Source organism: Streptomyces sp. NPDC012835, assembly GCF_042900885.1.
GTDB lineage: Bacteria > Actinomycetota > Actinomycetes > Streptomycetales > Streptomycetaceae > Streptomyces.
Map to the genome: position 1 here is coordinate 226,960 of NZ_JBIBBW010000005.1, position 57,671 is coordinate 284,630.

Here is a 57,671-nt window from a genome sequence, read left to right on the forward strand (position 1 = left end):
CGGCACCTCGGCGAAGTACGCCCCGCCCGTCGTCGCCTGTTCCGGCTCGGCCGCGGTCCCGTGGGCCGGTGCCGCCGGCTCCGTCTCCGGTGACGAAGCCGCCTGCGACAGCGAGCGCACCTTCTCGATGGCCAAGTCCCGCTCGGCGACCAGCACCGACGCTGCCGTTCCGGAAGAGGCCGAGGCCACTCCGGGGGAGGGCACCTGCTTCTCCTGCGGAGCAGCAGGAATCAGCGCACCGAGCCCACGCCCCAAGCCTCTACGTCGCTCGCTCACTGGATCCCCTCCGACATGTTCTGCTGACTGTTCTGGCTGCCCACATGCGCCTGCTGGGCGTCGTAGTGCACCCCGACCCCCCGCAACGCGATCTCACGGGCGGCTTCGAGATACGAGAGGGATCCGCTGGATCCCGGGTCATACGTGAGCACCGTCTGGCCATAGCTCGGTGCCTCCGAGATACGTACGGAGCGAGGAATGCTCGTCCGCAGTACCTCCTTGCCGAAGTGGCTCCGCACCTCGTCCGCCACCTGCGAAGCGAGTCGGGTCCTGCCGTCGTACATGGTGAGCAGAATGGTCGACACATGCAGGGTGGGGTTGAGGTGCCCACGGACCAGTTCGACGTTCCGCAGCAGCTGTCCCAGTCCCTCCAGTGCGTAGTACTCGCACTGGATCGGGATCAGTACCTCCGCTCCGGCGACCATCGCATTGACGGTCAACAGGCCGAGCGAGGGCGGGCAGTCGATGAGGATGTAGTCCAACGGCTGCTCGTACGCTTCGATCGCCCGCTGTAGCCGGCTCTCCCGTGCCACCAGCGACACCAGTTCGATCTCCGCACCGGCGAGATCGATGGTGGCTGGGGCACAGAAGAGACCTTCGACGTCCGGTACAGGCTGGACCACCTCGGAGAGCGGCTTGCTCTCCACCAGGACGTCATAGATCGAGGGAACTTCGGCATGATGGTCGATCCCGAGCGCCGTAGAGGCATTGCCCTGTGGATCGAGGTCGATCACCAGCACCCGCGCTCCATGGAGCGCGAGGGAAGCGGCGAGGTTGACCGTTGTCGTGGTCTTCCCTACGCCGCCCTTCTGATTGGCGACGACCATGACGCGCGTCTGCTCGGGGCGGGGCATTCCCTCACCAGCGCGGCCCAGTGCCTCCACCGCCATCTGGGCAGCGCGACCAATGGGGGTGTCGTCCATCGGGGGCGGTGTTTCACGTGAAACATCCTCCCCCGCCGACTCGGTGCGGGGACCGGGGACCGGATCGGTCATCGGTCCCGCGATGTTGGCGTCGGACCGCAAGGATTCACTCTCCTCGACTTCAGACTCGCAATGGACAGAGCCTGCCATGCTTTCGGGGTCGTGAACCAGCGAGGCCCTTGGTTCTGTGGATGAATCCACCGTTGTGGAAAACCTCGCCCCCCTGACGAGGGGCTTTCGGCCGCGCGGTGTGGCAGCCGCGCGGCCACGGCCGATGATGCCCTGGAGCAGTGAGCGACGTTTCACGTGAAACACGATGCACGGGCCGCAGGGCTAGGCCGTCACGACACTCCGCAATGCATAGGTATGGCAGCTTGTATGGAGCATCACTGATAGGCAGTACGGACTGTACGGCTCAGCGGCGGCGCCGCGCACGGCCGACCTGTGCGGCCTTGGCCCGCTTCGTCGCGAACCTCACACCGCCCGGACTCTCGCCGACTTCCACCCGGACCACGGTGGTCAGCGGGTCCACGACGCCGTCTCCGACTTGGAGAACCGAGGTCTCCACCACGCCGAGCTTGCTCAGCGCCGCGCGAGCGCCGCTGATCTCCTCCTCCGCCGTGTCGCCCTTGAGTGCCAGCATCTCGCCGTAGGGACGCAGCAGGGGCACTCCCCAGCCCGCCAGGCGATCCAGGGGGGCCACCGCCCGGGCCGTCACCACATGCACCGGCTGAAGCTTCCCGAGCGCCTCCTCGGCACGGCCGCGCACCACCGTCACATGATCAAGCCCGAGCAGCTCGACCACTTCCTGGAGGAACGTCGTCCGTCGCAGCAGCGGCTCCAGCAGGGTGATCTTGAGGTCGGGCCGCACCAGCGCGAGCGGAATACCCGGCAGCCCCGCACCCGAGCCGACATCGCAGACCGTCACCCCCTGGGGAACGACCTCCGAGAGCACCGCGCAGTTCAGCAGATGCCGCTCCCACAGCCGTGGCACCTCGCGTGGACCGATCAGACCTCGCTTGACCCCCGCGTCCGCCAGCAGCTCCGCGTAGCGGACAGCTTCCGGAAAGAACTCACCGAATATCGTGCGTGCCTCGTCCGGTGCGGGGGGAAGCTCTGCTGCCTCCGTCACGGAACCGTCCTTCCATACCGAACCACCGATGGGTGGCTGACTATCAGGCTGACAAAGATCGGCCCCGCCTGCACAACAGACGGGGCCGACAACGTGGGACCGCTCAGGCGGGGAGCACCACGACGAAACGCTGAGGCTCCTCGCCCTCCGATTCGCTGCGCAGGCCGGCGGCCGCGATCGCGTCGTGCACGACCTTCCGCTCGAAAGGCGTCATCGGGTCCAGCTTCACCGGCTCACCGGTGCTCTTCACCTCGTCCGCGGCCTTGGCTCCCAGCTCGGCCAGCTCGGTGCGCTTCTTCGCCCGGAAACCGGCGATGTCCAGCATGAGCCGGCTACGGTCCCCGGTCTCACGGTGTACGGCCAGCCGTGTCAGCTCCTGAAGCGCCTCCAGCACCTCCCCGTCACGGCCCACAAGCTTCTGGAGATCCCGGCCGGAATCGCTGATGATCGAAACCGCGGCCCGGTCCGCCTCGACGTCCATGTCGATATCGCCGTCGAGATCAGCGATGTCGAGCAGACCCTCGAGGTAGTCGGCCGCGATCTCCCCTTCCTGCTCCAGGCGGGTCAGGGTGTCGCCCTCCTCGGCGGGGGCGGCGGCGGAGATGGTGCCTTCCGTCACGGATGGACTCCTTCTTACTTCTTGGACGGGTGCTTGGGCCGCTGCTGACCCTTGCGCTGTCCTGACTTGGCTTTTGACCGCGTGGCACCGGCGGCGGGCCGGCCCGACGGCTTGGACTGGGGGTCCTGCGACTCGTCCTTCTTCTGCAACGAGGTCTTCGCCGGCTCCTCGGTGGCCTCGGAGTCCTTGGCCCCGTCCGGCTTGTCCGCGGCCAGCTGAGCGGCCGCCTGGCGCTGCGCCTTGGTCTGGCGCTTCGGCTGCTGCCGCTTCTGCCCGCCGGCCTCGGCCTCGGCGGCCGCGGTGTCGCTCTTGACCACCGTGCCGTCGGGCTGCGCGGCCAGGCCCACCTTGGCCAGGCTGAGGACGAACTTGCGCTCGTTGTCGTTGCGGTCCGGTCCCTTGGCCACGATCGCCTGGACGATGTTGCGCTTACGACGGGAGCGCACCTCGCCGTGCGTGGTGATGTTCTTCAGCAGTCGCGTGAGGTACTGGTCCTGGGCCTTGCTGCCCGGCGTCGGGTTCTGATTGATCACGTACATCTGCTGGCCCATGGTCCACACGTTGGTGGTCAGCCAGTAGACGAGCACACCGACGGGGAAGTTGATGCCCGTGACGGCGAAGATGATCGGGAAGATGTACATCAGCATCTTCTGCTGCTGCATGTACGGCGTCTTGACCGTCAGGTCGACGTTCTTCGTCATCAGCTGGCGCTGCGTGTAGAACTGCGACGCCGACATCATGATGATCATGATCGCGGTGACCACGCGCACATCGGTGAGCGACGAGTGCAGGGAGGCGACCTTGTCGCTGCTGTCCGTGAACTTCGCGGCCAGCGGGGCACCGAAGATGTGTGCCTGCCGCGCGCTGTCGAGCAGGCTCTGGTTGATCACGCCGATGGTCTTGCCGTTGGCGATGGCGGAGAGCACGTGGTACAGCGCGAAGAAGAACGGCGACTGCGCCAGGATGGGCAGACACGAGGAGAGCGGGTTGGTACCCGTCTCCTTGTACAGCTTCATCATCTCTTCGGACTGACGCTGCTTGTCGTTCTTGTAGCGCTCCTGGATCGCCTTCATCTTCGGCTGGAGCACCTGCATATTGCGGGTCGACTTGATCTGCTTCACGAACAGCGGGATCAGGCAGATCCGGATCAGCACCACCAGGGACACGATGGACAGTCCCCAGGCCCAGCCCGTGTCCGGGCCGAAGATCATCCCGTACAGCGAGTGGAACTGGACGATGACCCATGAAACAGGTGTGGTGATAAAACTGAACAGACTGGCAATCGTGTCCACTAATCAGGCTCCTTGAGCATTGGGCGAAGTCTCTGCGGCCGGACTGGGGGTGTCGGGGGCCGATCCCCCGGAAGGCACGCCAGCTGCGGAGTGCCCGCCCTTACCGCCACGCCACGCGTTGCGCAGCAGTTCGTGCCAGCGTGGGCGTTTGCGCGGCGGGACATGGTCCACACCACCCGGCGACCACGGATTGCACCGCAGAATGCGCCAAGCGGTCAGCGCCGTGCCCTTCACCGCGCCGTGCCGGTCGATGGCGGTATATCCGTAGTGCGAGCACGACGGGTAGTACCGGCAGACAGGCCCGAGAAGCGGGCTGATCGTCCACTGGTACAGCTTGATCAGAGCCAGCAGCGGGTATTTCATCGCGCGCCCCCTCCCAGCAGCCGCCGGAGGGCGGCGTCCAGGTCTCGGGCCAGCTGTGCATGATCGGCGTCGCCCGCTCCGGGCAGCGCCCGTACGACAACCAGGCTACCGGGGGGCAGCTCGGCGAGTCGGTCGCGTATCAGATGGCGAAGCCTGCGCTTCACCAGGTTGCGTACGACAGATCCACCCACGGCTTTGCTTACGACGAAACCCGCACGCGGCGGGGGAGCGCTCTCCCCAGGCGCGTGCGGGTCCGTTGAACCGCTGCGTAGATGAACGACGAGTAGCGGGCGGCCGGCCCGGCGTCCTCGGCGTACCGCGGTCGCGAAATCCTCGCGCCGCCTCAGCCGATTCTCGGTAGGCAGCACGTCATGACCTGTTGGCGATCAGGTGATCAGGCCGACAGACGGGCGCGACCCTTGCCACGGCGGGTCGCCAGGATCGCGCGGCCGGCACGGGTACGCATGCGCAGTCGGAATCCGTGGGTCTTGGCGCGACGACGGTTGTTCGGCTGGAAGGTGCGCTTGCTCACTCGGGGGCTCCAGAAAATGATGTGTGGATGGCGGGACATCGCCTGGCTGTCACCGTGCGCCCACGAGAAGCTCGCGATTACGCCCTAGTGCACCGCTTCACAACCACAGCTCGTGATCTTTGCCCATCGGAGGCAGGCGGCAGCAGCCATCGACAACTCGACCTGGTCACGGTACGCGCGGCTACGCCATCCGGTCAAACCAGCTCTGCGTCGAGTGCCATTGTGCACAGGCTGTGGACAACGACTTGAACCGCGCGGGTCGGCCTGACTACCTTGGCTGAACTCCGGATTCTTTTCCTGCCGGTCTTCCCACCCCGTCCCGAGAACCACACATTCGTGGGACCAGCGAGAGAGCGTGCCCCTGTGGCTGATGTACCTGCCGATCTTGCCGCAGTGTGGCCACGAGTGCTGGAGCAGCTCCTCAGAGAGGGCCAGCAGGGCGTCGAGCCCAAGGACAAGCAGTGGATCGAACGCTGCCAGCCGCTGGCCCTCGTCGCCGACACCGCGCTGCTCGCCGTCCCCAATGAATGGGGCAAGCGCGTGCTGGAGGGTCGGCTCGCCCCGCTCATCAGCGAGACGCTGAGCCACGAGTGCGGCCGGCCCATCCGGATCGCGATCACCGTCGACGACTCGGCCGGCGAACCCACCCCGCCGGCCCCCGCCGTACCCCAGCAGCACCGCTACCAGGGCCCGTCCCACGACGAACAGCGGCAGCACGACGGGTACGACGGGTACGGCCGCCGCCAGCAGGACGACGGGATGCCCTCCGTGCGCCCCGCGTACCCGGACTACCAGCAGCAGCGCCAGGACCCCGGCGCCTGGCCGCGGACCCAGGAGGACCTGTCCTGGCAGCAGCCCCGGCTCGGCGGCTACCAGGACCGCGATCCGTACGCGACCGCCCACCCGCAGCAGCCGCAGCACGACTACCGGCAGCCGCAGGGCCAGGACCGTTCCCCGTACGAGCGGCACGCCGAAAGGCACGACCCGCACGACGGGCAGGAGCCGCCGGCGCCCCGCCACGGCGGCGGACAGAGCGTGGGCCGCGCGCGGAGCGGGGCGCCCGGACCGCTGGGTGCGCAGCCCGCGCCGGCGCCGGGTCCGGGGGAGCCGCAGGCCCGGCTCAATCCGAAGTACCTCTTCGACACCTTTGTCATCGGCGCCTCCAACCGGTTCGCCCACGCGGCGGCGGTCGCCGTCGCCGAGGCGCCGGCGAAGGCGTACAACCCGCTTTTCATCTACGGCGAGTCCGGGCTCGGCAAGACCCACCTGCTCCACGCCATCGGGCACTACGCGCGGAGCCTCTACCCCGGCACCCGGGTGCGGTACGTCAGCTCCGAGGAATTCACGAACGAGTTCATCAACTCGATCCGTGACGGCAAGGGCGACACCTTCCGCAAGCGGTACCGCGACGTCGACATCCTCCTGGTGGACGACATCCAGTTCCTGGCGAGCAAGGAGTCGACGCAGGAGGAGTTCTTCCACACCTTCAACACGCTCCACAACGCCAACAAGCAGATCGTGCTGTCCTCGGACCGGCCGCCCAAGCAGCTGATCACCCTGGAGGACCGGCTGCGCAACCGGTTCGAGTGGGGGCTGACCACGGATGTGCAGCCGCCCGAGCTGGAGACCCGTATCGCCATCCTCCGTAAGAAGGCGGTGCAGGAGCAGCTGAACGCTCCCCCGGAGGTGCTGGAGTTCATCGCCTCCCGGATCTCGCGCAACATCCGTGAGCTGGAGGGCGCGCTCATCCGGGTCACGGCGTTCGCCTCGCTCAACCGGCAGCCGGTGGATCTCGGTCTCACCGAGATCGTGCTCAAGGATCTGATCCCGGGCGGCGAGGACGCGGCCCCGGAGATCACCGCGGGGGCCATCATGGCGGCGACCGCCGACTACTTCGGGCTGACGGTGGAGGACCTCTGCGGCTCCTCACGGAGCCGGGTCCTGGTGACGGCGCGCCAGATCGCGATGTACCTCTGCCGCGAGCTGACCGATCTCTCGCTGCCGAAGATCGGTGCGCAGTTCGGCGGCAGGGACCATACGACGGTGATGCACGCCGACCGGAAGATCCGCGCGCTGATGGCCGAGCGGCGCTCCATCTACAACCAGGTCACGGAGCTGACCAACCGCATCAAGAACGGCTGACAAGCGCCGAGGGGCGCCCCGGGACCGTGCCGTACGACGGCCGCCAGGGGCGCCCTTCGGCGTCCCGCGCCGTCCCGGCCGGAGCCCGCTCCGCGCTGCCGCGTGTCGTCGCCGGGGTACAGCGGGGTCTTCGCTGTTCGAATACGAGGCCGGCCGGCCCGCTTCTCCACAGATCGGGGGAGAATCTTCCGTCCACAGCCTGGGGACCCGTAAGTTGTTCAGATCCTGTCCACAGGCACGGTCATCGTGGGAGTGTCCAGCCAGGTCAGAAGGCTGTGGATTTGTGGTCGAAGCTTTTCCACAGGCTGTGGACGGAGTTTTCGTCCACAGGGGCGGATCTCGACTGTCCACCGCCAACCCACAGGCGGAGCCCGGTTGCCCACACCTTCTCCACAGCGCTGTCCACTGTTCGGCAACGAAACGCGCGGGATCGCTGAGTCGAGTGAAAGGCGTCACACCAAGGAGGCGGGTTGGGCTGTGGGGAAGGTGGGTAAACCTGGGGACGCAGCTGGGGAGAAGTAGGGCTCCCCTGTGCGTCGGGTGTGCACAACTTTGGGCTGTCCACAGAAGAGCCGGGTTGTCCACGGGCTGCGCCCACAGGACCGGTGGACAAAAAACCTGGCCTGAGCTGGGGAAACGACGTTATCCACGGTTTCCACAGGCCCTACTACTACTACCCCCTTGAGTTAGCGAGAGATTCGGTTCGAAGTGGGGCCTGTGCACAACTTCGGCTCGGAGCCCGCACCGCCTCTCGCACCGACTTGACCCGCAGCCGCACGGACTGTCGGTGCCGTACGTCAGACTGGTCCCCGGCATCACAGCCACGTCGAAGGCCAGCAGGGCGAGTCAGCAACAGCAGGAGGCGGTTCCGGTGAAGATCCGGGTGGAGCGCGACGTACTCGCTGAGGCGGTGGCCTGGGTGGCCCGCAGCCTCCCGGCCCGTCCGCCGGCCCCCGTTCTCGCGGGCCTTCTCCTGAAGGCGGAGGACGGCGCACTCAGCTTCTCCAGCTTCGACTACGAGGTCTCGGCACGGGTCTCGGTGGACGCGGAGGTCGAGGAGGACGGCACGGTCCTCGTATCGGGCCGGCTGCTCGCCGACATCTGCCGCGCCCTGCCCAACCGCCCGGTGGAGATCTCCACAGACGGTGTACGGGCGACGGTGGTCTGCGGCTCCTCCCGCTTCACGCTGCACACACTGCCTGTGGACGAGTACCCGGCGCTGCCGCAGATGCCCACAGCGACCGGCACCGTGCCCGGAGAGGTCTTCGCCTCCGCCGCCGCCCAGGTCGCCATCGCCGCGGGCCGCGACGACACGCTGCCGGTGCTGACCGGCGTACGGATCGAGATCGAGGGCGACACGGTCACCCTCGCCTCGACCGACCGCTACCGCTTCGCGGTCCGCGAGTTCCTGTGGAAGCCGGAAGCCGCGGACATCTCCGCCGTCGCGCTGGTGCCCGCCAAGACGCTGCTGGACACCGCCAAGGCCCTCACCAGCGGTGACACGGTCACCCTGGCGCTCTCCGGGTCCGGCGCAGGCGAGGGGCTCATCGGCTTCGAGGGCGCGGGCCGGCGCACGACCACCCGGCTGCTCGAAGGCGACCTGCCGAAGTACCGGACGCTGTTCCCCACCGAGTTCAACTCGGTCGCGGTGATCGAGACCGCCCCGTTCGTCGAGGCCGTCAAGCGCGTCGCCCTGGTCGCCGAGCGCAACACCCCCGTACGGCTCAGCTTCGAGCAGGGCGTGCTGATCCTGGAAGCGGGCTCCAGCGACGACGCACAGGCTGTGGAGCGGGTGGACGCGCAGCTGGACGGCGACGACATCTCGATCGCCTTCAACCCGACCTTCCTGCTGGACGGTCTGAGCGCGATCGACTCGCCGGTGGCCCAGCTCTCCTTCACGACCTCCACGAAGCCGGCGCTGCTGAGCGGCAAGGCGGATGTGAAGGCCGAGGCGGACGAGGCGTACAAGTACCTGATCATGCCGGTACGCCTGAGCGGCTGACCCCACAGGTGAGTGACCGGGTCCGGGCGTAGGCTCGGACCCGGGTACGAATCGCCTCAACGCTTAAGGAACGCCTGATGGAGCTCGGTCTCGTCGGTCTCGGCAAGATGGGCGGCAATATGCGCGAGCGCATCCGCCGCGCCGGCCACACTGTCATCGGATACGACCGCAATCCGGACCTCGCCGATGTGCACAGCCTTCAGGAGCTGGTGGCCAAGCTCAAGGGCCCGCGCGTGGTGTGGGTGATGGTCCCCGCTGGCGCCGCGACCCAGGCGACGGTCGACGAGCTGGCCGAGCTGCTCTCTCCGGGCGATGTCGTGGTGGACGGCGGGAACTCCCGCTGGACGGACGACGAGAAGCACGCCGTGGAGCTGGGCATCAAGGGCATCGGCTTCCTCGACTGCGGTGTCTCCGGCGGGGTCTGGGGCCTGGAGAACGGCTACGCGCTGATGTACGGCGGCGACACCGAGAGCGTCGCGAAGGTCCAGCCGATCTTCGACGCGCTCAAGCCCGAGGGCGACTTCGGCTCGGTCCACGCCGGCAAGGTCGGCGCCGGCCACTTCGCCAAGATGGTCCACAACGGCATCGAGTACGCGATGATGCAGGCGTACGCCGAGGGCTGGGAGCTGCTGGAGAAGGTCGACTCGGTCACGGACGTCCGCGAGGTCTTCCGCTCCTGGCAGGAGGGCACGGTCATCCGTTCCTGGCTGCTGGACCTGGCGGTCAACGCGCTGGACGACGACGAGCACCTGGACCAGCTGCGCGGCTTCGCGCAGGACTCCGGCGAGGGCCGCTGGACGGTCGAGGCGGCCATCGACAACGCGGTGCCGCTGCCCGCGATCACCGCTTCGCTCTTCGCGCGGTTCGCTTCGCGCCAGGACGACTCGCCGCAGATGAAGATGATCGCGGCACTGCGCAACCAGTTCGGCGGCCACGCGGTCGAGTCGAACGCTCCGAAGAAGTAGCGGCAGGCGGGCCCCGCAGGGGGCCCGAGAGAAGCTCGGAAGAACGAAGCAGCGCCCGGAAGCGGCACCGTCGGCAGGTGCGGCGACGGCGACTGCGCACGGAGAGCCCCGGACCGGGAGAGGCCCGCGTACACCCATGCATGTCACGCATCTGTCGCTGGCCGACTTCCGGTCCTACGCCCGGGTCGAGGTCCCTCTCGACCCGGGCGTCACCGCGTTCGTGGGGGCGAACGGGCAGGGGAAGACGAATCTGGTCGAGGCGGTCGGCTATCTGGCGACCCTCGGCAGCCACCGGGTCTCCTCCGACGCGCCGCTGGTGCGGATGGGCGCGGAGCGCGCGGTGATCCGGGCGGCCGTGACCCAGGGCGAGCGGTCGCAGCTGGTCGAGCTGGAGCTGAACCCCGGCCGGGCCAACCGGGCGCGCGTCAACAGATCCTCGCAGGTCAGACCGCGTGATGTGCTGGGCATCGTACGGACCGTGCTCTTCGCGCCGGAGGACCTGGCGCTGATCAAGGGCGATCCGGGTGAGCGCCGCAGGTTCCTGGACGAGCTGATCACCGCGCGGGCGCCCCGGATGGCAGGGGTGCGGTCGGACTACGACCGGGTGCTCAGGCAGCGCAACACGCTGCTGAAATCGGCGGCGATGGCCCGGCGGCACGGCGGTCGTGGCATGGACCTGTCGACGCTGGACGTCTGGGACCAGCACCTGGCCCGGGCGGGCGCCGAGCTGCTCGCGCAGCGGACGGATCTGATCGCGACCTTGCAGCCGCTCACGGACAAGGCGTACGAGCAGCTGGCGCCCGGCGGCGGTCCGGTGGCGCTGGAGTACCGTTCCGCCACCGAGGACCTGGCCGTCGGCTCGCGCGACGAGGCGTACGAGGGTCTGCTGGCCGCGCTCGCCGGTGTGCGCAAGCAGGAGATCGAGCGGGGCGTCACGCTGGTCGGCCCGCACCGGGACGATCTGGTGCTCAAGCTCGGCCGGCTGCCGGCGAAGGGGTACGCGAGCCACGGCGAGTCCTGGTCGTACGCGCTGGCGCTGCGGCTGGCCTCGTACGATCTGCTGCGCTCCGAGGGCAACGAGCCGGTGCTGGTCCTGGACGACGTCTTCGCCGAGCTGGACGCGCGGCGGCGCGAGCGGCTGGCGGAACTGGTGGTTCCGGGGGAACAGGTGCTGGTGACGGCCGCGGTGGACGACGATGTGCCGGGCGTGCTGGCGGGGGCGCGGTTCGCGGTCGCCGACGGCGCGGTGGAGCGGGTATGAGCGACCGGGACACGACGCCCGACCGGTCCGGACAGCCGTCCGGGCGGTCCCCCGCACCGCGGGCCGGCCGGCCGTCGGCGCCCTCGGGGCAGCCGTCCGCCGCACTGCCCGGGTTCGGCGAGCCGGCCCCCGCCGAGCACGCGTCGGCCCCGGTTCCCGAGGCGTCGGGCGTGGATCTCGCGCGGGTCGCGCTGCGCGCGGCGAAGGAGCAGGCCCGCGCGCGCGGCGCCGCCGTACAGCAGAAGAAGCAGGCCAGGCGTGGTGGCGGGCTGCGGTCCGGTGCGGGCGCCGACGGCCGCGATCCGCTGCCGCTCGGCGCGGCGATCAGCCGGCTGATCACCGAGCGCGGCTGGGAGACGCCAGCGGCGGTGGGCGGCGTCATGGGCCGGTGGCCGCAGATCGTCGGCGAGGACCTGGCCAAGCACTGTGTGCCGCAGCGGTACGACGACGGCCATGACGAGCGGGTGCTGACCGTGCGGTGCGACTCGACGGCGTGGGCGACGCAGCTGCGGCTGCTGGCCCCCCGGCTGGTGGCGCGGCTGAACGAGGACCTGGGGCACGGGACCGTACGGACGATCAAGGTCCTGGGGCCCGGCGGACCGCCGTCGCGGTCCGGGCGGCTGAGGGCCCCGGGCAGCCAGGGGCCCGGCGACACCTACGGCTGACCGCCGCCCTTCCGGGCCCGTGGGGCCGACGTGGGGAGCCCGGCCCGAGCAGTCCCCGGATCCCCCGGTCCGCCCCCGCCCGCCGCCCTCTGCGACCCCGCGAAACCCCTGCGGCCCCGGCCGCCCGGCGCCGCTTCCGTACCGCCTCCGCACCACCCCCGGACCCCTGCCGCGCGCCGCCGCGACCCGGTCGGACACCCCCCTGGAGTGAGGTGTCCCTCACCGTAGCGGGAGGTTGACAGGCCGAAGCGCTCAATGCCGGTGTGAGCCTCTTGGAGCCCCTTCCCGAATATGGGGAGTCGGGAGCCGCTCGTCCAGGGCGGCACATGCGGACTCAGGTACCGGCAAACCCCCATTCGGGTCGGCGCTACCGGTAGACTGATGGCAATTCCCGCTGTGCTTGCGGGAGCAGTCAACAGATGCTGACACAAGCCGAACGACGCAGCCGCTTCCCGCTTGCTCGGAGAACGGCCTGTGCTGTGCCAGAAAGGGCGCTTCGTGGCCGATTCCGGCAACCCCAATGAGAAGACCCCGTCCACCGGCATCGGTGAGCACGGCGAGGTGACCAACGCCTACGACGCCAGTGCCATCACCGTGCTCGAGGGGCTGGACGCGGTCCGCAAGCGGCCCGGCATGTACATCGGCTCGACCGGTGAGCGCGGGCTTCACCACCTCGTGCAGGAAGTCGTCGACAACGCCGTCGACGAGGCGATGGCCGGGCACGCGGACACCATCGACGTCACGATCCTCGCCGACGGCGGGGTGCGCGTGATCGACAACGGCCGCGGCATCCCGGTGGGCATCGTCCCGTCGGAGAACAAGCCGGCCGTCGAGGTCGTGATGACGGTGCTGCACGCGGGCGGCAAGTTCGGCGGCGGCGGGTACGCCGTCTCCGGCGGTCTGCACGGCGTCGGTGTCTCCGTCGTCAACGCGCTGTCGACCAGGGTCGCGGTCGAGGTCAAGACGGACGGTCACCGCTGGACGCAGGAGTACAAGCTGGGCGTGCCGACCGCTCCGCTCAAGCGCAACGAGGAGACTTCCGACACCGGTACGTCGGTCACGTTCTGGGCCGACCCGGACGTCTTCGAGACGACGGACTACTCCTTCGAGACGCTGTCGCGGCGGTTCCAGGAGATGGCCTTCCTCAACAAGGGCCTGACCCTGACGCTGACGGACGAGCGCGAGTCGGCGAAGGCCGTCGTCGGCGCCGACGTCGCGGGCACGGACGCCACCGAGGACCCGGGCGAGGAGCCGCCGGCCCGCACGGTGACGTACTTCTACGAGGGCGGCATCGTCGACTTCGTGAAGTACCTCAACTCGCGCAAGGGCGAGCTGATCCACCCCACGGTCATCGACATCGAGGCCGAGGACAAGGAGCGGCTGCTCTCGGTCGAGATCGCGATGCAGTGGAACGCGCAGTACAGCGAGGGCGTGTACTCGTTCGCGAACACGATCCACACGCACGAGGGCGGTACGCACGAGGAGGGCTTCCGCGCGGCGATGACCGGTCTGGTCAACCGCTACGCGCGCGAGAAGAAGTTCCTGCGGGAGAAGGACGACAACCTGGCGGGCGAGGACATCCGCGAGGGTCTGACGGCGATCATCTCGGTGAAGCTCGGCGAGCCGCAGTTCGAGGGCCAGACGAAGACCAAGCTCGGCAACACCGAGGCGAAGACCTTCGTGCAGAAGATCGTGCACGAGCACCTCACGGACTGGTTCGACCGCAATCCGAACGAGGCCGCGGACATCATCCGCAAGTCGATCCAGGCGGCCACCGCCCGGGTCGCGGCCCGTAAGGCACGCGACCTGACCCGCCGCAAGGGGCTGCTGGAGAGCGCCTCGCTGCCGGGCAAGCTGAGCGACTGCCAGTCCAACGACCCCTCCAAGTGCGAGATCTTCATCGTCGAGGGTGACTCCGCCGGCGGCAGCGCCAAGTCGGGCCGTAACCCGATGTACCAGGCGATCCTGCCGATCCGCGGCAAGATCCTGAACGTCGAGAAGGCGCGGATCGACAAGATCCTCCAGAACACCGAGGTGCAGGCGCTGATCTCGGCGTTCGGCACCGGGGTGCACGAGGACTTCGACATCGAGAAGCTCCGCTATCACAAGATCATCCTGATGGCGGACGCCGACGTCGACGGTCAGCACATCAACACCCTGCTCCTGACGTTCCTGTTCCGCTTCATGCGCCCGCTGGTCGAGGCAGGACACGTCTATCTGTCGCGCCCGCCGCTGTACAAGATCAAGTGGGGCCGGGACGACTTCGAGTACGCGTACTCCGACCGGGAGCGCGACGCCCTGGTCGAGCTGGGCAAGCAGAACGGCAAGCGGATCCGCGAGGACTCGATCCAGCGCTTCAAGGGTCTGGGCGAGATGAACGCCGAGGAGCTGCGGGTCACCACGATGGACGTCGACCACCGGGTGCTCGGCCAGGTCACCCTGGACGACGCGGCCCAGGCCGACGATCTGTTCTCGGTGCTGATGGGCGAGGACGTCGAGGCCCGGCGGTCCTTCATCCAGCGCAATGCCAAGGACGTCCGCTTCCTCGACATCTGAGTCGGTCTCAGCTGACGGATTCGAAAAGGCCGAAAGGAACACTGACCAGCAATGGCCGACGAGAACACCCCCGACACCTCCGACCTCCCCGAGAACTCCGGCGTCCCCGGCACTCCTGGCACCCCCGTGGTCCAGGAGACCGTCGAGGCGGTGGAGGGCCTGGCGATGCGTGTGGAGCCCGTCGGGCTCGAAACGGAGATGCAGCGCTCGTATCTCGACTACGCGATGTCCGTCATCGTGTCGCGCGCGCTGCCCGACGTACGGGACGGTCTCAAGCCCGTACACCGCCGGGTGCTGTACGCGATGTACGACGGCGGGTACCGGCCCGAGAAGGGCTTCTACAAGTGCGCCCGTGTCGTCGGTGACGTCATGGGCACGTACCACCCGCACGGCGACTCCTCGATCTACGACGCGCTGGTGCGTCTGGCGCAGCCGTGGTCGATGCGGATGCCGCTGGTGGACTCCAACGGCAACTTCGGTTCTCCGGGCAACGACCCGGCCGCCGCCATGCGGTACACCGAGTGCAAGATGATGCCGCTGTCGATGGAGATGCTCCGGGACATCGACGAGGAGACCGTCGACCTCACGGACAACTACGACGGGCGCAACCAGGAGCCGACGGTCCTGCCGGCGCGCTTCCCGAACCTCCTGATCAACGGTTCCGCCGGCATCGCCGTCGGTATGGCCACGAACATCCCGCCGCACAATCTGCGGGAGGTCGCGGCCGGCGCGATGTGGGCGCTGGAGAACCCGGAGGCGAGCCACGAGGAGCTGCTCGACGCGCTGATCGAGCGGATCAAGGGCCCCGACTTCCCGACCGGCGCGCTGGTCGTGGGGCGCAAGGGCATCGAGGAGGCGTACCGGACGGGCCGCGGCTCGATCACGATGCGCGCGGTGGTCGAGGTCGAGGAGATCCAGAACCGCCAGTGCCTGGTGGTCACGGAGCTGCCGTACCAGACCAACCCGGACAACCTCGCGCAGAAGATCGCCGACCTGGTCAAGGACGGCAAGGTCGGCGGCATCGCCGATGTCCGTGACGAGACGTCCTCGCGCACGGGCCAGCGGCTGGTCGTCGTCCTGAAGCGGGACGCGGTCGCCAAGGTCGTGCTGAACAACCTGTACAAGCACACCGACCTCCAGTCCAACTTCAGCGCGAACATGCTGGCGCTGGTGGACGGTGTGCCGCGCACGCTGTCCCTGGACGCGTTCATCCGGCACTGGGTGGCGCACCAGATCGAGGTCATCGTCCGGCGGACGAAGTTCCGGCTGCGCAAGGCCGAGGAGCGGGCGCACATCCTGCGCGGCCTGCTCAAGGCGCTGGACGCGATCGACGAGGTCATCGCGCTGATCCGGCGCAGCGACACCGTGGAGATCGCGCGCGAGGGCCTGATGGGGCTGCTCACGATCGACGAGATCCAGGCGAACGCGATCCTGGAGATGCAGCTGCGCCGGCTGGCGGCCCTGGAGCGGCAGAAGATCGTCGCGGAGCACGACGAGCTCCAGGCGAAGATCAACGAGTACAACGCGATCCTGGCCTCGCCGGAGAAGCAGCGTCAGATCGTCCGTGAGGAACTGGCGGTCATCGTCGACAAGTTCGGCGACGACCGGCGTTCGAAGCTCGTACCCTTCGACGGTGACATGTCCATGGAGGACTTGATCGCCGAGGAGGACATCGTCGTCACGATCTCCCGCAGCGGCTACGTCAAGCGTACGAAGACGGACGACTACCGCTCGCAGAAGCGCGGCGGGAAGGGTGTGCGGGGCACGAAGCTCAAGGAAGACGACATCGTCGACCACTTCTTCGTCTCCACGACCCACCACTGGCTGCTGTTCTTCACCAACAAGGGCCGGGTCTACCGGGCCAAGGCGTACGAGCTGCCCGACGCCGGCCGGGACGCGCGCGGTCAGCACGTGGCCAATCTGCTGGCCTTCCAGCCGGACGAGCAGATCGCCGAGATCCTCGCGATCCGCGATTACGAGGCGGTCCCGTATCTCGTTCTCGCAACAAAAGCGGGGCTGGTGAAGAAGACCTCGCTCAAGGATTACGACTCGCCGCGCGCCGGCGGGGTCATCGCGATCAACCTGCGCGAGACGGAATCCGGCGCGGACGACGAGCTGATCGGCGCCGAACTGGTCTCGGCGGAGGACGATCTCCTGCTGATCAGCCGGAAGGCGCAGTCGATCCGGTTCACCGCTACGGACGACGCCCTTCGGCCGATGGGGCGAGCGACATCCGGGGTCAAGGGGATGAGTTTCCGCGAAGGCGACGAGCTGCTCTCGATGAATGTCGTCCGGCCCGGTACTTTCGTCTTCACCGCAACGGACGGCGGGTACGCGAAGCGGACCGCCGTGGACGAGTACCGCGTCCAGGGTCGCGGCGGCCTCGGCATCAAGGCCGCCAAGATCGTGGAGGACCGCGGTTCTCTCGTCGGCGCGTTGGTGGTCGAGGAGACTGATGAGATCCTTGCCATCACCCTCGGCGGCGGTGTGATTCGCACGCGCGTCAACGAAGTCAGGGAGACGGGCCGTGACACCATGGGCGTCCAACTGATCAACCTGGGCAAGCGCGATGCCGTCGTCGGTATCGCACGCAATGCCGAGGCGGGGCGTGAGGCCGAAGAGGTCGACGGGAGTGATGACCCGGTGACCGAAGAGGCCGGTACGGCCGAGGTCGTAGCCGAGGACACTCAGTCCTCGGCCGGGGAGCACGAGGAGTAAAGCGTGAGTGGAGCCACGGGCGCCGGATCGAACGCTTCCGCAGGGAACGGTGCCCGTGGCCCTGCCACGGACTCCCAGGGGGTAACGGTGACCGATACCCGGGGGCAGCAGCCCCCGTATGAGACATACGGCGCCGAGCAGCCGAAGCCGGCCGCTCAGCCGTACCACCCACCGCAGGCCTACCCCACGCCGCAGGGCGGCGGGGGCAGGCAGGGCGGACAGAAGCAGGGCCAACAGGGAGCCTCCGTGACAACTGCCGCATCGGGTACCGCCGCGGCTGCCGACGCCGTACGAGTGCCGCGTACCGGCGCGCGAACCACACCGCGCACGCGCAAGGCGCGGCTGCGGGTTTCCAAGGCCGATCCGTGGTCGGTGATGAAGGTCAGCTTCCTGCTCTCCATCGCGCTCGGTATCTGCACGGTCATCGCGGCGGCCGTGCTGTGGATGGTCATGGACGCGATGGGCGTCTTCTCGACGGTCGGCGGGACGATCAGTGAGGCCACGGGCTCCAACGAGAGCAACGGCTTCGATCTCCAGTCGTTCCTGTCGCTGCCGCGGGTGCTCCTCTTCACGTCGGTCATCGCGGTGATCGACGTGGTGCTGGCGACCGCGCTCGCCACGCTCGGGGCGTTCATCTACAACCTGTCGGCGGGCTTCGTGGGCGGTGTCGAGCTGACGCTCGCCGAGGACGAGTGAGGATCGGCTGTCGATTTTGGGGCTGGCCCTGAAGTGCGCTAATCTTCAGGGGCAGCGCGGGGCTATAGCTCAGTTGGTTAGAGCGCATCCCTGATAAGGATGAGGCCACAGGTTCAAATCCTGTTAGCCCCACCGCGAAGAACGGCCCGTACGGATCACTCCGTACGGGCCGTTCGCATGAGGCGGTCCGTGCTTCGTATGAGGTGGTCCGTGCGGGGTGACGCGTGCCGTGTGGCACGCGCGGTGCGGGCCGTACGGATTTTCGGATCGGCTTCCCTTTCCGCGAGCGGCTTCTTTTTCCGGGGCGGGGAAGACGCGGGCCGGGGCGCCGGGCAGGTCACCGATCGGTATCGGCCGGTGTGTATAGTCGGGCGCCAGAAGTCCCCTACGTCAAGGAAAGACGAGGTCGCGCGGTGAAGAAGCTTCTCTTGGTCGCACTGGCCGCCATCGGCGGGCTCCTCGTGTACCGCCAGATCCAGGCGGACCGCGCCGAGCAGGATCTGTGGACGGAGGCGACCGACTCCGTGCCCGCAGGTACGGGTGTGTGAGACGCAGCAGTCCGAATTGCGAGCCCCGGCCGCCGAGCGGCCGGGGCTTCGTGCTGTCCGGGGCCGGTTCGGCGTGGTTGAATTCACTTGAGCGAACGAATCGATTGCTTTGGCAAATGCGTGGGTGGGTGGCGGGTCGGGGGGCGATTCGGGTGGCCGCGCAGACAACGGCGGGCGGGCCGGGGCAGGATGGACCGGCGGCGGAGTGGGACGGCCGAGAGGGCGAGGGGGAGCGCGTGAACAGGCGGGGCGGCAGGGGCCGGGCGGGGATGAGGGCGGCCGGAGCGTCGGCGTTGTGTCTGGCGGCCGTCGTGTGCGGACCGGCGGCGCTGCCGGCCCGCGCGTGGGCGGCCGGTGACCCGAGCCCGTACGCCTTCGAGCCGGACGCCGAACGGATCACCGGGGCGACCACCACCAGCGGCGCGCGGCCCCTCGACGCGGGCGCCACGTACCGGGACTCGATCACGCCGGGCGGCAGGCTCATCTACCGGCTCGACCTCGACGCGAAGACGAGCACGTACGCCTCGGCGGTGGCCGTGCCCAAGCCGGCCACGGTGGTCGATTCGTCGGACCGGATCAAGGTCTCGCTGCAGAACAGCGAGGGGACCGACTGCAGTTCGAACGAGGCGAGGTTCGGCGTCGGCAGCGATTTCCCCCGCCCGCTGGCGGCCTACGCCTACCGGACGGCCGACAAGAGCGCGTACTCCTGTCAGGGCTCCGGGCGGTACTACCTCGTCGTGGAGCGGATCGGCGAGGTGTCCTCCTCGTCCGATCCCTGGGAGCTGGAGATCCGGCACGTCTCCGAGCCGGGGCTCGCGAAGGCCGGCCCCACCCGGGCCCCGTCCGGCTGGCCGAGCGCCTCCCCGGCGCCGGCGGGCAACGGCGGGACCGGGGAGCGCGCGGGCGGCAGCGGCTTCTACGACGCCAAGGGGCTGGTCGGCGGCGAATGGACGACGGAGATCGAGCCGGGCGCTTCGCTCTTCTACCGGATTCCGGTGGACTGGGGCCAGCAGATCTTCGTCGGCGCGGATCTGAGCAGTTCGGAGCAGCCGGACGGGGAACGGGTGAGCGGCGCGTTCGCCATGGCCCTGTACAACCCGGCACGCGGGCTCGTCGGCAGCAGCAACTCGATCTCGTACGACGGCAGGCAGAAGACGGCCACCATCGCCCCGCTGCCGCCGGTGGCGTACGAGAACCGGTTCGGCTACAGCAGCGGTGACCGGGACATGCGGTTCGCGGGCTGGTACTACCTGCGGGTCAGCCTCAACCCGGAGGTCGGCGCGGCGTTCGGCGACAAGCCGCTCCCGCTGACCCTGCGGGTGAACGTCGAGGGCGAGCCGAAGGAGGGGCCGGCGTACGCGGGTCCCGCCGGTGACTTCGGCGTGAGCGCCGACGACCGGGACCTGGCCGAGGACGGTCGCAGCCCGGCCGACGAGGCGGCCGACGGCGCCACGATGCGGCTGGTCGCGGCGGCCGGGTTCGGCACGGGGACGGCGCTGCTGCTGGGCCTCGGGGCGTGGACGCTGATCGCGCGGCGGAACGCCGGGCGGGGCGCGGTGGGCGGCGGGCCGGGCGCGGTGGGCGGCGGGCCGGGGGACGGGTACGGCTCGGGGGACGGGTCCGGTTACGGGTACGGGTCGGGGGACGGGTCCGGTTACGGGTACGGGTCGGGGGACGGCCGGGGGAGCGCGCCGGAGAGCTTGGCGGTGCCGGAGCAGCCGCAGGCGCAGGCGCAGCCCACGCAGCGGTACGGGCCGCCCGCCAACTGGTAGGAGCGCCGCGGGGGGTGGCCGGGCGGCTCAGCTCTGGGTGAGTGCCCAGATACCCACCGCGAAGCAGGCCAGCGCCAGCACCAGGATCGGGATCGCCACCTTGCGGGGCGGTCCCGGCTGCTTGCGGGCCGCGTGGTGGGTCGTCGTCCGGGGTGGCTGGGATTGCTGCGGTTGCTGGGGCGGTTGGGGCTGCTGGTGTGGATGCTGCGCGTGCTGAGGCTGGGGCGGGGCGGGGGGGTGCGCGTGCTGAGCGGTGTACGCCCGGGTGGGCCCCGGCTCGGGACGTACCGCCTCGGTCTGCGCCTGGGCCACGGGCACTTCGGCCGGCATGGGCCGCGCGGAGAGGCCCGAGTGGTCCGGCTGCTCCCGGCTCGGCGGAGGGGGGAGGTGGAAGCTGCCGGTCTCCGACATGGCGGGCGGCGTGGCCGGCGCGGCGGAGGGCACGGACGGCACGGAGGGCACGGGAGCGGCGAAGGCCGAGGAGGCCGAGGAGGCCGAGGAGGCTTCCGAAGGGGTGGGGGGAGCCGGTGCGTGCGAGGCGGAAGGGGTTGGTGCGGCGGGCGGGGCGTCCGGCGGGGCGACCGCCTTGAGCGGGCCGGAGGGCCCGAAGCCGGGCGGGAGCGGGCCGATCTGGTCGAACACCTCCACCGGCTCGTCGTCCGCCGTCTGCTCGGGGAGCAGCTCCACGGCGGTGGCCAGCGCCTTGCGGGCGCCGGTGGCGGTACGGAAGCGGGCGTGCGGGTCGGGCTGGAGCAGCCCCGCCAGGACCTGCCACAGCGGCTCGGGGATGCCCTGGGGGGCTCCGGGGGTGCCGTGCGCGGCGAAGTGTTCGACCAGGGCCTTGGAGTCCGGCTTCTGGCCCTGGAGGAGGTACAGCGCGACCAGGCCGACGGCGAAGAGGTCGGAGGGGAAGTCGGGTTCGGCGCCCATCATCTGCTCGGGCGCGAAGTAACCGGGCGTCCCCACCACGTAGTTGGTCTCGGTGAGACGCGGCTCGCCCTTGCGCATGGAGATGCCGAAGTCGGAGAGGCGCAGATGCGGCCGTGCCGTGCCGGTCGCCTCCATGAGGATGTTGGCCGGTTTGATGTCGCGGTGCACCACGCCTTCGGCGTGCACGGCGGCCAGCCCGGCGAGCAGCTGGTCGAGCAGGGTGCAGACGAAGCGCGGCGGCAACGGCCCGTAGTCACCGATGACATGGGCCAGTGAGCCGCCGCTGACCAGGTCCATGGTGAACAGGACCTTGTCGTCGTCCGCCGCCCAGCTGGCCGGGGCGAGCACATGCGGGTGGTCGATCCTGAGCGCCTGTTCGCGTACGAACCTGAGCAGGGTGTGCGCGTCGCTCTGCTGGAGGACCTTCGCCGCGACATAGCGCCGCCGCCGCTGGTCCCAGGCGCGCCAGACGGCGCCGACACCGCCACGTCCGATCGGGTCGATCAGCTCGTACCGTCCCGCGAAGATCTCACCCATGGCGCCGCGCTCGCTCCCCGTCGTCCCCGTCGTGCCCGTCGTGTCACCCGCCGGCCCGCCGCGCGCCGGGCCGCCACGCTGCCCGCGGGCCGTCGGCCGCGTGGTGTCTCAGCTCTGATGTGCTTCGTAGTGCGCGACCGCTTCGGCGGTACGCCCGGCGCCGTACACCCGGAGGAACTCTGCCAGTTCCGGCTGGGTCGGCGCGAGGGCGTCCGCCGCGTCTATGATGTCGCCGGCCGCCGCGACCGACCGCAGGAGCGACTGGATCTCGCGGACCACCCGGCGCACGGTCGGGGCGCCCGTGCTGTGCGTCGTCTGGCTGGTGGCGGTGAGGACGGAGCCGCCCTGCGACTTCTTGACCTCCTCCATCCGCTCCGTGGCCTCCCCCGCGCTGACACTGCCGTCGGCGACCTGCCCGGCGAGGTCCTGGAGCGCCTGGACGCGCTGGACGACCGCGGGATTGCCGATCTTCGCGCGCTGACCGCTCATCAGCTGCGAGAGCATCGGCGCGGACAACCCGAGCACCGAGGCCAGCCGGGCCTGGTTCAGCCCCAGGTCATCGATGAGGCGGCGGAAAAGCGCCCCCAGCGGCTCCCCGTACCAGCTGCGCTGAAGCTCTCTGGCTCTGGCGGTCGATTCCTGCTGTGCGGCGTCCATACACGTCTCCCCATAGCTTCCCCATGCGGCAGCTTCGCTGCTGCGAACCTCGTGGGGCATCTTACGGAGAGTGGTCGCACACGGGGAGCCCCAATCCTTTTGCGGGATACCCGCCCGCACCAGGTACCCTGGTCCCGCGTGAGAGGAGAGCCGGCCTTCGCCGGTCGGCGTATCCACTCGTCGCGGGGCCTTAGCTCAGTTGGTAGAGCGCTGTCTTTGCATGGCAGATGTCAGGGGTTCGACTCCCCTAGGCTCCACAATCCGAGAGCCCACCTGACCTGCGGAAACGTAGGCCAGGTGGGCTCTCCGTGTTTATAACGTCAGCACCGCGTCAGCATCGACCTGTTTTACGGTGCTCGGCATGGCGTACGTGAAAGACAGGGTCAGAAGCGACGGATCGGTTTATTACACCGTCATGTGGCGAGCCGGTGGGACCGCCGGGGGGAAGCAGGACTCGGAGGTCTTCGACGAGGAGGAGGATGCCAAGCGCTTCAAAGATCTGGTCAACGGGCATGGTCAGAACTGGCCCCCCGGGTGGATTCGCGGGCAGGGGTTCGTTGCCGACCGACGCCGCGCGGAGACGATGTTCGAGTCCTTCGCCCTCGCCTACGTAGGTCGCCTCACCGGCATCCAGGGCGATACGCGCGCGAAGTACAAGAAGCAAGTTCTGGACAACATGGTCCCCTGGTTCGGGCCGTACTGCGTGGAGGACGGCGAGGGGAGCATCCTCCGCTCCATGGTCCAGGACTGGGTCAACGACCTGGAGGCCGGCCGCCTCGCTCCGCTTGATCCCCCAAATCGGAAGCCCCGAACCGCGTACAAGCCGAAGACCGTCCACAACGTCCACGGCCTCCTCAGCGCGATCATGCAATCCGCCGTCGATGCAGAAACGTCACTGCGTGCTTCCAATCCCTGCGCTAAGACCCGTCTGCCCCGGCTCGACTCCACCGAGGATGAGGAAGAGATCGTCTTCCTCGAACGCGATGAGTGGGCGTGGATCTACGAATGCCTTCCCGACGACGCCAAGGACCTTGGCGAGACCATCGCGGAGACCGGCTTCCGATGGGGCGAGGTGACCGCACTCCAGCCGCGCGACCTCCGGCGGCGCAACGGCCGCCCCGCTGTCCGGGTGCAGAGGGCGTGGAAGAAGGACGAGGACGGGAAGTCTGTGCTCGGTGCTCCGAAGACTCGGAAGTCGCGCCGGACGGTCGTGATCACGCACAAGCTGGACCAGATGCTGCGGCGCCGGGCCCAGGGCTTGAAGCGGAACGACCTTCTCTTCACCGGGCCGGAGGGCAATAAATGGGACCCGGGCACCTTCCGTCGCCTGCGCTGGTTGCCCGCGATCGAACTGGCCGCCGAGAAGTACGGCCTGATCAAGCGGCCGAGAATCCATGACATCCGGCACTCGCATGCGTCGTGGCTGATCGCGGCGAAGGTGCCGCTACCCGCCATCCAACGCCGCTTGGGCCATGAGTCCATCACCACGACGGTGGACACGTACGGGCATCTGCTGGACGCGCTGGACGACGAGGTTGTGGCCGCCGTCGAATGGGCCATGGACCCAACCGCTCCGCTTCCCGGCTTCCTGGAGCACTCCGGTCTGGCCGCAGCTACGGACGGACTCCCCCAAGTGCCCCGCCAGCTCTCCGGCCTGGCCCAGCAGACCTGGAAGGACGCCAGCGAAATGCCGCAGGACGATGCGGAGCACCAGAACGACCCTGTTTTCGTCGTCACGCTAGGCGGCAGGGAGGTGCCGTTCGCGGACCGCGAGCACGCGCAGGATGTCACTGACCAGTGGAACGACGACCATGAAGAAGAGATGGCGGCCATGCGGACAGACGGCTGGCCAGAGGAGAAGATCGCCCGCCGCGGGGCCCTCGGCCCAGAGCGGCGCGAGCGGTGGACCGGCGGCGGTTCAGTTTGGTCCCGTATGCCCGAGCGGCAGTTTGTGCACTACGCGATGGCCTCATACGAGTCCGACGGCACCCTGACGTACGAGCCACTTCCGGTGAGTAGCCGGTGGACGTGGGAGTTCGAGCACGACGGTTTCACCACGCGGGCCGCTGAATTTCGGGCTGAGTTTCGTCCGCAAGGCAACACGGAGGCGCACGTGCGGGGCATCAACAAGTCGGCCGTCTCCCGAGCCTTCGAGCAAGCCCGGATGGAGGCTCTGGAAGTGTGCGCCAAGCATCCTGAAGCCGACCTCACGAGCACCGAGGCGTGATGCCGTAGGTCCGTCAGCCACCCAACTAGGCGTGTCCTTCGCCACGTAACTTCGGCCCGCTTCCTGATGGGAGCGGGCCGAAGGCGTGCGTGCTTCGCAGCGGGGAACCGTGCGGCTCGTCGTCACCAGAGGCTGAGCGGGCGGCCTGCCGCAATCGCCGCCCGGATGCGTGCTTCGATCGCTGCTGCGGACTCCCCGCCCTTCCGGCCGGCCTGGATGGCGGCGCCGATGGCGCGGGATCTTCCGGCCGGGCCGCGGACGTCAGCGAGTGGACTGCTCGGGTCGCGGCGGCGAGCCAGCCATTCGGCTCGGTTCTCTGCCGCCGTGCCGAGGCGCAGGTGCGTCGGCTGCTGACAGGAATGGTTGTCGCAGGTGTGGCAGACGGTTGGGCTGTCCGTTCCCCAGCCGAGTCGGGGGATGACGCCGTGCGCGAGCTGGTATCCGTACAGATGCCCTGGCACCGTGCCCGTGCGGGTCCTGCCCGGCCGTGACGCGGCTCTGAAGCTGGCGTGACCGGTGCTGGAGATCCCGCCGAGGAAGAACCAGCAGTCCTCGGTTGACGGGGTCCGGTAGACCTTCGCCCAGTACCGAGCTTGTACGGACTCGTCGGCCAGCCAGCCCATCCACTCAACGGCCGGTATGCGGATGGGCGTTGGCTCGCCTATGAGCGAAAGTTGCTCGTCAACGTGAACGGGCCCGGCTCCGTTCACCGCTGAGAGCGGGAAGAGGCCGGGCCCGGAGTCGTGCTCAGGCGGCATCAGCCCGGCCGTCGTCCGTCGTGTCGGCCGGGGCCGGGGCGTCCGAGGTCGGGGAAGCCGCGCCGGCCGCATCCGGTCGTGGCTTGCGGGCGCGGGTGGAGCGGGGCCGCTCGGCGCGGGCTCGTAGCTCCTCGATGACTTCCTTTGCCCGAGCGGCGGTAACAGGCTTCGCCTCGCGTTCCAGCTCCTCCGCCGGGACGCCCAGCAGTTCCGAGACCAACTCGGCGTCGTTGTCGAACAGCCGCAGGACGACAGCAGCGGCCTCCCGCGCGGTGACGTCGGCCTGCTCCTTCGCCCTGGCCGCCTTCACCGCGACCTCCCGCGCGGTCAGCGCGTTCGCGGCGGCCATCTCCCGCGTCTTCGCCTTCAGCGCTTCAGCAGCGCGAACCCGCCGCCGCAGCTCCGACGCGCTCACCGGCCCTGCCGAATTGGTGCTCACCCGTGCCCCCAGTCCTGTTCGAAATCAGTGCTCGTCGCGCGCACCGTAGGCACAGGTCCGCGGACATCTCGAACCACGGGTTCGTTGGGGTCAGGTCAGTGATCAGTGCCTCCGGCGGGGGATCGGCCGGCACCGGGGCGGTGGGGGCTTCGTGGCCGGGTGCGGGTTCGTGATGGTGCGGGTGCTTCCATCCCGTACACCGTCGACCCAGCCAAGGCGAGCAGACACGGCACCGGGCGTCCAGGTCGTTCGTGCAGTGGCGCGCTCCACCTGGACGCCCGGCACCGCGTCCGCTCCACGTGCGTGTGGGTCGACGGCGTACGGGATGGAAGCGGGTGTGTGGTGTGTGGAGGAGCGTTTTGACCTGCGGGTTTGGTGTGGGTAGGGGTTGCCCTCAACCCAATAACATGGTTTAATTAGTGGTGTCGGAAGGGGAGGGCAACCCCCGACCGGCACGCGGCGGGCCGACCGGCCGCCGACAACCTCTCTCACCAGGAGAACGAACGTGAGCACCACGAAGGCCCCCGGAAAGCTCGACACCATCCGCGCTCTGCTCGCCACGGCGGAGGACCCCCGTACGCCGGAGTCGGAGGCGGAGTTGGCCCGGAGGCGGGCGTTCGAGATGATGGCGAAGTACGGCGTCGAAGAGGCCATGCTGAGCGACGGGCAGCCGTCGCGGGACGCGGTCACCGCGAAGTACGTCGACCTCCCCAACCCGTGGGCCATGTCCCGTGTCCGGCTGATCTGCTTTATTGCTCAGAGCGTCGGGTGCAAGGCCGTGCACATGGGCGTGCGTGGCAAGGTGCGCCGCGTTCACATCGTCGGCCATGAGTCCGACATTCAGCGCGCCGAAGTCCTGTACGCCTCCCTCCTGATCCAGATGCTCGGCGGGCTCAGCGCGCAGGTCGTCCCGTACGGCGTCCGCAGTGCGCGAGCGTGGCGCAACTCGTGGACCATCGGATTCATCGAGCGCGTCATGGAACGGCTGAAGGCGATCGAGCAGGCCGCCCGCGCCGCCGCCAGCGAGGAGACCTCGGCCGCCGGCCGCAGCGGTGAACTCGTGCTGGCCGACCGCGACGCGATGGTGGATGCCCTCTTCCACGAGGAGCACCCGCACGTCCGGCACACGCGCGGCTCGTACAGCGGCAGCGGGTACGGCGACGGAGCCGCCGCAGGCAACCGCGCCGACATCGGGGGCAGCCGCCGCATCGGTGCCCAGACCGCCGGAGCGATTGCAGCCTGATCCGCCCGTCCCGGCCGGGGCGGCGGCCCGCCGCCCCGGCCCCCGCTCGACGCGACGAGGAGCCGCGCATGTACATGGAATGGGCCCGATTCCACAAGACCGATGAGAACGGCCGCCACTACTTCCAGACCTACAGCTTCCCCTACGCGTGGGCCGCCGCGACGCCGAAGGAGCCCGGCACCGGCCGGATCAGCGAAGCCGCCGCCCTTGCCTACTCGATCATCAGCGCGGCCGGTTGGCAGTGGCAGACCCCGTGTCACTGCGTCCCGTGCGCCATCGCCGCCAAGGCCGCGCAGCGCGCCGCCAGTTGACCACCACCGACCACCCTCAGGAGGACACGATGCCGCCCCGGAAGCCGCACGCCACCCCCGCCCGCATCCTCGCCGCCGCCGCCGACCACATCGAACGGGTCGGGCTCTATCAGGGTGACCACCTCTGGCAGCCCGGCCGGATGGGCGACAGTGCCCCGTGCGCGGTGCTGCACGCATGGGAACGCGGCGTGCGCTCCGTCCGGCCCCGCTGGTCCGTACGCGGCGAACCGTGGGACATCTTCCAACGCGCCCTGTCCGACTCCCTTGTGGTGCTCAGCAACCACGCCCACGGCCGCCCCGTGTCCGGCGTCCGGTGGCGGAAGCTGAAGCTCACGGAGGACGCCTACCGGCGCACTCTCCTGTGGTGCTGGGGGGACGAGCCCGAGCGGACCACCGCCGAGGCCGCCGCGATGATCCGCGCCGCCGCAGCACTGCACCCGAGTGACGGCGATCACGTCATCTCGGGTTGCCCCACCCCCAGGAACATGGTTTAATTAATGGTGCCGGAAGGGGGAGGGCAACCCCCCGACCGACACCCCCGCCGGGCCGAACGGCCCGACCAACTCTCACCAGGAAGAAGAAGGACCGATGACGAACACCAAGACCCAGGCCGGCGTCCAGACCGCCCCTGCCCCGTGGCCGACGCTCACCGTCGCCGAGCTGGCCGCGCACCCCGGCAACGTCCGCGACATCAAGGCCCCGGCCGATCTGCTGGCCGACGTGAAGGGCAACGGCGTCGTGGAGCCGCTGTACGTCGTGCGCACCAACGGCGACGTGCCGCAGGTCATCGACGGGTTCCAGCGGCTGGCCGCCGCCGTCGCCGCCGGACTGGAGACCGTGCCGGTCACCCCGCGCCCCGTCATCCGGCTCGACGCGCTCACCCCGCACCCGAAGAACGCCCGCGAAGACCTGGACCTGAACGCGCCGTTCGTGGATTCGCTCCGTACCGAGGGGTGCCGCATCCCCGTCAAGATCCAGCGACTCTACGGCGGAGTCCTCCAGGTCAACGACGGAAACCGCCGCTACCACGCCGCGACGGACGCGGGTCTTACCCACCTGCCGTACGAGTGGGAGGACGACGACCGCGACGCGGCCGGACAGTTCCTCGACATGATCACGACCGCTCAGCACCGCAAGAGCCTCACGAAGACCGAGGTGAACCAGGCCATGTTCAGCGCGGCCGAGGCGGGCGCGCAGGTGGGCCGGATCGCCAAGGCCGCAGGCGTGCGGCAGAAGGACGTGCGGACGCTGGTCAAGGTCCGGTCCGACGAGAAGCTGTCGGCCGCCGTCAGCGGGGCGAGCAGCTACGAGTGGACGTTCGAGCACCTGGCCGCGCTGTCGGAGTTCGCGGACGACGCCGAAGCGCTCGCCGCGATCACCGAGGCCGCCGCCGACGACGACGCCGACGAGGGAGACGTTGACTGGGCTATCGCGGTCGAGCGGACCAAGCGCGACAAGCGGACCAAGGCCGAGGCCCACCGCGCGGAGCTGGAGGCGGCGGGGCAGAAGATCAGGGACGCCGAGGAGCTGTCCGAGCGCGCCATGCCCGTGTGGCGGCTGCGCGGCATCAGCGCCGAGGAGCACGCCGAGTGCAAGGGTCTGGTGTGGGTGTTCGATGAGCGGCGGGCAGACCGGTATGAGCCCTACTGCTCCGCCCCCGGCCTGTACGGGCACACGGTCCCCGAGGGCGGCAGCGGCAGCGGCGGCGGCACGAAGACCGCCGCCGAGGTGGAGGCCGAGCGCGCCGCCCGCGCCGCCGTCAAGAAGGGGAACATCGACTGGGACGCGGCCGAGGCCCTGCGCCGGAAGTGGATCACCGACCTGATCAAGCGGCGCAACCTCCCGAAGGCCACGACCAACACCCTGATCGGGCACGTCAACAACGCTCTGCTGAACGCCAGTTGGGGCCTTGACGATCTGGCCAAGGAGCCGACGACGGAGATCCTGGCCGCATTCTTGGGGCTGAGCAACGAGCAGGCCAAGGACCGGGGCAGCTTCGCCGGGCACGTGGCCAAGGACCCCCGCAGGGCCCCGCAGCTCCAGTTCGCCGCCATCGCCGCCGTACGGGAGAAGTGCGCGAACCGGTCCGCGTGGAGGACGGACAGCCAGCGCGCCCCGTGGACGCGGACGCCCACCGGCCGGTGGTTCCAGGTGCTCGCGGCTCTCGGGTACCCGCTCACGCCCATTGAGCAGTCGGTCGTGGACGACGAGCCGTACGACCCGTCGAAGAAGAAGCCCCGCGCGATCACGCCGGGCAGTGAGCCGGAGACCGAGCAGGAGCCCGGCACCGACGACGAGGAGGAGGGCGAGCCGGACGCCGAGGAAGCCGACGACCCGGCCAGCGACGACGAAGCCGCCGCCTGACCACCTCAGCCGCCCGACGCCGGGGGCGGGAACCCTCCCGCCCCCGGCCACCCCAGGAGCCCCACAGTGACCCGTACAGCTCTGTTCGAGACCCACCCCGACGACCACGGTTGCGGATGCGTCCCCACCCCCGCCGAGCCCGACCCCGGCACCACCGCCGACATCATGCAGGCCCGCGCCATCGCGGGCGGACTCGCAGAGTTCGGCATCGGGCCCCGCCGCTGGTCCGCCGCCTACGACCACCAGGCCGCCGCCGTCGTCCTGCGCGTGGACACCCCGCGCGGACTGTACGCGCTCGCCATCCCCGCCCCCGGCGCAGCGTTCCCCGTCCACCACCGGGGCGAGCGCATCGGCGCACTGGACTGCCGCCGCACGTACGGCACCGCCGACAGCTACACCGCCGCCCTGTTCGCCGCGTTCCTGCGTGACCGCGCCGCACTGGACATCCCCGGCCGGGATGCTTGCCCCACACCCCAAAACATGGTTTAATTAATGGTGTGGGAGGGGGAGGGCAACCCTCCTCCGACACGACGGGCCGCCAGTCGGCCCGAGACCGGCCGTACGCGGAGGGCAACCCGCCCGGCCGGGCCCGCGATTCCTCTCTCACCAGCAGGAGTACCCACGATGACCAGCGCAGCCATGCGGTTTTCCATCCCCGCGACCGCTCAGTCCCGCGTCCGTCAGCTTGTCGAGGCCACCAACGCCCGCGCCGCTGTCCACCACCTCAGCGCGTACGCGCTCGACATCTCCGAGCCGTTCCTTGCCGACTACCGGGACCTTGACGGTCGCGTGATCGGCAAGCGCCCCACCGTCACCGTGACGATCTCCGGCGACATCCCCCGTCACCACGGCTGGACCGTCATCGCCTGCCTGGACCACGACGAGGAGGGCGAGACAATCACCAGCCTGTTCCCCGGCCTGCCCGAGCAGGACGCCGAGGCCGCGCGCCAGTACCGCGCCATCGAGAACTTCTGCCACGGGTGCGCCGTCGCCCGACACCGCACCGCCACCTACCTTGCCCGCCACGAGAACGGCGAGATGCGGCAGTTGGGCACGACGTGCGTCGAGCCGTACACCGGTCTGCCGATCAAGGGACTTGAGGCCCTGTGGCGGTTCGGCACGCTGAAGGACTCCGATTGGGACGGCGAGGGGGGCGGCATCCCGGCCGACCTCCGCGTCCCGGTGATCGAGGTCCTGCGGGTCACCGCCGCCATCGTCAAGGAGGAGGGCCGGTTCTACAGCCGGTCCGAGCAGTGGAAGGACGCGTCTCCGACCGCCGACGGCGTCGAAGGGTACTTCTTCGACCGCAAGGCCCCGCAGGAGTGGAAGGACGCCATCGACGCCGACCCCGACGCGCCGACCACCGCCGCCGCCGTCCGGGCATGGGCCGTCCAGGGATACGGCAGCCTCTCCGACTACCGCCACAAGGTGGGGCAGCTCGCCAAGGGTGAGACCGTCGATCCGCGCCACCTCCCGACGCTCGTGTCCGCCATCGCGGGTTGGTACCGCGACCAGGAGAAGGAAGCCGCCGAGCGGGCCGCCCAGAACAGCAAGCCGCAGGGCACGGTGGGCGAGCGGATCACCACCCCCGCCACCGTCACCACTGTGATCGAGCTGGAGGGCCGGACGTACGGCTACCACACCCAGCGCCGTAGGTTGGTGAAGTTCCAGGACCCGAGCGGCAACGTGTTCGTCTGGTTCAGCAGCGCCGGGACGGTCCCCGACCAGGGCGACGAGGTCGAGCTGACCGGCACGGTCAAGGACCACAGCATCTACGGCGAGACCGCACAGACCGTGCTCACCCGGTGCCGGGTCGCCGCCCGCGAACCGGTCGCCGCGTAGCAGGAGCCCGGCCGGGCGGGAGCCACCGCCCGGCCGGACCCCGGCCGCCGGGCCGTGGGGTGGGCGGCATCGAGCCGCCCACCCCACGCAGCGCCCACCGCCGTCCGGAACCGCCCGCGTCGGCGGCCGGCCCCGAACACCGGGCCCCGTACAAAGGGCGTCCCTGCGGGACGGCTCAGCCCGGCCCGGCTCGCAGCCGGCCGGAACGTCCGGGCCGCGGGCGGCCCTCCCGTCCCGTCCGGACGCCGGGCCCAAGGGCGTGCCCTTCGGGCACGACGGCACTGTCCATCGCGCTCCGCACGATGACGGGCGGCACCTCCCCGACACCGGTACGGCACGCCGCCGACCGCACCACCGATCCCGAGGAACACCCCCATGCCCGCGAACGCACCCGTCGTCCAACATGAGGTCGCCCACCCCGGAGAAGCGTCTCCGCAGACCTGCATCCAGGTCGCCCGGCAGGCCGCGATCCTCGCCGTCACCGCAGCCGACGACGCCATGACCGCCATGTGCCGCAGCCGATCCGGAGCCGCCGCCAGGCTGGAGGCGGCCATGCACGCGGCCCACAAGGAAGCCGTCGAAGCCGAGAGGTGGGCCGACCGCGCCGAGCAGTACGCCGACGACCCCACCATGCCGAGCAGTGCCCCCTCGTACTGCGCCCGTACGGCCGTCGACCACGCTGTTCGAGCGCAGTCCGCCGCCGGAGCCGAGACGACGGCCGAGGACCTGCGGACCGAGCTGGAACGGAAGCTGACGGCGGCCGAGTACGCCGAGCGGGAGACCGAACGTCGCCGGGAAGAGGCCGAGCAGGAGGCCGAGGAACGCGCGGCCACCGGCATGGACTCGGACAACCGGGACCAGGCGGTGAGGAACCGGTATCTCGCCGAAGGACACGTTGTCGAACTCGGCTGGACGGCGGGGCACGTCCGCGTGCTGGAGGCCGCCGAGTCCGGGCGGCTGTACTGGCGGGACGGGAGGGCCCGGCAAGCAGCCCGGCGCGGTGTGTGGAGCGGTGGCCGGCGGATCAGCCGCGACCGGACCGAGGCCCCGTTCGCCGCGCGGTTCCTCGTCGCCGTCCGCCAGGACGACGGCACCCGCGTACTGACGCCCAGCCCGATGGGGCAGGTCGCCCTTGAACTGGCCCGGCTCCACCCCGCCGGACTCCACGACAGCGAACAGGCCGCCTACAAGGCACGGTTCGCCCGGGTACGGCGGCGCCACAAGCGCCGTGACGACCAGAAGGCAGCAGCCCGCGCGCTCCCGCCGCTCGACTCCAGCGCCCGGAACCTGTACCGAAAGCCAGTCACGCTCACCGAACAGCGGGCCCGCGCCGAGCGCGACGCCGTCGACCGATGGGAGGACGAGGGCGGCCACTGCCCCGGCGCGCTTACGCCGAGCCCCGCCGTGAACTCCGTCACGAGCCCGCCCGTCCGGCTCATCCTGCCCCTGCACCGGCACACCGCCGTGCAGCCCGCCTTGTGGCGACGGTGGGCGTGGTGACCGATCCGGTCGCATGCTGCTCGACCTCCCGGACACTTAGCAAGATCGACGTGGCCCCAAAATCGAACACATGATGGAATTAGGGTCATGCAACGGACGACTCCTCCTGATCTCGACCGCGCCCGAGACGACTGGCACGCCACCTACCGGCAGCTCGCCGTGCACCCGTCCACCGCGCTCCGCAGAAGGCTCATTCACCTGTCGGCGACCGTGGTGTTCCACTCCCACTGGCAAGGTCAGCGGTCCGCGGGCTGGGCTGCTCTGCATGGTGGACGGCCAGGGCGAACTACCTCCTGATCCGCCCGGAGTCGATGCCCGCGGGTTCGTCGGGTGCCGGCGGGGATGGACAGGCTGCCTCCGGCGGGTCCTCCTCGGAGGGGGTGGGGGGCTGGTCGGTCAGGTGCTGCGCCGTCGTGGTGTGGGTGGTGAAGGCGGGGTTCCCTCCTCGGCCGGATACCCCAAGGGGCGTACCAGGAACCCGGACGCGGCGTCCAGGCCAAGCCGCTACGCGGTCGCTACGCGAGCCAGGACACCGCGCCCGGAACCCTGATACGGCGGAGCTGTCCGACCGAGGAGGGAACCCCGCCCAGGCCCGTGGTGGGCGCGGCCCGGCCGGGCGGGTGCGGGTCCATGATGGAAAGGAAAGGGCAGGTCAGGGCCCTTGTCCGGGTTGCCTCATCCTCTAGAACGTGGTTTAATTAGTGATGTCGGAAGGGGAGGGCAACCCCCGACCGGCGAACGGCGGGCCGACCGGCCGCCGACACCCACTCTCACCAGGAGGCGGACGATGAATACGCCCCTCACCGTCACAGAGCTGTCCCACCCGATCGCCCTCGAACTCGGCGGGAACTGGCGACCGCAGCCCGCGCGCCACGGCCTCCAGGAGCTGGACCACGCCGCCACGTTCACGCACCTGGACGGCCGACAGCTCCACCTCTCCGAGCGGTTCGATGACCCCGGACACCTGCACATCAGGGGCGCATTCCCCGCCACCGACTACGGATTCCGCAGGGGCGAGCGCGACACGGTCCGAGTCGCCATGACCGAGGACCCGGCGGACATCGCGGCCCAGATCGCCGCCGATCTCATCCCCGTGCACCGTGACGTTCACGAGCGCGTGAAGGATCACAACCGCGCGCAGGCCGCAATGCGCCGGGACGTCGAGGAAGCCGCCCGCGAACTCTCCGCCCGACTCCCCGGAGCGCGAACCCGAATCGACGGCACAACCGCCCATGTCTACATGAATCTTGAACCGGGCGAAGTCCGTATCGGACTCGACGGCGACACCGTGAGTCTCGTACTCAACGACGCACCCCGAATCATCGCCGACGCCGTCGTATTCGCGGTGAGCCGATTCCTTCCCCACGTCCAGACCCCCGAGGGGGAGCGCGGCGAATACGTCGACGGATACGCCCTCTAACTCCCCGTGCGTTATGGCGGCGCGCGACCCAGCGCGCCGCCCTCCCGAGAAAGGCCCAGGATGAGCGCCGACATATTCGTCATCGAGCCGCAATGGATCGTGCAGGCTCCGCACCTTCGGTGCACCCTGAAGCGCGCCCTTGCGCTCCAGTCCGCACACAATGTGTGGTCCGGTACGGAGCACATCAACAACGCCGTTGGGATGGCCTACGGCAACGAATTGCCGGATTTCGGCCGTTGGGAACTCACCCGGTCCCAACTCCGCACGCTCAAAATCGCCATTGAATGGCGCAGGGCCACGCGCGCGGCCAGCGACAAGAAAACCGCCCCCGATATTCTCGAACGCTGGACGCGAATAGAAGACGAGGTCATAGCCGCATACCGCGCCGTGAGCAACGAAGCAGGGTTGCACTGGATTTAGAGGGTTGTCGATCACCCTAGAACATGGTTTAATTAGTGGTGTCGGGAGGGGGAGGGCAGCCCCCCGACCGACACCCCCGCCGGGGCCGACCGGCCCCGGCGGAACCTCTCACCAGAAGGACACGACATGCTCACCACCGACCAGAAGTCCACCGTCCGCGACTTCCCCACCGCGACGCTCGTGATCGCCGGACCCTGGTTCCGGGGCCACCAGCAGGACACCCGCCCGGCCGTCGTCGTCGGCCCGTTCGGCGGGCCGGAGTTCGCGGACGAGGCCACCATGTCCGTGGTCTGGTACTTCACCCTCGGTGCCCCGGAGCCCGGCGACAGCGTCCAGGCGATGTTCCCGCACGAGCTGACCCCGCTGGACGACACGCTCACCACGATGAACCCGGATGTCTTCCGCGACATCGTGTGCGGTCTGCGCCGGGGCCGGTTCGCCTACGACGACGGGGACGCGCTCCGCACCGCCGTCCGCCAGGCATGGCGCGAGCGGACCGGCCTTGCCGACGCCGACCCGGCCGCCCGCCACACGCTCCACCGCAGCTGACAACCAGGCCCGCCGGTCCGGGGGAGGGCAACCCTCCGGACCGGCAGGCCCCCAGCACCCCCAGCGGACACCCCTTCGGGGCGGCAGGACAGGTCCGGTGCGTTCACCGCCGCCGGCCGACTCCGCCGCAGGCGGCTCCGCCGACCGACGACGGGCACCGGACCGCAGCGGACGCGCCCCGCGGGGGCGCGACTGCCTCTGTCGTCGCGCAGGCGCGACGACCCGCGAGCCGATCGTCCCTCACGGCCCGCGCCGGTGGTGCAGCGCCGCTGCCAACGCACGGTCCGCCCTGCGGCCGGACCACAAACTCTCACCAGAAAAGACCAGTTCAGTGACTATCGAGATCACCCACACCCGCCGAGAGGGAACCCTGATCGAGGGGACCAGCCGGGGCGACGGATCGGCCGAGATCCTGCGACTCCGTGAGTACGGTCGCACCCAGCGCCAGCCCTTCCGCTGGAGCAGGAACCTTGACTGCTGGTACCTCCCGCACAGCCGCGACCACGCCACCTACACCCCCTCACTCGAACTGCTCGCACAGCGACTCCGGGAGAAGGGGTTCGAGGTCACGCTGACCGTCGACAACGCCGACCGCCGGAGCTTCAACGAGGCCGAGGAGGAACGCGAAGAGAAGGCCGAGCACAGGGCGGAACGATTCGGCGGGTACGCCGCCAGCGCCGCCCAGTCCTCCGAGGCCGCGCACCGGAAGAGCCACGACATATCCGAGCGGTTCGCCTTCGGTCAGCCGATCCTCGTCGGGCACCACTCCGAGGGCCGCGCCCGCCGCGACCACGCGCGCATGGACGACGCGATGCGCAAGAGCATCAGCGAGCACGACCGCGCCGCCCACTGGAGCGGCCGGGCGCAGGCCGCCGCGAACTACCAGCAGTTCAAGAAGGACCCCGGCCGCACGCTCCGCCGTCTCGACACGCTGCGGGCCGACCTCCGCGCGGTCGAGAAGTGGCAGCGCGGCCAGTCCGCCAAGGGGTCCTCCCGGAACCCGGCAGACCCGGAGCTGGAGATCGAGCACGAGGAGCTGACCGAGGAGATCGCCCACTGGGAGAAGGTCATCAAGGACGCCGAAGCCGAAGGCTTCAAGGTGTGGTCGCGCGCCGACTTCAAGCGCGGGGACTTCGTTCTCTACCGCGGAACCTGGTACGAGGTCCTGCGGGTCAACCCGAAGTCCGTGACCATCCCGCACATCCACAACAGCATCGGCAAGCGCATCGTCCGCGCCACCGGCAACCAGTACGACGACTGGACATGGACCGCCCCCTACGACGGCGTGTCCGGGCGTAAGAGCGCCGACGAGATGCAGCAGCCGCCCCAGGCCCCGGCCACCGAAGCGCAGGAACCGGCCGAGCAGTCCCCGGCGGTCGAGCAACAGGTGCCCGTCGGGAAGCCGACCGCCGCAGCGACCCCGGCCGCGTGGGCGAACTGGCCGGACGGCATGGCTCTGGTGCTGATCGCCTCGAAGGGATCCAGCCGCTCCCGCAAGCGGCGTGCCCTGTGGGCGATGACCCGCCGTGAAGCACAGGCAGTGTGCGGCGACCCCCGCACCTCCGGCCGCTCGTACATGCTCACCTGGACCGACCAGCCCGGCACCGAGGGCGCCGACTGGGAATGGATCGAGGACAACGGCAGCCACGCCCCCGTCCTCAACGAGTTGGGCATCACCCCGCGCCGCGAGTGGACCGCCGCGCCGCAGGCCCCGGCCTCCGAAGCCGTGTAACGACGCCCCCACCCGCCCCGGCGGCCGAGCGCGCCGGGGCGGGCCCCTCTCTCACCAGACAAAGGCACCACCATGACCACGCAACTCCTCGAACGACCCGCGACCATCACCGTCCCCGGCACCGAAGCGGGCAGGCTCACCGTTCCCACGACCGGGGGCAGCAGCACCGTCCCGACGTACCGGGTCGGCACCCCCGACATCCAGTGCCGATACCCCGTGATCGTCGGCGAAGACCAGGTCATCGGCCGCGCCTACCGGTGGCACCGAGACTGGCTCGTCCTCACCACCGCAGGCGAACACAACCTCCGCCGCCCGCCCAAGGGCACCCCCGGCACCGACATGGCCGCCGCCCATCTCGCCGAGGAGTACGCCGCCGGACGGATCGGCGCCGTGCCCCTGGAACAGGTCCTCGCCGAGGCCCCCACGCCGTTGTGCGGACCCGTGCCCCTCCTGCACCCGCGGATGCCGGTCAACGACCGCAACACCGAAGGCGCCGAGATCGCGTTCACGGGACTCGCTGCCCACTACTGGCGGGCCATCCTCACCGGCTTCCCCGGGAGCGATAACCACTGGTACCTCACCTGCGAATTGTGCGGCTGGGAAGGCCCGAAGTTCTGGAGCCACCTGCGCGGAAGGAACGGGGCGCCGCCGAGCGCGCGCCGCCACAAGGGCGGATGCATCGGAGAGGACAAGGTCCGCCAACTGATCCCCGCCTACCACTAGCAACCCAACCGGGGGGCGGCGGCCACGCGCCGCCCCCCCGCCCTTCCCGAAGGACAGCACCGTGCCGACCCACCACACCCCCGAGAGCATCGTCATCGCCGACACCCCCGCCGCCATCCTGGAATGGGCCGCCCGCCACATCGAACACGTCGGCATCCACCAGGGCCCGCGCCTCTTCGACGGTCCCGGCCGCACCGCCACACTGCCGTGCTGGCCGCGCGGCGCACTCGAAGTCGCCGCCGGCCACGGGCGAGGAGCCGCCGGACGGACGTACGACTGGGACCGCATCGACCGCGCACGCGACGAAGCGTTCGCCCTCCTCTCGGAAACCCTCGCCGGTCACCCCGTCGACGCCGACGAGCCCGCCGACGCCAAGGCCATGCACCGCGAGGTCATCGACAGGTGGAGCGCCGAGCACGGCCGTACCGCCGCCGCTCGCGCCGAGCACGCCCTGTTCTGACCCTCACCGCCCGCCAACATCCCGAGTCACCGAAGGCCAGCACGATGGACGAGACGACAGAAGACCGCAGCACCACCAGGCCGCCCAGCCGCCGAGGAGCCGCCACACCCAGCCGGGACGGCGTCCACCGGCTCAGCGTTCCCCTTCACCCCCGGCTCAGCGCGACCGAGCTGATCCGCGTACTCCTCGCGGCCCCCGGAGAAACCGACCTCTCCACCCTCGACCCCGTACATGTCCGATCGCTCATCGCCAACGTGCTCACCCAGCACGGCTATGACGTGCTCGATCGCTCGCCGTACTACCCGGAGCTCGACCGCCACCAGGACGCCCGCCGTGCCGTACGCCGTGCGTACGGGCCCCGGTTCCTCGATGCCCCCGACGAACAAGCTGCGCTCGCGGACCCGCTCCGCGAAGTCCTCGCCACCGGAAGCAGGCCATCGTGACCGCCACCGTCGCCGAGCCGGCCGGAGCACGAGCACGGCAGACGTACTACTGGCGCGTGCGCAACGCACGGACACGCCACCGACCCGAATACGCGGCCCAGGCGTGGCACATCCAGCCCGGACACCCCGGCGGCGCGTATAGCGATCTCGGCCACGAACTGGACCCGCCCGCGCACCACGCCCCGACCCTGCTCTCCCGGAGCCGGCCGACCGGCCGCCGGAGGGAAACGCAGGAGTTCCGCGGCGGGTGTCTCGCGTGCCCCTGGGAGGGCCCCGTGCACTGCGGGGACGGGTTCGGTGACGGTGACAACGAGGCGGTGGAGCAGGCACACGACCATGCGTTCCCCGGCTGGAGGACGCTGCCGCCGATCACCACCGTCGAGGACCGATGGGCAGTGCCGCGGAGCCGGAGCCGCTGGGCCCAGCTCACCGCCCGCTACCCGGCCGGCTGGATCGACCAAGGCGCCCCCGTAGTGGCGTGGAGCCGGTACCGCCGCGAAGCCCACGCCCCTCCGCACGCGGGACGCCCCCGCTACGAACTCCACGTCCCCCGGTCACCCGTCGACCGGGGCCAACGCTCCGCAGATCAGGGGGCCCTCTTCTGATGACCGCCGTCGTCCGGATCAGGGCCCCACCCGACCCAATCCAAAGGTGGTTTAATTACTCCGCTGACGGCGGAGCGGGCAACCTCCGACCGGCCGCGTGCCCCACGGGCACGACGCACCCCAGACAACAGACGACGGCCAGCGCACAAGGGCAACAAGGCGCTGGCCGTCAGTGTTCTCTCACCAGAAAGAACCCCACCATGCTATGCGACCGACACCCCGACAGTCCCCAGCCCGGCGACATCGCCCAGCTCACCAGGGGTAACAGCATCGGCGCCGATCCGAACGACACCTTCGTCATCGTCGAGGACTTCCCCCCGACCGGCCGGCACCTCGTCCTCAACCTCCCCGTTGACCACCCGGGCCGCGCCGACTGGGCCGCCGCCGTCCCCGTGGCCGACATCGCCACCCTCACCCGGCTCGAACCGGCGGGCAGCCGTACGTGGACGCCGGCCCCGGACCCGGACGACATCCAGTGACCGCGCCGAGCGGCCACCACCCCGACCAAGAACAGGAGGCGACCGTGTCCCCGAAGACCGGCCGCACGCTCTACTCGCGCGCAGACCTGCGCAAGGTCCACGGCGTCAGCGAACCGACCCTTCAGAACCTCTGGACCGATCGGGAGAACAACGGGCACCCGCCCGTCGCGGACACCATCGACGGCGTCATGCACTGGGACGGCGACGCATGGGCGAAGTGGCACCACGAGCTTCAGCGGAAGCGTGCCGCCGCCGCCACTACCAATCCGCCGAAGCTCGACGGCGACCCCGAAGAGATGGTGGGCCCCGCCGAAGCCGCGAAGGTCTGCGGGTTCGCCGACTCCACCACCGTCTCCCACTACGTCAAAAACCCGCCCGAGGGGTGGCCCGCGCCCGACGACTGGGACGAGCTTCCGACCAGGCGGCGGCCGAAGTGGAAGCGGTGGAGGCTGTGGCAGTACCTCGCGGAACGCAAGGGCCGCGGGCACGCCGGCGGGCGCACCGCGGGCCGCAAGGGCCTGGCCTACCCCTACCAGGGAGACGAGCGGCTGACCCTCGCCCGGCAGGCCATCGCGGCGAACCCCGGCGCGAAGAACGCTGACCTGATCCCCCAGCTCCAGGGCCAGACGGAGAAGACCTACTCCCGGCCGACCTGGAACCTCATCCTCAAGTCCGCCCGAGATCACCCCGAGGAGTGACCCCGTGCCCGACACCCGCTGTCCGCGCTGCGGTGGCCCGCTCGGTGAACGACCCGCACGCTCCCGGCTGACCACCGACCGGGAAGTCCTCATCTGCACGACGTGCGGCACCGACGAAGCCCGACGGGAAGCCACCCGGCGCACGCCGGTGCCCTTCGGGGACTGGCCGCTCAACGCCTGAACACCGTCGCGCCTACTCGTCCCCCGCCTGAATTCTGGCGGGGGACGCTTTACGAAGGTCCCCGCTCCGGCCTGGAGTGGGGACCTTCGTCGTGTCGCCAGGCACCGGCGGGCAGAGCAGGGCCCAACCAAGACCACTCGACCCAGCGGCAGGACGACGAACCAGAAGCTACGAGTCCACGGCCGGCCCGGACTCCGCTCCCCCCTCCGGCCGAACGGCCGGAGGTACGGCCACGGTCCCGCGTCCCGGCTCGAACCCGCCGTCGGCGCCGAGCCTGTATGCCGGGGAGTCCCCGGTCATCCAGTACGGACCCGACAACTCGGCGAACCTGCGAGGAGCCACCGGGCTCTGGGAGTGCTCCATACGCAGGCCAACGAGCCAGCCGCGCGTAGGTACCGCATCGACGTCCGATCGTCATACCGCCTCAGCGCCTACGGCACCTCGGCCCGCGCACCCGCACGGAGGTAACAGTCCAACAGGACATCAGGCTCCAGGAGCCTGATCCGCAGGAGCTACCAGGCCGCTCCGAGTGCCCGAGGCTCCCCCTCGTTGATCATGATCTTGATTTGAGAGGACCAAGGTATCGTCACTTCGTGACGATACAATCAGCCAAGGCGACCGAATTTGACCGAATGAGAGCGGGGGGTGAGCAGGCCGATGGGGTGGGTGACCATGATCGGCCCCTCCGACGAGCAGGTTGAGTACCGCCTTACCGGCGGCCACGGCTGCGGGAAGTCCGTGGCGGTCGACGTGGCCCCCCTCGTCGCCGCCATCGAGGCCAAAGCCGAAGCTACCGGTGCCCCCGTCGCCTCCTTGCTCAGCTCTCGCGAGGCCAAGCGCGCCTTCTTCCGAGCCCGCGGGCTCATACGCAGCAAGGGCACCGCGCGGTTCACCGGGTTCGACGCCGTCGAAGTTGCTGCCGCCGCCGGACTCGATGCCCGCGACATCTACGGCGACCAGGCCCTTCCTCAAGCAGCCGCCGACGGACAGGTGGACTATCACCTTGATGCCAGCGAACGCCCTCTGGTCTGGATCGGAAACGGTCTCACCGAGTTCGACATCACCCCCGGCAGCATCCTTGCCCCCGAGCACTTCCAGGCTGCCCGACGCCTCATGCACGGCGAGGACCCTCGGACCGGGCAGACACTCGTAGAACCCAAGCTCGCTATCGCGCCGGCCGCCAAGCTCCCCGCCGCCCCGCTGGTCCGCGCCATCCGCCGCGCCGCCGCCGAACGCAGCGTGAACCCCGTCTCCCTGCTGGACTCCAAGCGCAAGCAGGATGCCTTCCGAAGGATGGAAAGCCAGCTCAAGCGGTTCGGGGAATCACACCGCGTCCCGGCTTCCACGCTGCTGAAGCTAGCCGACGCCGTCGGCATCCACGCCGTAGACCTGTACGGCGAAGGCACACTGGAGAAGGCCGTGGCCGCCGAGGCGGTCGGCCACCTGGACGCCCGTGCACTCCTGCGCGCCGTCGAAGCCCGCGCAGTCGAGACCGGACAACAGCCCGGCGACCTGTTCAACACCGCGTCCACGAAGCGCCGATACGCCCAGACCGAAGGCGAAGGCGAACGCCGTCTTCGGGATCTGCCGATGGACGTGCGCGAAGCCGTCGCCATGGCCAAGGCGGCAGGACTTGCGCCCGAGGACGTGTGGGACGCCGAGGAAATCAGGGCCGCTCTCCTCGAAGGCCGAGTACAGGTCGGCAACTTCGGTGCCGACGTCACCTTGGACCTCGCGAAGTCGAAGTCCGCGTTCCTCGCCTACGCCCCGGAGGAGATCGCTGCCCAGGTCGAGGACATCTACACCTTCGCCGGCCGAGAGTCCATCGCCGCCCTGGAACGGTGGACCGCGTATGCCATGCGTGGCCACCACGGCGGCGGCGACGAAGCGGAGACCGTGGAGACGAGCGGGTTCTCCGGCTGGATGATGGTGCACCGCGCCGCTCGACCCGTGGACGACGCCCCGTACGGCGACCCCCACTTCCACCTGCACTTCACCCTCGCCAACATGGTCAAGGGCACAGACGGCAAGTGGTCCACCATGGCCAGCGGAGGTCGCGACCTTCACCGGCACACCCGCGCGACTCAGTCCCTCATGAACGCCCGTATCCGCCGGGAGCTGACCGACAAGTTCGGCATCAGCTTCCGCCGCGAGGAGCGCACCGGCGCATGGGAGATCGCAGCGATTCCCGAGGCGACGATCCGCCTGTTCAGCAAGCGCGACAGCCAGGTCCGGGACCTGCTGACGAAGCTGGGCATCGACTACGACAGCGCCACGACCCGCGAGCGCACCGCCGCCTCCACCGTGTCCAAGGCCGCGAAGAACGGCGAGGCCGCCGGAGTCGGGGACGACGTTCTTCGCGCCTACTGGCAGGCCGAGGGGCGTGCTGCCGGTGACGACCCCGACACCATCGCGACCAGTGCGATGGAGCAGGACAACGCGAAGCAGAACCCCGGCCTGGACAAGCTGTGCGCCCAGATTTTCCATCCGAAGACCGGCCTGACCAGCCATTCCAAGGACTTCACCCACGCCGCCGCCATCGCCGCAGTCCTGGATGCCCTCCCGTACGGAGTCGCGGACGCCGAGGAGGCCGAACAGCTCACCACCTCCGTCCTCCGTCACGCCGGGTACGCGGTCAAGCTGAACCCGAAGGGCGCCCAGCACTTCACGCACGCCGACCGCTACACGACGGCGGACATCGTGGCCGCGGAAACGCTTATCGTCTCCGAGGCCACGAGCCGTCTTGACACGCAGGCCGCAGTCGTCAGCCCCGACACGGTCCACATGACCCTGTCCACCGTCGAAGCTCAGCACGGCGCCACCTTTAAGTTCTCCGATGAACAGCGCGCCGTACTCGAACGGTTGCTGACCGCCGGACACGGGATAGACGCCGTGGTGGGCGTCGCCGGAGCGGGCAAGACCACGATCATGGACGCGGCCCGGCAGGCGTGGGAGGCTCATGGACTCGTCATCGCCGGAGCGAGCACGGCCGCCGTCGCCGCCGCGAACCTCAAGGCCGAGGCGGGCATCGAGTCCCGCACCCTCGCGTCCTGGCTCACGGGCATCCGCACCGGCGGGCCCGGCCTCGCCGGCGTTGACGTGCTAGTCGTGGACGAAGCCGCCATGTGCGATGACCGCGACCTCGCCGAACTCCTCACCCACGCCGCGATGACCGGCACGAAGGTCGTCGGCATCGGTGACCCGAAGCAGTTGCACTCGCCCGGTATCGGCGGTTCCTTCGCCGCCGTGTACCACATCGTGGGCGGACTCAGCCTCAACGAGAACTTCCGGCAGAAGGACGCGATCGAGCGCCGGGCCCTAGAACTGTGGCGCGACGACAACCGCGTGGAAGCGCTCCGGACCTTCGCAGGCGCCGGCCGCGTACACGCCCTCGCGGACAAGGACGCCACCCTCGCCGCGATGCTCACCATCTGGGCCGACAAGCGCACAACACACACGGACGACCACACCGCCGTACAGCAGCTGCTCATGCTCGCCGCCACCAACGAGATTGTGGAAGAACTGAACGTCGGAGCCCGCGCACTGCGGAAGGCGAACGGCGATCTCACCGGCCCCGAGCACGCCTTCGCATTGCCCGGCGGCGGCGAGTTGATGCTGTCCGTCGGCGACCAGGTCCTTCTTCGGGTCAACGACTACCGGAGCAAGCGGAGCCAAGGCCGGAACGAAGACGTGCTGAACGGCCTCCGCGGAATCGTGCGAGCCGTGGACGAGGAACGCCGGGTGCTGGTCGAGTGGCGCGAGAAGAATGCCGACGGCCATCGTGACGTTGCCGAATGGGTCGATGCCGACTACATCGCACAGGGCGGACTCAGCCTCGGATACGCGATCACCGGCCACAAGTCCCAGGGCCTCAGCGTCCAAGAGGCCCTGGTCTACGGCCCCGGCGCGCAGGCGAACGCGCTCTACACAATGATGAGCCGCGACAAGAAGGAGTCCCACCTCTTCCTGCCGCTGACCGTCTACGAAACCGACGCCGACCGTGCACGTTGTGGCGACGCGCTCACCGAGCAGGAGCGGCTTGACCGCGCTGTCGCGGGCCTCATCCGCGAGATCGAGAGCGGCACCGAGGAGCGCATGATCCTCACCGAACTCCCGAACAACTCCGTGCTTGCTCACGTCCGCGAGGCCGTGGCCGCCCTACCGGCAGCCCCTCACGCTGCTGGAACCGGCAACCCGTACGAGGAGGACGGCCACGACGACACACCGCAGCCCGAGGACCGAAGCACCCCCAGCGTCCCGCAACGTCCCGCAGGGCCTACCCCGGGCGCCGCACCGACCGCAGACCGCCCGTACGCGCACCTCAGCAACACGGCCCTGCGTGAAGCGATTCGCAAGGCTGCCTCGGCAGCCCGCGCCACCAGGACGGCGGCCGAGGCAGCAGAGGCAGCGGCCTACCGCGCCGGGCAGCAGGCCGCAGCGGGAACCGGCCCGAACCTGCTCGCCGTCAACCGTCGACATCAGGACGTTGCCAAGTGCGCTGAAGCGATCCGCGAAGTCCGAGTGCTGAACGGCCTGATCGCCGAACGGACCGCGGGTCTGGGCGATCTAAAGGAACGGCTCGAAGGACTCGAACAGCAGCTGACCGCCACCGGCCGTTTCGGGCGTCCAGTCTTGCGCGGGGACGCCCGGGGCACGGTCGAATCCGACCGTGAAGCACTTCTTCGCATGTACAACGAGGCCGGTAGCGAACTGGAGCAGTGGAGCAAGCGGCTCCGCGAAGTGGCCGAGGCGGCGGGGCCTGTAGATGAATACGAGGCCGTCCTCATCCAAGCGGATATGCCGCAGCCAGAAAAGGCCGCTCTCCGGCGACGTGCTCAGGAGGAGGACAAGCAAAGCGCCAGGCACCTCCAGGCGGAGGCAGCCAAGATGCGGAGCACCGCTCGGGGCGCCGAGTTCCGGGAAACCGGGCTTTACGAGGAGATGTCGTGGCGGACTCAACAGGGTCGGCAGCACGCCGATGTCGAAGAGACTTCGGCGCCGTTCGCCTCGAAGCCAGAGTCCTCGTACGCCAACACCACTACAGCGGAATTCGAGCAGCCTCATCGATCACCAGAGGCTGCCCCGGACCCGCCGCAGATGTAGAAGCCCAGGCTTTGGGACGGGCGACGATACGGTGGCTCGGCAGCGCACGGCATAACACCACGGCACCGGAATCCATCGCGCGCGATTCTCTGGAGCCTGGGCAGGGCTGAGTGAGGCGAGGCGGTAGTGTGGCGCCGGTATTACCGCCCGACACGGAAAGTTACTTACTGTGACAACTGCTGCTGTGGCTCCTTCGGCCTCGGACTTCTACTGCCACCAAGCCATCCCGGGACTTGTGCCGATCAAGGTGGTGGCGGAGACCGACGATGTGCTTGCGTTCGAGCACACCAACCCCTCGTACCCGGTGCACATTGTGGTGGTGCCGAAGAAGCACACGCCGTCGCTGATTGATCTCGGAGACGGTGGCGAGGGACTGCTTGCGAAGATCATGGCGGTTGTGGGGGAAGTGGCCGCGCAGGTGAAAGAGGAGCATGGTGCGGCCTCTGTGACGACGAATGTCGGGTTGTATCAGGAGTCGCAGCATCTGCATTTCCACGTGTACCACCGTGGCGAGTCCGACGAACAGATCCTCGCGATGTATGGGCACCACGACGACTGAGTCCTATCCGTCGCGACGGATACGCCTCGGTTTGGCGGAGGCGACGGTCTCCCGTGCGATCAGGTCGGAGGCTCCGTGGAGGGCCGCTGAGTCAGGGCGCGTGTGGGCGGCCTGGGTGAGGCCGGCGGACAACTCCATGCATGCCTTGGCCAGTGACGTTCCATCCCGCAGATCCTCGTTGTCGGGGATCACGATGCACTGTCCCGGGTGCCGCCGTGCGTAGGCGGCGGCGTTGTCGAGCTGGTCGCCGCGGCTGACGGTCGCGGGCAGCGGGATGAGTACAGCGCGTTTGCCGAGCGCTTCGAGCTCCGCGAGCGTCGTTGCACCAGCGCGGCCGATCACCAGGTCGGCGAGCCACAGCGCGTCGGCCATCTCGTCGTGCAGGTACTCCAGTTGCCAGTACCTCGGTACGTCCTGGAGGGCGGGCGTGAGGTTGCCATTCCCTCGTACGTGTACGACCGCGAAGCGCGCGCACAGGGCGTCGAGTTGGCTCTGTACGGCGTCGTTGATGCGCTGAGATCCGCTGCTGCCGCAGAAGATCAGCAGGACCGGTGCGTTGGTAGGGATGCCGAGTTGCTCGCGCAGCCTTTCCGGTTTGCCGGTGACGAGGTCGCGGCGCAGGGGCAGGCCGGTGACGGTGGTTTTACGGGCAAGCCATCGCGGTGCGCCGGCTGGGGCTTCGACAGACAGGCAGACGCGGGTGGCCATCCGGGCGACGATCTTGTTGGCGAGGCCGAGGGAGCGGTCGGACTCATGGACAACGATCGGGACTCGGCAGAGCCAGGCGGCGATGCCGACAGGCACGGAGACGTACGAGCCCTTCGAGAACAGGGCGTCGGGGCGTTCGCTTCTCATAGCCCTTACTGCGGCGCCGATGCCGCGCAATACGGTGACGGGCATCAGTAGGTTGCTCCACGAGCCGTAGCGTTTCAGGCCTGCGGAGGGGACGGGGCAGAACGGGATTCCGGCTTTCTCGGCGTGTTCGTGTTCGATGCTGCCGGGGCGTCCGAAGAATACGATCTCTTTAGCGCCGCGTTCGGCGAGTCGGGCTGCTACGGCAAGGGCGGGGACGACGTGTCCGGCGCTGCCGCCTCCAGTAATTCCGATTTTCATCTGCACCGCACTGGTCGACGTGATCGTTCTTCTGGTCGGGTCGGCTGGATTCGAACCAGCTCCTCGGCAACACTTATGCCGTGCTCCTACCCTTGAGCTACGACCCGTTGACGGTTCCGAGGCTAGGGATAAAGGGAGTGGCGGTCAATATCGCGATCAGTATCGGCGATGCGTTCTGGTCGCTTCTCTTCCCGGTTCCGGCCCTGCTATTTATTGTTTATGGCAGGCTGATTCTGGCGCCGGGCGGTAATTGCTGACCGGTGATGTGCGACGAGTTCAGTGCAGGTTCCAGGTGTCCGGTATTTGGCTGATTGATGTCCTGCGGGTCCGGGAGGTCCACCGGTCGATGAGTTCCACCTCGTCGCCGTCCTGTTGGGGAGAGAGGACCAGAGAGTGCGGGAGGCCGAGGAGGTTGGCGTAGCGGAACTTCTCGCCGGCCGGTTCGGGGCGGTCGTCGATGAACAGGGCGGCGCCGCGGTTCCGTAGGTGCCGTACGACGTGGTCGGTGCGTTCGCGCATGGTGGGCAGGTCGGGGCGCAGGACAACGATGTGGAGGTCGGCAGGCCCGGTTCCGGGTTTCCAGCGGAGGCCGTCCTTGTCGCGTTGGAGGTCGGCGAGGGTCTGGAGGCAGCGGGTGATGCCGATGCCGGAGCAGGCCATGTACGGGGTGCGCGCGGCGCCGTGTTCGTCGGTGAAGGACAGGTTCATCGGGGCGGCGTACTGGGTGCCGAGTTCGAAGACGTGGGCGACCTCAATGGCACGGGCCTCGCCGTAGTGCCCGTCCTCGCAGTGGCCGCACCCCATGCTCGGGGCGGCGCGATGGAGGTCGTGGGCGGTGGGCGAGAGGGCTTCCAGTCCAACCGTTCCCGACCAGGCCACGTTGTGGCGCAGACCGTCGGCGCCATCCGAGATGGTGAAGGCATTCAGGTGCGCGACGGAGGTGTCGAAGAGGGCGGTCGTTCCGGTGCAGTCCCAGGGGGTGAGAGTGCCGGCCTCCTTGCCGAACAACTCGGGCAGTCGGGCTGGATCCAGGAGGTCGACGCGGGCAGCGCCGGTGGCGGCGGCCAGTTTGCGGGGGCTGACCTGGAGGTCAGAGCGGATCGCCACGGCGGCCGGATTGGTCGAGCCGTCATGCGCGGTCAGTGCGAAGGCGATGACGTTGACGACCGGGTCGCTCTGCGGGACCGGCCGTGCGCGCACGACGGCGTTGTCGCCACGGCGGCCGCAGTGGTCGCAGACCAGGAGGGTGCTCTGCCCGGTGTCGCCGAGGACCAGGTGCTCGGTGGTCGGGCCGGCCGAGATGCTGCCGCCGTCGGCGGCAGCCTGGAAGACCCCGGTCAGGCCCATACCCAGGAGGGCGGCTCGGCAGGCGTCGTTGAGGAGGCCGACCGAGGCGCGCATGGCATCGGGTGTGGTGTCGAAGGTGTAGGCGTCCGCCATGGTGAACTCGCGCCCCCGCATCAGCCCGCCGCGCGGCGCGATCTCGTCCCGGTACTTGGAGGTGCTGAGGAACAGCCGGACCGGGAGATCGCGGTGTGAGCGCAGGTACTCGCGCACGGTCGCCGTCGCGATCTCCTCGGAGGTCGGGGCCAGACACATCTGCTCGCCACTCCTGCTCGTGGCCGTCAGCAGCGCGCCCTCTGCTTGGTAGGCGGCCCAGCGGCCCGACTGCTCCCACAGCGCGCGGCTTTGCAGGGTGGGGAAGGCGACGGTGTTCGCGCCGCGTTCCTCGAAGGCGGTACGGGCGATCCGGGTGAGCCGGTCGTGGACGCGCAGCCCGAGCGGCAGCTGGGTGAACACGCCGGTGGCATCGGTCTTGCCGACGTAGCCGAGTGATTCGAGCAGGTCCATGGTGGACGCGGTCGCGTCGGCGGCGCGGCGGCGTACCGGGGGCCACAGGCGGCTGGCGTACAGCGGGATGTCAGACACACGCGGCTCCGATCACGCTCTTCGACAGGTCGCACAGGCTCGCGGTGGTCACGGAGATGTCGTGGCGGCGGGCGCCGGCCGTTGCGGCGCAGCTCAGGGTGGAGCGGAGTCGCGGGTCCTGGGCGAGCTGGTCGACGCGCGAGGCCAGGGCGGCGGCGTCGCCCGGCGGGAAGGCCAGGGCCCCGACGCCGAGCGTGTGGCGCAGGCCGGGCAGGTCGCTGTAGAGAACGGGGAGCCCGTGGGCCTGGGCCTCGACCGCGACCAGGCCGAACGCCTCCAACTGCTTGGTGGTGAAGAGGAACGCGTCGAAGCCGGCGAAGCGCTGCCACAGTTCTTCACGGGGCATGAACGGCTCGAATCGGACCCGGTGGGTGAGACCGAGGTCGACGGTCCGGGCTGTGAGAGCGCGCAGTTCGCTGCCGCTGCCGATGATGGTGAGGTGATGCTCGGCGGCGGTGAGCGCCATGGCTTCGATGGCGGTGATGGTGGACTTGTTCGCGTCGAGGCGTCCGGCGTGCAGCAGCCGTAGCCGGTGCTCGTCGCCGGGTCGGGTGGTGGGGTTGTCCGGCAGCGGGATGCCCCAAGGAATGGTGATCAGTCGGTCGCTGAACTGCCCCTGGGTGAGGGCGTTCACCTGGTCGGCCATCGCGGTGTTCGGTACGGCGACGGCCGTACTGGCCGTCACGATCTCGATCAGCGCGTCGCGGGCCTGCTCATTCTCGGCGGCGGCGATCACGTCGGTGCCGTGTGCGAGGCAGATGATCGGGGTGTTGCCCGCAGCGCGGGAGAGGGCCAGCGCGAGCCCGAAGCCCAGGTGCTGGGCGTGGATGAGGTCGGGGCGATGGTGGTGCAGGAGCCGCGCGACCTCCCCGGTCAGTTCGTCGGCGTACCGGGGGAAGTGCGGACCGTACGGCTGCTTCTCCGCGCTGAGGGTGATGGTCTCTTCGAAGGAGGGCTGCCATACACCGGAGCCGGGCAGGCCCAGGAACGTGCTGTGGAAGTCGGGCGCGAGCCGTCCGTAGACGTCGCTGCACCAGATGGTGGAGCCGCAGGAAGGTTCCAAGGGCAGGTCGATGCCGGTCATGATGCGTGGTCGCGTCATCGAGTTTCTCCCGTGGGTGCGGTGGGGCGGTAGATGTGCAGGCCGCTGCGGAGCATGGCCGCCACTCCGGCCCAGCCGATCGCGCAGGCCGCGTCGATAACCGACAGACCCGGCTCGAAGCCTTGCTTGGGCCACGCCTGTGCATAGCGCGGGTGGCGGCCGGTGAACTCGTTCCAGCTGACGGTGATTCCGTGCTCGGCGAGCGCCGTGGTGTCGAGGTACTGCCGCGTGCCCGAACCAGCCCATAGCTCTCGCTCCCCGGCGGTGGCGCAGATGTGGGCCAAGCGCGCGGTCTTGCCATCGGCTTTCGCCGGGGGCATCCGGGATGTGAGGAGCAGGGAGGCGCGGGAGCCGAGCGCGAGCGCGATCTGTGTCACGAGGTCGGTGTTCAGGTCGGCCAGCCAGCGATGGCCGGCAGACAGGGGCGGTTCGATGGCCTGGAGGGCTTCATCGGCGTACCGGCTGCGTCCGTAGGCCAGGCGCAGCGCCTTGAGCATGCTCGCCGTGTCGAAGCCCTCGGCGATCCGCGTGTCGTGGATGAGCTGCCCGGTGGAGCGGGAGACGGGGACGCTGAGCCAGGCGGGACCGTTGGCTGTTTTGACGCGGTTACGGTTCTGCCATCCGCCCTGTGTGAAGGCGACGTCGTCGTACAGCGCGACGCTGGAGCAGGCGAGCAGGGCCTCGCAGAAGCCCAGCCACGGAAGGAACGGCGGCTGCTCGATATAGATCACGGGCTACTCCTCTCCCAGTGAGGGGTGCGGCAGGGTGAGCAGGGGTGTCTCGAACGCCTCGAACGCGCGGCCCGCCGCAGCATCGGAGGGCCGCAGCCGCCAGCCTGCGGCGGCGGCGCGCTGCCGGGTGTAGGCCGCGCCCAGATACCAGCGGCCTCCTTGTGTCTCGTGCCTGGCCAGCGCTTTGACCTTGTTGTCGAGGAAAGCGGTGATGTCGACGAGGACGGTCGGGGAGAAGCCACTGCGCGGGGCGTGTGGTTCGCCGTAGAGAACGGTGCGGCAGGACGGCACGCGGGTGGCGGCGTTGGCGGTCGCCGCCGCGATTGCGAGGTGGTCCTGATGGTCGTTGTCCGCGTGCGGGCTGTGGGTGATCAGGGTCGTGCAGCCCAGGCGTACGAGTTCACCCTCGACGGCCGAGATCAAGCCACGGTCGGGGCGTAGCGCTCCGTCTGCCAGGCCGAGGCAGGTTACCCGGACGCCCGTGCCGTCCCAGGCTGCTCGTGTCTCGCGTACACGTACGTCCTCGGTGAGACGGATACCGTGGGCCATGTCGGTGAGTGAGACGCCGTTGGCGCCGTGGGTCGCCATCAGTACGGTGACATCGGCGCCGAGCTGCCGGTAGCGGCGCAGGGTGCCGTAGGCCAGCAGTTCGGCGTCGTCGGGGTGCGCCACCACCGCCACCACACGTTCTGCGACGCCCGGGCGCGTCGTGAGGGGCACCAGGGTCACCGCCCCTCGAAGTCGCGGTGGATCTGGGAGGGCATGGCTTTCTCGGCGCCCTGGTACTTGCCGTCGTACAGGACGATGTCGCCTTCGACCGTCCAGAATGTGACCTGCCCGATTCTCAAGTTCGGGTAGATCCTCACGGGTTGCACCGCGTGCAGTTGAAGTGTGAGGCGGTTGTGCGAGCCGATGTCGATCAGGTCGGCGGTGACGTGGATGAACAGTCCGAGCCTGGCCACGGAGGAGCGAGCACGGATGATCGGTACGAAGTGGTCGCTGCCGATGCGCTCCGCGGTGGCGGCGAGGTAGATCCGGTCCGAGGCGAGGACCATGCCCTCGGGCGGGATCGTGTGGGACTCGAAGTGGTTGTCCCGGGCGCAGTCGAGGGACTTGTTTGCGTACCAGCCGATGGTGTCGCCGAGGTGGAAGTCGTAACTGTTGGGGCTGAGAAAGGCGGGGGCGAACGGCGAGATCTCGATTTCCCCGCTCTTGACCCTGGCGTGGATCTCGGGCCCGGTGAGGATCACGCCGCGCTCTCCTCTCGTACCGGGACGCCGGCCACCGCACGTGGAGAGCAGGGGGACGGGTCGCTGAGCCTGCCGTAGTGGCCGAGGTAGGGCATCGCGGCGCCAGCTCTGTCCCAGAAGGACACCTGGCCCACGCGCATCCCGGGATAGATGGTGAGGGGCTGGACGACGACGATCTCCAGCGTCCACCGGTGGACAGCCCCGAGCTGTCCGAGGTCGGCGGAGATCTGGAGAAAGCAGCCGAGGCGTCCGAGTGAGGACCGGCCGATGAGGCTCGGCACGTAGCGGGGGCTGCCGATCCGCTCGATTGTCGCGCCGAGATAGACCGTGCGCGGTTGCAGTTCGTACCCGCCGGCCGGGATCCGGATGGTCTCCAGCGTTGTTTCTTCGCGGGGGTCGGCCGGAGCCCCGACGGCAACTTTCAGCACCTCGCCGAGGCGGTAGTTGTAGCTGTTGGGATTGATCAGGCTCTCGTCGAACGGGTCGATGATGACGTCCCCGCGAGCGACGGCCTTCTGGATGGCTGAGCCGGTGAGGATCACTGGTCGCCCCCGGTGGTGACGTGTCCCACGTAGCTCTGCTTGAGCAGACGCCGTTGTACGGCGGCAACTCCTTCCTGCCCCGGTCCAAGCGGCATCCGGCCGTGCGCGTAGCGCCACTGGTCGAAGACGAGCAACTGCCCCAGGGACAGCCGGATGGTGGTGCGGTGCCGGTGGGCGGCATCGACCAGCCGGTTGAACGCATCGGCGATGAAGGGGATGGTGCTGCTGTCGCCTTCGACGAGGTCACCTCGCCGGAGGTGGGGGAGCATCTTGCTGGTGAAGCGGATCGGCTGGCCGGAGTCGATCCGCTCGGGCAGGACGGCGAACCGGGGCAGGCTCTCGCCGACGCCGTGTACGTCCTGATCGGCCCAGTACGAGAACACCGGCCGGGCCAGCAGTTCCCGGTCGGCGACCCTCAGCTCACCGGCGGCGGCCCACAGATCTGAAAGGGCCGACGCGCCCCCGCCCCGGGGGTCTTCGCGGACGCAGTACAGGGCGATGTAGCGCGGGCTCAGCTCGCGGTCCACCAAGTCGACGTGGAGCCGGTTCTCTCCGACGCCATGCGTCCGGGCGGGGTCGGCGTCGGTACGTACCTCCAGGTGGCTCCAGCAACCGTCGGCCGGGTACACACTCAGCACCGGGCCCAGCGCTGACAGCAGTCCGAGGCTCAGTTCGAGGTTGCGGCGATGATCTGTGTTCTGAGGGAACAAGACCACCGCTCGTCCGTCGCCTTCGCCGGTGAGACGGTTCGCGAACTCGCGGGGTGCGGTGGGGCCGTACACCAGGTCGTGCCCCTCCAGGGCCAGCACGTCGCTCATCAGGACTCCGTAACGAGATCGGTGAGGATGCCGCGCAGCGTGCGCGGCGGGACGACGGGCCGGGACGCGAGGCCCAGCCGTTGGGCGAGATAGCCCGTGGTCACGAGCGAGTACGCGGAGGCCGAAGTCGATTCCCGCACGGCCGTGACGGGTTCCTCGCCGAGCAGTCGGGCCTGTCCCTCGACGGCTTCCGTACGGTGCTCGCCGTCCAGGAGGACAAGTTCGGCGTCGAAAGGGGCGCAGTCCATGAGGGACCGGCGGGTGACGGCCTGCGGCAGCCCGTCCCGCAGGGTCCACAGGCTCAGGACGAAGGCGCCTGCACCGGTGACAGCCTGGGCCCGTTGGGCCAGCAGGCGCGCGACACTCCTGCGGTCCGGAAGCGGCGCGGGCAGATTGCCGATCTGCTCAGCTCCCCAGGCCGCGTAATGAGACAGCGCTTCCTCGACGCCGCCGAGAACCACCGCGTGAGGCGCGGCCGAGACGGTCTCGACGGAGAAGTGATGGTCACCGTGACGATCAAGACGGAGGCGGAGAAGCCCCCCGCCGGTTTCCGGCGCCTTGACGACATGCCGACCGTTGGACGCCCACTGGTACCAGGTGCTGTGGCAGTGCCCGGACAGGACCAGGGGAAGCGGCCAGCCGTTCTCCTGATCGGTGACGTCGAGGGCGAAGCCGCTATGGCTCATCCCGATCACGATGTCGGCCCCGGCGGACAGCAGCCGGTCCCGCTCGGCCGCGATCAGGTCAGCTGTCGGATCCGTGAAGTCGAACCCGTCGCGCTCCCGAGCGGGGACAGCCTCGTACGCCTGCCGGCCCAGGTACCCGACGACGCCCACCCGCAGCCCGCGCTCCGGAAGCAGCAGACCGCTTTCCCAGCGGCCCGCGAACCCTTGCGGTGGACGCAGGTTCGCGCACACCACCGGCGGGAACCGGTCCGGGTTCTCCAGCCGCATCAGATCGGCGAAGTCGTGGTTACCCGGCACGACCGCGTCGTACAGCTCGGCGAGGAGTCGTTCCTCGATCCTTCCGGCGGAGAACTCGTGGAAGGCGTTGCCGCCGAAGAAGTCCCCGGCGTCCACGACCCAGGCACCACGGGTCCGGTGCTCGCGTACGGCGGCCAGCAGGGCGCGTCCCTGAGGCACGCTGGAGTGGAAGTCGTTCGTGACGATCAGTGGCGGGATGTCCATCGGTCAGCCCCTCTCGACGGACACGACGCGCAGTGCCCCAGGCGCCTTCGGCCAGAACTCGGCACGTGAGATCCCGTCGACCTCCCGCAGCCGCAGCGCTCCCGTTTCCTGTCCCGCTGCCTGGTACTGGTCCAGCGTCCGGCTCGGCACGACCACGAGCCCGCGTACCACCTTCGGTGTGGAGGCGAATACGTGCCGGGTGAGCGCGGCCGACAGTTCCCAGTCGAACGGCATGATCGACAGGAGGACACTGCCGGATTCGAGGCCTCCGTCGAGGTCCACCTCGCGAACGTCCGAGATGCTGACGCGCGCCCGAGGGCCGAAAACCCGCAGTGCGTCCTGAAGGATGCCTCCCAGCCGCCGGTCCTTCTCCACTGCCCAGATCCGACGGCCCGTCTCGGCCACGGTGCCGGAGAGCGTGCCCAGCCCCGCCCCGACCTCCAGAACCTGCCCGCCCGCAGGCAGCTCGGCGCACTCCAGGAGCCGGTGCGCCGCCTCTTTCGATCGCAGGAAGTGCTGGCCGAGGTCGGCGCGGGCATCGAAGCCGGCCTGCGCGAGACGGTCGGCGGCGGCCAGACCATCGCCGGCCAGCGGAAAGCGAGCCTGCTCATCGGTGAGAGGTTGTGTCATGCGCACGGCCATCCCTTCAGGTTCTGGGGTAAGGCGGTCACGGAGGTCGCTCCCATCGGAGAAGGGACGATCGAACAGGCATGGCGTAACCGGGCGGTACGTACGGGACATCGACGGATGGTGCCGGTACGGGCTTCGGCGTACGGCCACCGCACCGACCACAGCCCATCGTCGTGCGGGTGGGAGGGCCGAGTCATTGCCACCGTTGGCCGCACGTATTGCGGGCAACCCGCAATGTCGGTACGGCCCGGGGCCGGGCACCCTCCCCTCGGGGCGGCACCTCGGATACCGTGACGCACAGTCAGCCTCATCGCCAGGGGTGCATAGATGATTACGATCAGTCGATCGCGTCGCGCCGCCATCAAGAAGACCGCCACCGAGATCCGGGCCCGGTGCCAGCACAGCGGGCGAGGAGTCGAGCAGACAGCTGAATCGATCCGAGCCGAACTGCCCGAGGTGCGGTCGCTGGAGGCATGGCGTCTGGCCCTGGGCTGGCCTCGCTCCCGTACGGTCGAACGGGTCGGCGCGCTCTACCGGTCCCGCGGGTTGCTGCCCCCGGGTCTGTCGGAGTCGATGCTCTGCCGGTGGGAGCACCGGCCGTACGAGTGGCCAGGACCGGAGTACGCCGAGGCGCTGTGCGCGGTCTATCGGGCCCGGCCCGAACAACTGGGGCTCGATCGCGCCACTGGCGGCGAAGGGTTCGGGCGGGGGCAGTTCACTGGATACAGTGCCCCGGGGCTTCAAGCGTGCGACCTTCCCGCACGGGAAAGCATGGTGACCATGACGACCTCTGCCGGTCTGCCGGCCGTCCGGGACTCTCTGCACCTCGCCCTGCTCGCCGACCCCGCGGGCAGCCCCACGGTCGTGGACTTGGCCGAGGCCGCCATCGAGCACTACGCCCTCGGTTACAGCAAGCACCCGCCACACGTGCTCTTCGCCGAAGTGCACGGAGCCCGTGGGCTGCTGAGGCAGGCCCTCACCAGTACCCCGGCACCGGAACCAGTCGGCATCGAACTGCGGCGGAGCGTCGGCTGGCTCTCCGCGTTGCTGGGCAACCTCGCCTTCCACCTCGGCGACCCCACCGGAGCGCGTGTCCACCTCGCCGCCGCCGTCACGTACGGCGAACGTACTGGCGACGCCCGTCTGACGGCATGGTCCTGGGGCGCCCAGGCGATGGTCGCGCGCGCGTCCGGTCACCACACCACCGCTCTGGCCCACGCTGAACGCGGCGTGGCCTGCGCGCCATCCGGACTGCCCCGTGCCCAACTGCACGCTTGGGCGCGGCTTCCCTCCCTCGCCGCGCTGGGGAGGGAACGGGACGCCGACGCAGCCGTCGCCGAGGCGACCCGGGAGCTGGAGGCCGATGCACAGGGCTGGGCACCCGGGCGGTTCGGATACGACCATGCCGAGCACTCCCTCCATGAGGCGGAGGCTCAGCGCACCCTGGGACGGGCGGAACACGCGATGGCCTGCGCCGAGAAGTCCCTGAGCGTGGCCACCAAAGGAACCCCGAGCTGGGCTGCTGCCGCCCTGGTCATGGCCCAGGCCGAGGCCACCACCCAGCCTTCCGACGCCGCACAGCGCGCGGTGGATGTCCTGACCAGCGTCCCCGCAGCCCGCCTGCGTTCCACATCCCGCGCCCGCCTCGCACAGCTCGACTCCACCCTCGCCGGAACCGGAGCGGCCGGAGTCGAGGATCTGCGGGAGCGAGTACGCACCCTGCCGCC

Annotated in this window: 54 protein-coding genes and 3 tRNA genes (2 of these 57 only partly in view); 34 read left to right on the forward strand and 23 right to left on the reverse strand. The window is 69.4% G+C overall.

What is annotated here, in order from left to right; all coding sequences use genetic code 11:
* The 8 genes from ACFY6S_RS22400 to rpmH all read right to left on the reverse strand — a co-directional run.
* Positions 1 to 276, reverse strand: partial view of a ParB/RepB/Spo0J family partition protein gene (locus ACFY6S_RS22400; RefSeq protein ID WP_388824241.1) — the 5' end (the start) only. 834 nt of this gene lie to the left of the window's left edge; only the first 276 of its 1,110 coding nucleotides appear in the window; it begins with the start codon at positions 274 to 276; its stop codon lies off the left edge, out of view.
* Positions 273 to 1,349 carry a ParA family protein gene (locus ACFY6S_RS22405; protein ID WP_388824243.1) on the reverse strand — a complete coding sequence of 359 codons (1,077 nt, stop codon included), beginning with the start codon at positions 1,347 to 1,349 and terminating at the stop codon, positions 273 to 275. Before ACFY6S_RS22405 ends, ACFY6S_RS22400 begins: the two co-directional genes overlap by 4 nt.
* 265 nt (positions 1,350 to 1,614) lie before the next feature.
* Complete coding sequence (rsmG, locus tag ACFY6S_RS22410) at positions 1,615 to 2,331, reverse strand: 16S rRNA (guanine(527)-N(7))-methyltransferase RsmG (RefSeq protein WP_388824245.1); 717 nt, start codon at positions 2,329 to 2,331, stop codon at positions 1,615 to 1,617.
* A 103-nt stretch (positions 2,332 to 2,434) separates the two neighbouring features.
* A complete protein-coding gene (locus ACFY6S_RS22415) occupies positions 2,435 to 2,950 on the reverse strand; it encodes a protein jag (RefSeq protein ID WP_388824247.1) in 516 nt (171 codons plus the stop codon).
* 14 nt (positions 2,951 to 2,964) lie between these two features.
* Entirely contained in the window at positions 2,965 to 4,242 is a 1,278-nt protein-coding gene (yidC, locus tag ACFY6S_RS22420) for a membrane protein insertase YidC (protein ID WP_388824249.1), read from the reverse strand.
* 3 nt (positions 4,243 to 4,245) lie between these two features.
* A complete protein-coding gene (gene yidD / locus ACFY6S_RS22425; protein WP_388824251.1) occupies positions 4,246 to 4,605 on the reverse strand; it encodes a membrane protein insertion efficiency factor YidD in 360 nt (119 codons plus the stop codon).
* Positions 4,602 to 4,973 (reverse strand): ribonuclease P protein component, encoded by a 372-nt coding sequence (gene rnpA, locus ACFY6S_RS22430; protein WP_388824253.1) that lies wholly within the window; start codon positions 4,971 to 4,973, stop codon positions 4,602 to 4,604. Before rnpA ends, yidD begins: the two co-directional genes overlap by 4 nt.
* Before the next feature lie 26 nt (positions 4,974 to 4,999).
* Positions 5,000 to 5,137, reverse strand: a complete 138-nt coding sequence (gene rpmH / locus ACFY6S_RS22435) for a 50S ribosomal protein L34 (RefSeq protein WP_030354375.1) — start codon at positions 5,135 to 5,137, stop codon at positions 5,000 to 5,002.
* Between the two features lie 363 nt (positions 5,138 to 5,500).
* Here rpmH and dnaA point away from each other — a divergent pair, with 363 nt between their 5' ends.
* The 11 genes from dnaA (at position 5,501) to ACFY6S_RS22490 (ending at position 20,462) form a co-directional block, all read left to right on the forward strand.
* The gene (gene dnaA / locus ACFY6S_RS22440; protein ID WP_388824255.1) at positions 5,501 to 7,279 is read left to right on the forward strand and encodes a chromosomal replication initiator protein DnaA; all 1,779 of its coding nucleotides are present in this window, start codon (positions 5,501 to 5,503) and stop codon (positions 7,277 to 7,279) included.
* Positions 7,280 to 8,150: 871 nt separating this feature from the next.
* Positions 8,151 to 9,281, forward strand: coding sequence for a DNA polymerase III subunit beta (gene dnaN, locus ACFY6S_RS22445; protein ID WP_114624692.1), 1,131 nt, complete (start codon positions 8,151 to 8,153; stop codon positions 9,279 to 9,281).
* Positions 9,282 to 9,358: 77 nt separating this feature from the next.
* Positions 9,359 to 10,246, forward strand: coding sequence for a phosphogluconate dehydrogenase (NAD(+)-dependent, decarboxylating) (gene gnd, locus ACFY6S_RS22450; protein WP_388824257.1), 888 nt, complete (start codon positions 9,359 to 9,361; stop codon positions 10,244 to 10,246).
* Between the two features lie 136 nt (positions 10,247 to 10,382).
* Positions 10,383 to 11,507, forward strand: coding sequence for a DNA replication/repair protein RecF (gene recF, locus ACFY6S_RS22455; RefSeq protein ID WP_388824259.1), 1,125 nt, complete (start codon positions 10,383 to 10,385; stop codon positions 11,505 to 11,507).
* A complete protein-coding gene (locus tag ACFY6S_RS22460) occupies positions 11,504 to 12,172 on the forward strand; it encodes a DciA family protein (RefSeq protein ID WP_388824262.1) in 669 nt (222 codons plus the stop codon). Before recF ends, ACFY6S_RS22460 begins: the two co-directional genes overlap by 4 nt.
* Positions 12,173 to 12,646: 474 nt before the next feature.
* Positions 12,647 to 14,728: a DNA topoisomerase (ATP-hydrolyzing) subunit B gene (gene gyrB, locus ACFY6S_RS22465; protein WP_388824265.1), complete on the forward strand. Its 2,082-nt coding sequence runs from the start codon at positions 12,647 to 12,649 to the stop codon at positions 14,726 to 14,728.
* A gap of 51 nt (positions 14,729 to 14,779) precedes the next feature.
* Positions 14,780 to 17,446 carry a DNA gyrase subunit A gene (gene gyrA / locus ACFY6S_RS22470; RefSeq protein ID WP_388824268.1) on the forward strand — a complete coding sequence of 889 codons (2,667 nt, stop codon included), beginning with the start codon at positions 14,780 to 14,782 and terminating at the stop codon, positions 17,444 to 17,446.
* 87 nt (positions 17,447 to 17,533) lie between these two features.
* A complete protein-coding gene (locus tag ACFY6S_RS22475; protein WP_388824271.1) occupies positions 17,534 to 18,142 on the forward strand; it encodes a DUF3566 domain-containing protein in 609 nt (202 codons plus the stop codon).
* 58 nt (positions 18,143 to 18,200) lie between these two features.
* Positions 18,201 to 18,274, forward strand: a tRNA-Ile gene (locus tag ACFY6S_RS22480).
* A gap of 281 nt (positions 18,275 to 18,555) precedes the next feature.
* Positions 18,556 to 18,690: a DLW-39 family protein gene (locus ACFY6S_RS22485; protein WP_219852833.1), complete on the forward strand. Its 135-nt coding sequence runs from the start codon at positions 18,556 to 18,558 to the stop codon at positions 18,688 to 18,690.
* Positions 18,691 to 18,926: 236 nt separating this feature from the next.
* Positions 18,927 to 20,462: a hypothetical protein gene (locus ACFY6S_RS22490; RefSeq protein WP_388824275.1), complete on the forward strand. Its 1,536-nt coding sequence runs from the start codon at positions 18,927 to 18,929 to the stop codon at positions 20,460 to 20,462.
* Between the two features lie 27 nt (positions 20,463 to 20,489).
* Here the strand turns inward: ACFY6S_RS22490 and ACFY6S_RS22495 are convergent, their stop codons facing one another.
* Both ACFY6S_RS22495 and ACFY6S_RS22500 read right to left on the reverse strand, forming a co-directional pair.
* Entirely contained in the window at positions 20,490 to 21,929 is a 1,440-nt protein-coding gene (locus ACFY6S_RS22495; protein ID WP_388824278.1) for a serine/threonine-protein kinase, read from the reverse strand.
* Positions 21,930 to 22,037: 108 nt separating this feature from the next.
* Entirely contained in the window at positions 22,038 to 22,586 is a 549-nt protein-coding gene (locus ACFY6S_RS22500; protein WP_388824281.1) for a helix-turn-helix domain-containing protein, read from the reverse strand.
* A 184-nt stretch (positions 22,587 to 22,770) separates the two neighbouring features.
* Between ACFY6S_RS22500 and ACFY6S_RS22505 the strand changes: the two genes are divergently transcribed.
* Positions 22,771 to 22,843: transfer RNA gene (locus ACFY6S_RS22505), tRNA-Ala, on the forward strand.
* A gap of 104 nt (positions 22,844 to 22,947) precedes the next feature.
* Complete coding sequence (locus ACFY6S_RS22510) at positions 22,948 to 24,813, forward strand: tyrosine-type recombinase/integrase (RefSeq protein WP_388824284.1); 1,866 nt, start codon at positions 22,948 to 22,950, stop codon at positions 24,811 to 24,813.
* Between the two features lie 122 nt (positions 24,814 to 24,935).
* Here the strand turns inward: ACFY6S_RS22510 and ACFY6S_RS22515 are convergent, their stop codons facing one another.
* Both ACFY6S_RS22515 and ACFY6S_RS22520 read right to left on the reverse strand, forming a co-directional pair.
* Positions 24,936 to 25,436 (reverse strand): hypothetical protein, encoded by a 501-nt coding sequence (locus ACFY6S_RS22515; protein WP_388824287.1) that lies wholly within the window; start codon positions 25,434 to 25,436, stop codon positions 24,936 to 24,938.
* A gap of 124 nt (positions 25,437 to 25,560) precedes the next feature.
* Positions 25,561 to 26,010: a hypothetical protein gene (locus tag ACFY6S_RS22520; protein ID WP_388824290.1), complete on the reverse strand. Its 450-nt coding sequence runs from the start codon at positions 26,008 to 26,010 to the stop codon at positions 25,561 to 25,563.
* Between the two features lie 505 nt (positions 26,011 to 26,515).
* On the opposite strand from ACFY6S_RS22520, the gene ACFY6S_RS22525 reads away from it, so the two are divergent.
* The 20 genes from ACFY6S_RS22525 (at position 26,516) to ACFY6S_RS22620 (ending at position 46,642) form a co-directional block, all read left to right on the forward strand.
* On the forward strand, positions 26,516 to 27,253 hold the full coding sequence (locus ACFY6S_RS22525; protein WP_388824293.1) for a DUF2786 domain-containing protein: 738 nt from the start codon (positions 26,516 to 26,518) through the stop codon (positions 27,251 to 27,253).
* Positions 27,254 to 27,321: 68 nt separating this feature from the next.
* Entirely contained in the window at positions 27,322 to 27,564 is a 243-nt protein-coding gene (locus tag ACFY6S_RS22530; RefSeq protein WP_388824296.1) for a hypothetical protein, read from the forward strand.
* Positions 27,565 to 27,593: 29 nt separating this feature from the next.
* Positions 27,594 to 28,058: a DUF6197 family protein gene (locus tag ACFY6S_RS22535; RefSeq protein ID WP_388824299.1), complete on the forward strand. Its 465-nt coding sequence runs from the start codon at positions 27,594 to 27,596 to the stop codon at positions 28,056 to 28,058.
* A 94-nt stretch (positions 28,059 to 28,152) separates the two neighbouring features.
* Positions 28,153 to 29,928, forward strand: coding sequence for a ParB N-terminal domain-containing protein (locus ACFY6S_RS22540; RefSeq protein WP_388824302.1), 1,776 nt, complete (start codon positions 28,153 to 28,155; stop codon positions 29,926 to 29,928).
* 66 nt (positions 29,929 to 29,994) lie between these two features.
* Entirely contained in the window at positions 29,995 to 30,417 is a 423-nt protein-coding gene (locus ACFY6S_RS22545; RefSeq protein ID WP_388824305.1) for a hypothetical protein, read from the forward strand.
* 135 nt (positions 30,418 to 30,552) lie between these two features.
* Positions 30,553 to 31,770: a hypothetical protein gene (locus tag ACFY6S_RS22550; protein WP_388824308.1), complete on the forward strand. Its 1,218-nt coding sequence runs from the start codon at positions 30,553 to 30,555 to the stop codon at positions 31,768 to 31,770.
* A gap of 375 nt (positions 31,771 to 32,145) precedes the next feature.
* Positions 32,146 to 33,270 carry a hypothetical protein gene (locus ACFY6S_RS22555; protein WP_388824311.1) on the forward strand — a complete coding sequence of 375 codons (1,125 nt, stop codon included), beginning with the start codon at positions 32,146 to 32,148 and terminating at the stop codon, positions 33,268 to 33,270.
* 787 nt (positions 33,271 to 34,057) lie between these two features.
* A complete protein-coding gene (locus ACFY6S_RS22560) occupies positions 34,058 to 34,690 on the forward strand; it encodes a hypothetical protein (RefSeq protein ID WP_388824314.1) in 633 nt (210 codons plus the stop codon).
* A 60-nt stretch (positions 34,691 to 34,750) separates the two neighbouring features.
* Positions 34,751 to 35,110 (forward strand): hypothetical protein, encoded by a 360-nt coding sequence (locus ACFY6S_RS22565; protein ID WP_388824317.1) that lies wholly within the window; start codon positions 34,751 to 34,753, stop codon positions 35,108 to 35,110.
* Between the two features lie 126 nt (positions 35,111 to 35,236).
* On the forward strand, positions 35,237 to 35,659 hold the full coding sequence (locus tag ACFY6S_RS22570; RefSeq protein ID WP_388824320.1) for a DUF6409 family protein: 423 nt from the start codon (positions 35,237 to 35,239) through the stop codon (positions 35,657 to 35,659).
* Between the two features lie 331 nt (positions 35,660 to 35,990).
* Entirely contained in the window at positions 35,991 to 37,391 is a 1,401-nt protein-coding gene (locus tag ACFY6S_RS22575) for a DUF3560 domain-containing protein (RefSeq protein WP_388824323.1), read from the forward strand.
* 72 nt (positions 37,392 to 37,463) lie between these two features.
* On the forward strand, positions 37,464 to 38,114 hold the full coding sequence (locus tag ACFY6S_RS22580) for a hypothetical protein (protein ID WP_388824326.1): 651 nt from the start codon (positions 37,464 to 37,466) through the stop codon (positions 38,112 to 38,114).
* 61 nt (positions 38,115 to 38,175) lie between these two features.
* The gene (locus ACFY6S_RS22585) at positions 38,176 to 38,574 is read left to right on the forward strand and encodes a DUF6197 family protein (protein ID WP_388824329.1); all 399 of its coding nucleotides are present in this window, start codon (positions 38,176 to 38,178) and stop codon (positions 38,572 to 38,574) included.
* Positions 38,575 to 38,618: 44 nt separating this feature from the next.
* Positions 38,619 to 39,017: a DUF6181 family protein gene (locus ACFY6S_RS22590; RefSeq protein WP_388824332.1), complete on the forward strand. Its 399-nt coding sequence runs from the start codon at positions 38,619 to 38,621 to the stop codon at positions 39,015 to 39,017.
* Complete coding sequence (locus tag ACFY6S_RS22595; RefSeq protein ID WP_388824335.1) at positions 39,014 to 39,622, forward strand: DUF6349 family protein; 609 nt, start codon at positions 39,014 to 39,016, stop codon at positions 39,620 to 39,622. Before ACFY6S_RS22590 ends, ACFY6S_RS22595 begins: the two co-directional genes overlap by 4 nt.
* Positions 39,623 to 39,822: 200 nt before the next feature.
* Positions 39,823 to 40,101: a DUF6211 family protein gene (locus tag ACFY6S_RS22600; RefSeq protein ID WP_260818577.1), complete on the forward strand. Its 279-nt coding sequence runs from the start codon at positions 39,823 to 39,825 to the stop codon at positions 40,099 to 40,101.
* A 44-nt stretch (positions 40,102 to 40,145) separates the two neighbouring features.
* The gene (locus ACFY6S_RS22605) at positions 40,146 to 40,799 is read left to right on the forward strand and encodes a hypothetical protein (protein ID WP_388824338.1); all 654 of its coding nucleotides are present in this window, start codon (positions 40,146 to 40,148) and stop codon (positions 40,797 to 40,799) included.
* A gap of 4 nt (positions 40,800 to 40,803) precedes the next feature.
* Entirely contained in the window at positions 40,804 to 40,980 is a 177-nt protein-coding gene (locus ACFY6S_RS22610; RefSeq protein ID WP_388824341.1) for a hypothetical protein, read from the forward strand.
* Positions 40,981 to 41,652: 672 nt separating this feature from the next.
* Positions 41,653 to 46,083, forward strand: coding sequence for a MobF family relaxase (mobF, locus tag ACFY6S_RS22615; RefSeq protein ID WP_388824861.1), 4,431 nt, complete (start codon positions 41,653 to 41,655; stop codon positions 46,081 to 46,083).
* A 169-nt stretch (positions 46,084 to 46,252) separates the two neighbouring features.
* Positions 46,253 to 46,642: an HIT domain-containing protein gene (locus ACFY6S_RS22620; RefSeq protein ID WP_388824344.1), complete on the forward strand. Its 390-nt coding sequence runs from the start codon at positions 46,253 to 46,255 to the stop codon at positions 46,640 to 46,642.
* A gap of 3 nt (positions 46,643 to 46,645) precedes the next feature.
* On the opposite strand, the gene ACFY6S_RS22625 is transcribed toward ACFY6S_RS22620, so the two are convergent.
* The 11 genes from ACFY6S_RS22625 to ACFY6S_RS22675 all read right to left on the reverse strand — a co-directional run bounded on the left by ACFY6S_RS22625 (position 46,646) and on the right by ACFY6S_RS22675 (position 55,956).
* The gene (locus ACFY6S_RS22625; protein ID WP_388824864.1) at positions 46,646 to 47,755 is read right to left on the reverse strand and encodes a glycosyltransferase; all 1,110 of its coding nucleotides are present in this window, start codon (positions 47,753 to 47,755) and stop codon (positions 46,646 to 46,648) included.
* Between the two features lie 32 nt (positions 47,756 to 47,787).
* Positions 47,788 to 47,862 (reverse strand) — tRNA-Thr (locus ACFY6S_RS22630).
* A 169-nt stretch (positions 47,863 to 48,031) separates the two neighbouring features.
* Positions 48,032 to 49,684: a proline--tRNA ligase gene (locus ACFY6S_RS22635; protein WP_388824347.1), complete on the reverse strand. Its 1,653-nt coding sequence runs from the start codon at positions 49,682 to 49,684 to the stop codon at positions 48,032 to 48,034.
* Positions 49,677 to 50,786, reverse strand: coding sequence for a glycosyltransferase family 4 protein (locus tag ACFY6S_RS22640; protein ID WP_388824350.1), 1,110 nt, complete (start codon positions 50,784 to 50,786; stop codon positions 49,677 to 49,679). The genes ACFY6S_RS22635 and ACFY6S_RS22640 overlap by 8 nt, the downstream gene beginning before the upstream one ends.
* Positions 50,783 to 51,517 (reverse strand): WbqC family protein, encoded by a 735-nt coding sequence (locus tag ACFY6S_RS22645; RefSeq protein WP_388824353.1) that lies wholly within the window; start codon positions 51,515 to 51,517, stop codon positions 50,783 to 50,785. Before ACFY6S_RS22645 ends, ACFY6S_RS22640 begins: the two co-directional genes overlap by 4 nt.
* A 3-nt stretch (positions 51,518 to 51,520) precedes the next feature.
* The gene (locus tag ACFY6S_RS22650) at positions 51,521 to 52,237 is read right to left on the reverse strand and encodes a PIG-L deacetylase family protein (protein ID WP_388824356.1); all 717 of its coding nucleotides are present in this window, start codon (positions 52,235 to 52,237) and stop codon (positions 51,521 to 51,523) included.
* Between the two features lie 5 nt (positions 52,238 to 52,242).
* The gene (locus ACFY6S_RS22655; RefSeq protein ID WP_388824359.1) at positions 52,243 to 52,767 is read right to left on the reverse strand and encodes a dCTP deaminase; all 525 of its coding nucleotides are present in this window, start codon (positions 52,765 to 52,767) and stop codon (positions 52,243 to 52,245) included.
* The gene (locus tag ACFY6S_RS22660) at positions 52,764 to 53,309 is read right to left on the reverse strand and encodes a deoxycytidine deaminase (RefSeq protein ID WP_388824362.1); all 546 of its coding nucleotides are present in this window, start codon (positions 53,307 to 53,309) and stop codon (positions 52,764 to 52,766) included. The genes ACFY6S_RS22655 and ACFY6S_RS22660 overlap by 4 nt, the downstream gene beginning before the upstream one ends.
* Positions 53,306 to 54,127, reverse strand: coding sequence for a TauD/TfdA family dioxygenase (locus ACFY6S_RS22665; protein WP_388824365.1), 822 nt, complete (start codon positions 54,125 to 54,127; stop codon positions 53,306 to 53,308). The genes ACFY6S_RS22660 and ACFY6S_RS22665 overlap by 4 nt, the downstream gene beginning before the upstream one ends.
* On the reverse strand, positions 54,127 to 55,314 hold the full coding sequence (locus tag ACFY6S_RS22670) for a metallophosphoesterase (RefSeq protein WP_388824368.1): 1,188 nt from the start codon (positions 55,312 to 55,314) through the stop codon (positions 54,127 to 54,129). Before ACFY6S_RS22670 ends, ACFY6S_RS22665 begins: the two co-directional genes overlap by 1 nt.
* A gap of 3 nt (positions 55,315 to 55,317) precedes the next feature.
* Complete coding sequence (locus tag ACFY6S_RS22675; RefSeq protein ID WP_388824370.1) at positions 55,318 to 55,956, reverse strand: rRNA adenine N-6-methyltransferase family protein; 639 nt, start codon at positions 55,954 to 55,956, stop codon at positions 55,318 to 55,320.
* 315 nt (positions 55,957 to 56,271) lie between these two features.
* Between ACFY6S_RS22675 and ACFY6S_RS22680 the strand changes: the two genes are divergently transcribed.
* Positions 56,272 to 57,671, forward strand: partial view of a Twin-arginine translocation pathway signal gene (locus ACFY6S_RS22680; RefSeq protein WP_388824373.1) — the 5' portion only. The gene runs 37 nt beyond the window's last position; the window shows 1,400 of its 1,437 coding nt (coding positions 1–1,400); it begins with the start codon at positions 56,272 to 56,274; its stop codon lies beyond the right edge, outside the window.

Excerpts from the sequence above, each read along its gene's own strand:
- ACFY6S_RS22405 (WP_388824243.1), bottom strand. The coding sequence starts at position 1,349 with ATGGCAGGCTCTGTCCATTGCGAGTCTGAAGTCGAGGAGAGTGAATCC.
- yidD (WP_388824251.1), bottom strand. The coding sequence starts at position 4,605 with ATGAAATACCCGCTGCTGGCTCTGATCAAGCTGTACCAGTGGACGATC.
- gnd (WP_388824257.1), top strand. The coding sequence starts at position 9,359 with ATGGAGCTCGGTCTCGTCGGTCTCGGCAAGATGGGCGGCAATATGCGC.
- recF (WP_388824259.1), top strand. The coding sequence starts at position 10,383 with ATGCATGTCACGCATCTGTCGCTGGCCGACTTCCGGTCCTACGCCCGG.
- ACFY6S_RS22460 (WP_388824262.1), top strand. The coding sequence starts at position 11,504 with ATGAGCGACCGGGACACGACGCCCGACCGGTCCGGACAGCCGTCCGGG.
- gyrA (WP_388824268.1), top strand. The coding sequence starts at position 14,780 with ATGGCCGACGAGAACACCCCCGACACCTCCGACCTCCCCGAGAACTCC.
- ACFY6S_RS22495 (WP_388824278.1), bottom strand. The coding sequence starts at position 21,929 with ATGGGTGAGATCTTCGCGGGACGGTACGAGCTGATCGACCCGATCGGA.
- ACFY6S_RS22500 (WP_388824281.1), bottom strand. The coding sequence starts at position 22,586 with ATGGACGCCGCACAGCAGGAATCGACCGCCAGAGCCAGAGAGCTTCAG.
- ACFY6S_RS22510 (WP_388824284.1), top strand. The coding sequence starts at position 22,948 with ATGGCGTACGTGAAAGACAGGGTCAGAAGCGACGGATCGGTTTATTAC.
- ACFY6S_RS22515 (WP_388824287.1), bottom strand. The coding sequence starts at position 25,436 with ATGGGCTGGCTGGCCGACGAGTCCGTACAAGCTCGGTACTGGGCGAAG.
- ACFY6S_RS22530 (WP_388824296.1), top strand. The coding sequence starts at position 27,322 with ATGTACATGGAATGGGCCCGATTCCACAAGACCGATGAGAACGGCCGC.
- ACFY6S_RS22535 (WP_388824299.1), top strand. The coding sequence starts at position 27,594 with ATGCCGCCCCGGAAGCCGCACGCCACCCCCGCCCGCATCCTCGCCGCC.
- ACFY6S_RS22540 (WP_388824302.1), top strand. The coding sequence starts at position 28,153 with ATGACGAACACCAAGACCCAGGCCGGCGTCCAGACCGCCCCTGCCCCG.
- ACFY6S_RS22550 (WP_388824308.1), top strand. The coding sequence starts at position 30,553 with ATGACCAGCGCAGCCATGCGGTTTTCCATCCCCGCGACCGCTCAGTCC.
- ACFY6S_RS22555 (WP_388824311.1), top strand. The coding sequence starts at position 32,146 with ATGCCCGCGAACGCACCCGTCGTCCAACATGAGGTCGCCCACCCCGGA.
- ACFY6S_RS22560 (WP_388824314.1), top strand. The coding sequence starts at position 34,058 with ATGAATACGCCCCTCACCGTCACAGAGCTGTCCCACCCGATCGCCCTC.
- ACFY6S_RS22565 (WP_388824317.1), top strand. The coding sequence starts at position 34,751 with ATGAGCGCCGACATATTCGTCATCGAGCCGCAATGGATCGTGCAGGCT.
- ACFY6S_RS22570 (WP_388824320.1), top strand. The coding sequence starts at position 35,237 with ATGCTCACCACCGACCAGAAGTCCACCGTCCGCGACTTCCCCACCGCG.
- ACFY6S_RS22580 (WP_388824326.1), top strand. The coding sequence starts at position 37,464 with ATGACCACGCAACTCCTCGAACGACCCGCGACCATCACCGTCCCCGGC.
- ACFY6S_RS22590 (WP_388824332.1), top strand. The coding sequence starts at position 38,619 with ATGGACGAGACGACAGAAGACCGCAGCACCACCAGGCCGCCCAGCCGC.
- ACFY6S_RS22600 (WP_260818577.1), top strand. The coding sequence starts at position 39,823 with ATGCTATGCGACCGACACCCCGACAGTCCCCAGCCCGGCGACATCGCC.
- mobF (WP_388824861.1), top strand. The coding sequence starts at position 41,653 with ATGATCGGCCCCTCCGACGAGCAGGTTGAGTACCGCCTTACCGGCGGC.
- ACFY6S_RS22625 (WP_388824864.1), bottom strand. The coding sequence starts at position 47,755 with ATGAAAATCGGAATTACTGGAGGCGGCAGCGCCGGACACGTCGTCCCC.
- ACFY6S_RS22640 (WP_388824350.1), bottom strand. The coding sequence starts at position 50,786 with ATGACGCGACCACGCATCATGACCGGCATCGACCTGCCCTTGGAACCT.
- ACFY6S_RS22665 (WP_388824365.1), bottom strand. The coding sequence starts at position 54,127 with ATGAGCGACGTGCTGGCCCTGGAGGGGCACGACCTGGTGTACGGCCCC.
- ACFY6S_RS22670 (WP_388824368.1), bottom strand. The coding sequence starts at position 55,314 with ATGGACATCCCGCCACTGATCGTCACGAACGACTTCCACTCCAGCGTG.
- ACFY6S_RS22675 (WP_388824370.1), bottom strand. The coding sequence starts at position 55,956 with ATGGCCGTGCGCATGACACAACCTCTCACCGATGAGCAGGCTCGCTTT.